Genomic DNA, 56,184 nt, shown 5'->3' with positions numbered 1-56,184 from the left:
AACGACTGCCCGTCGTGCTCGGCGTCGCTGACGATGGCGCCCGGCAGCCGCATCGATACCGGCACCGGCGCCTTGTCGCTGCGCCTGCTCGACAGCGACAAGGCGAGCGACGTCGCGGGCGCCATCACGGTCTCGCAACTCGCGGGGCGGTCCATCTCGGTGGTGAACCAGGGCCTGAACGCCAGCTCGCAGGGCATGGGCATCCGCTTCACCAGCGGCTCCAGTGTCGGCGACGCCGACACCGAGGCCGTCGAACTGGCGGCCGGCGGCAACAGCGGCGTCACCAACGGCGGCATCGTGCTGGCCGCCGACACGACGATCAACGGCGCCAGCAACGCCGAGCTGAAGGTTCGTGCGTCGTCGGCGAGCACCGACCTCAGCCTCGGCGGCAGCGTGCTCGGCGGTGCTGCGCTGACGCTCAGCGCGGCGCAGATCGGCGCCATCCTGAAGCAGAGCAGCGGCTTCGACGTCATCCAGTTCGGCAGCAACGATCAGGGCGGCGTCACGACGCTGGGCGCGCTGGACTTCACCCAGGCCTCGATGCTGCGCGGCGCGAGCACGCTGGATGCCAACCTGCGCCTGTCCGGCGGCGCCGGCGGCATCGTGGTCGGCAGCACGCTGAAGTCGGGCGTCGCCGATGGCCGCCAGCTCGAGCTCTTCACCTACGACGGCACGATCACGCTGGGTGCCAGCTCGGCGATCACCGCCAGCACCGGCGATCTGCGCTTCAGCAGCTTCGGCGGCGGCGTCACGCAGGCCTCCGGCAGCACGATCAACGCGGCGGCGATGCGTTTCGGCGGCGACGCCACGGCCGTGCTCACCGCCGGCGACAACACCATCGGCAACCTGGCCGGCAACTTCGGCAGCCTGGACATCAAGACCACCAGCAGCACCGCGGTGCATGCCGACGGCCTGGCCGCTGACCATGGCCTCAGGCTGCAGGCCAGCGGCGCCAGCAGCGACATCACGCTCGCCGGCACCGTCGCCAACGGCAGCGGCGACCTGGTGCTGGCTGCCGGTCGCCACTTCGTCAACAACACCGCCGTCGACACCGGTCTCGACGCCGGCACTGGCCGCTACCTCGTCTACTCGACCAGCCCCAGCGGCACGACCGAGGGCATGACGGGCTACGACAAGCACTATGCCCAGAGCTACAGCGCCGGCAGCACGCCGGCCTACGCGGCCAGCGGCGACTGGTTCCTCTACAGCGTCTCGCCGACGCTGACGGTGAGCGCCGGCAGCGGCAGCAGCGTCGTCTACGGCAGCAACGCGTCGACGCCGGCGGTGTCTATCACCGGCTTCATTGACGACGACACCGTCGCCAGCGCGACGACCGGCTCGCTGGACACCAGCCTGTCGAGCTACACCGCCAGCGGCGCCGGCTACATCCCGGTGGGCAGCTACACGCTGGCGCTCAACGGCCAGGGCACGTTCACGAGCAGCCTGGGCTACACGATCAGCGTGACGACGGGTTCGAGCACGCTGACCGTCACGCCCAAGGCGATCAACGTCAGCGGTCTGAGCGCCAACGACAAGGTCTACGACGGCACGACGGCCACCACCGTCAGCGGCACGGCGGCGATCGTCGGCGGCGGCAGCGTCAGCGGCGACGGCAAGTACCTGAGCAACGACGTGGTCTCGCTGTCCGGCACCGCCTCCGGCGCCTTTGCCGACCGCCATGTCGGCGACAACAAGTCGGTCACGCTGTCGGGCCTGACGCTCGGCGGCGCCGACGCCGGCAACTACACGATCAGCACCGACTCGGTGACCGCCGACATCACGCCGAAGACGCTGACCGTCAGCGGCCTGAGCGTGGCGTCGAGCAAGGTCTACGACGGTTCGACCACGGCCACCGTCAGCGGCAGCGGCAGCCTGCTGGCCGCGCAGGCCGCCGGCAGCGGCAGCACCGGCGACGGCCGGGCCTACAGCGGTGACACGATCGCGCTGTCCGGCACCGCCACCGGCAGCTACAACGACGCCACGGTCGCCGGTGCCAACACCGTCAGCTTCGGCGGCCTGACGCTCAGCGGCGCCGAGGCCGGCAACTACGTGCTGGCCCTGGGCAGCCAGGCGGCGACGATCACGCCCAAGGCGCTGACCGTCACCGGCCTGACGGCGCAGAACAAGGTCTACGACGCGACGACGACCGCCAGCTTCGGCGGCACGGCGGCGCTGTCCGGTGTCGTCGGCAGCGACGCGGTGTCGCTCACCGGCACGCTGGCGGCCAGCTTCGGCACCGCCGATGCCGGCACGAACAAGAGCATCACGACCAGCGGCCTGTCGCTCACCGGCGCGGCGGCCGGCAACTACTCGCTGACCGCGCTGACGGCCCAGGCCGACATCACGGCGCGCACGCTGGACGTCACGGCGCTCGACCGCTCCAAGACCTACGGCGATGCCGACCCGACGCTGGGCTTCAGCGTCGGCGGCCTGGGCCTGGTCGGCGGCGACAGCGCGGCCGACGTCTTCGCCGGGCTGCTGAGCACCGTCATCGGGGCCTCGGCCACGGCCGGCACGCATGCGATCACCCAGGGCACGCTGGCCGTGGCCGACGGCAACTACCAGCTCGGCACGTTCACTGCCGGCACGCTGACGGTGGCCAAGGCGCAGCTGGACGTGACGGCGGGCGACCGCAGCAAGGTCTACGGCGCGGCCGACCCGACGCTGGGTTACACGGTGGATGCCGCCGACCTGAAGTACGCCGACACGGCGGCGGTGGTCAGCGGGGTCTCGCTGAACACGGCCACCGGCGCGGCGGCGACGGCGGGCACGCATGTCATCGCGGCCAGCGGCGGCGCGGCGTCCAACTACGACATCGTGCTGCACGACGGCACGCTGACGGTGGACAAGGCGCAGCTGGCGGTGACGGCCAACGACGCGAACAAGGTCTACGGCGCGGCCGACCCGACGCTGGGCTACAGCGTTGATGCGAGCGGGCTGAAGTACGCCGACACGGCGGCGGTGGTCAGCGGGGTTTCGCTGAACACGGCCACCGGCGCGGCGGCGACGGCGGGCACGCATGTCATCGCGGCCAGCGGCGGCGCGGCGTCCAACTACGACATCGTGCTGCACGACGGCACGCTGACGGTGGCCAAGGCGCAGCTGGCGGTGACGGCCAACGACGCGAACAAGGTCTACGGCGCGGCCGATCCGACGCTGGGCTACAGCGTCGATGCGAGCGGGCTGAAGTACGCCGACACGGCGGCGGTGGTCAGCGGGGTCTCGCTGGCGACGGCCACCGGCGCGGCGGCGACGGCGGGCACGCACGTCATCACCGCCGGCGGCGGCAGCGCGTCGAACTACGAGCTGCAGTACGTCGGCGGCACGCTGACGGTGGCCAAGGCACAGCTGGATGTGACGGCCAACGACGCGAACAAGGTCTACGGCGCGGCCGATCCGACGCTGGGCTACAGCGTCGATGCGAGCGGGCTGAAGTACGCCGACACGGCGGCGGTGGTCAGCGGGGTTTCGCTGAACACGGCCACCGGCGCGGCGGCGACGGCGGGCACGCACGTCATCGCGGCCAGCGGCGGCGCGGCGTCCAACTACGACATCGTGCTGCACGACGGCACGCTGACGGTGGCCAAGGCGCAGCTGACGGTGAGCGCCGACGACAAGTCCAAGATCGCCGGTGAACGCGACCCGGTGCTGAGCTACACCATCGACATCGGCCAGCTGCATTACACCGACACCGTGGCGGTCGTCAGCGGGGTGCAACTCACCGCGCCGGGCGGCGCCGGGCTGACGCCGGGGCAGTACGCCATCGTCGCCTCCGGTGGCAGCGCGGACAACTACGCGCTGCAGTACGTCGACGGCACGTTGACGGTCAAGCCGTCGTCCAACGTCAACTCCGAGAAGCTGACCGACCAGGTGGCACCGGAGGCCGGCACCGGCTCGGCGCCGATCACGACGCTGCCGCCCGTGGGTGGTGCGCCGGCCCCGGCGATCGGTCAGCCTGGCTCGCTGGTCGTCGTCGGCGGCGGTGTCTCCGGTGGCGGCGACGCTCTCGGTGGCCCGGCTCCGGGCGGCTCGCCTGCCGCCGGCACTGGCACTGGCACCGGCACCGGCACCGGCACCGGCACTGGCACTGGCACTGGCACTGGCACTGGCACTGGCACTGGCACTGGCACTGGCACTGGCACTGGCACTGGCACTGGCACCGGCACCGGCACTGGCACTGGCACTGGCACTGGCACTGGCACTGGCACTGGCACTGGCACTGGCACCGGCTCCGGCACCAGCACCGGCACCGGTACCGGCACCAGCGACTCCGGCACCGGCGTTTCGGGCTCGTCCGGCAGCACCTCGTCGGCGGGCGCGGCGCCGTCGTCCGCCGGCACGTCCTCTCTGCTCGTCGTCGAGCCGCAGAGCCAGGTGCGTGTGGCGCCGGAGACCGGCTTCCGCTTCGACGCCAGCACCAGCTTCGAGACCCCGCCCGACACGCGGCTGAGCTACAGCGCGCGGCTGGCCGACGGTTCGCCGCTGCCGCCGTGGATGTCGCTGGACACCGCCACCGGCGTGCTCAGCGGCATCGCCCCGGCCGGTGCGCCGGCGATGCTGGAGGTGGTGGTGACCGCGCAGACCGAGGCCGGCGATTCGGCGGCGACAGTCGTGCGCGTCGAGGCGGGGCGCTGAGCCTGCGCCCGTCGCGGCCCGGTGCCGCGGCGGGTGAGGGCGCGTTCAGCCGGCGAGCAACTGGCGCAGCACGTACGGCAGGATGCCGCCGTGGCGCCAGTACTCGACCTCGATCGGCGTGTCGATGCGCAGCGTCACCGCCAGTTCGCGGCGCGTGCCGTCGGCGGCGGTGACGACCAGCGTCGCGTCCGACAGCGGCTGCACCGGCACCGCCAGCCGCACGTCGACGGTCTCGTCGCCGGTCAGTCCCAGGCTCTGCCAGGACTCGCCGGGCTTGAACTGCAGCGGCAGCACGCCCATGCCGATCAGGTTGCTGCGGTGGATGCGTTCGAAGCTGCGCGCGACGACGGCCTTGATGCCCAGCAGCATCGTGCCCTTGGCCGCCCAGTCGCGGCTGGAGCCGGTGCCGTACTCTTCGCCGGCGAAGACCACCGTCGGCACGCCGGCGGCGACGTAGCGCATCGCGGCGTCGTAGATCGGCAGCAGCTCCTTCGTGCTGCGGCCGTCGCGGTACAGCGAGTAGCCGCCTTCGACGCGTGAGCCGTCGTCGCGCGGCGGGATCATCAGGTTCTGGATGCGCACGTTGGCGAAGGTGCCGCGCATCATCACCTCGTGATTGCCGCGGCGCGCGCCGTAGCTGTTGAAGTCCGCCGGCAGCACGCCCTGCTCGAGCAGGTAGCGCCCGGCGGGCGTCGTCTCGCGGAAGCTGCCGGCCGGCGAGATGTGGTCGGTGGTGATCGAGTCGCCGAACAGGCCGATGATGCGCGCGCCGCGCACGCCCGGCTGCACCGGCGGCGGCGCGAGCTGGAAGTCGCGGAAGAACGGCGGCTCGGCGATGTAGGTGCTCTTGGGCCAGCTGTAGACCTCGCCGCCGGCGCCGGCGATCTGCTGCCACAGCGCGCCCGGCTCGGCCTGCACGCGGGCGTAGTTGCGGCGATAGGCCGCGCCGTCCATCGCGCTCCGCATCAGCGCCGCGACCTCGTCGCTGGACGGCCAGATGTCGCCCAGCCAGATCTCGCGCCCGTCGTGGCCGGTACCCACCGGCTCGGTCATCAGGTCGCGCTGCACCGTGCCGGCGATCGCATAGGCGACGACCAGCGGCGGGCTGGCGAGGAAGTTGGCTTTCAGGTTGGGGTGGATGCGCGCCTCGAAGTTGCGGTTGCCCGAGAGCACCGCGGCGCAGACCAGATCGTTGGCCGTGATGGCTTCGTTGATCTCCGGTGCCAGGTCGCCGGCATTGCCGATGCAGGTCGTGCAGCCGTAGGCGGCGACGGCGAAGCCCAGCCGTTCCAGGTAGGGCAGCAGGCCGGTCTTCGTCAGGTAGTCGGTGACGATGCGCGAGCCCGGCGCCAGCGAGGTCTTGACGTGCGGATTGACCGTCAGACCGGCCTCGACCGCCTTCTTCGCCAGCAGGCCGGCGACCAGCATCACGCCGGGGTTGCTGGTGTTGGTGCAGCTGGTGATCGCGGCGATCAGCACGTCGCCGTCGCGCAGTTCCAGGCCGTCGCGCGTCTTCACCGCCTGCCCCAGGCGCGCGGCCGGCTGGTTGAAGCCGTTGGCGGCCACCGGCGCCGAGAACAGCTCGCCGAAACGCTGCTTGACGTCGCCGATCTCGATGCGGTCCTGCGGCCGCTTCGGCCCGGCCAGGCTGGGCGCGACGGTCGCCAGGTCCAGCCGGATCAGCGTGCTGTAGTCGATCGCGCCGGCCGCCGGCACGCCGAACAGGCCCTGGGCGCGGAAGTAGGCCTCGAAGGCCTCGATCTCGGCCGTCGTGCGTCCGGTGCCGGCGAAGTAGTCGACGGTCTTCTCGTCGACCGGGAAGAAGCCCGTCGTCGCGCCGTACTCGGGCGCCATGTTGGCGATCGTCGCGCGGTCGGGCACCGACAGCGAGCGGGTGCCTTCGCCGCAGAACTCGACGAACTTGCCGACCACCTTCTCGCGCCGCAGGATCTCGGTGATCGTCAGCACCAGGTCGGTGGCGGTGACGCCTTCGCGCAGCCGGCCGGTCAGCTCGAAGCCGACGACGTCGGGCGTCAGCAGGTAGACCGGCTGGTCGAGCATCGCCGCCTCGGCCTCGATGCCGCCGACGCCCCAGCCGACGACGCCGACGCCGTTGATCATCGTCGTGTGGCTGTCGGTGCCGACCAGCGTGTCGGGGTAGAAGACGCCGTCGGCGCCGCGGTGCACGCCGCGCGCCAGGTACTCCAGGTTCACCTGGTGCACGATGCCGAAGCCCGGCGGCACGACGCCGAAAGTGCTGAACGCGCCCATGCCCCACTTCATGAACTGGTAGCGCTCGCGGTTGCGCCTGAACTCCAGCTGCATGTTCAGGTCCAGCGCCTTGGGGCTGCCGTAGTGGTCGACCATCACGCTGTGGTCGACGACCAGGTCCACCGGCACCAGCGGCTCGATGGTCTTCGGGTCTCGCCCCAGGCGCTGGGCGACGTTGCGCATCGCCGCCAGGTCGGCGAGCAACGGCACGCCGGTGAAGTCCTGCAGCACGACACGCGCGACGACGAAGGGGATCTCCTCGGTTCGCTGCGCGTTCGGCGCCCAGCCCGCGAGCTGCTCGACGTGTTCGGCCGTGACCTTGCGGCCGTCGCAGTGGCGCAGCACGCTTTCCAGCACGATGCGCAGCGACACCGGCAGCCGGGCGACACCCGGAAAACGTTCGGCCAGCGCCGGCAGCGAGAACAGGTTGCCTGCGTCGCCCGACGCCGTCTCGAAGCGGCGGATCGTCTCGGCGAACGGGTGGGCGGCGGTGCGGGGCATGCGGTTCCTCCGGTGGCGTGGACCGCAGCCATTGTGGGCAGGACGGGGAGGGCGGCAGGGCGGTGGGGCGATAGCGGCGACGCCCGCCCGGCCGGTCAGGCCAGCGCTTCCATCTCCCGCCGCAGCCGCCACGCCGGCAGCTCCGGCCGCGCGACGACGTCGTCCCAGCACAGCATCTGCCCGGCGGCGACCGGGCGCTTCAGCACCAGATCGTGCGCCAGCCCGAGCGGCAGGCCGCCATGGAAGCGCGACGCGTCGGCCGGCTGCAGGCGGCCGAGCACCGTGTAGCCGCCTTCGCCGTCCAGTCGCTCGCCGACCTGCAGGTCGCGTTTGGCGGTGGCAACGACGTCGGCCACCCAGGCGGTGGCGGCACCGGTCGCCTCGCCACGCAGCGCGACGCTGGCGACCGAATAACCCACCTCCAGGCCGATCAGGTGCCAGCGTTTGTAGAGCGTGAAGTAGCGCCCGCTCGGGTCGGTCTTGGCGCCGTACTCCTCGAAGCAGTGGCGCACGTAGTCGGCCTCGCCTTCGACCGTCACCCAGACGCCCATGCGGATGTCGTAGTCGATCGGCGTGCCGTCGCGGCGCAGCGAGGAGATCACCTCGACCATGCCTTTGCGCTCCAGCACGCCGCCTTCGGCCTGCGGCCGGGTGACGCCGGGGATCTCGTCGATCGCCGCCGGCGGGTACAGCAGGCCGCCCGAAGGCACCGCCAGCCCGGTGGCGTTGGCCACCGCGGCGCATTCGATCGCCGGCTTGGAGCCGTCGAGGAAGCTGTTGAACATCTTCGGGTTCAGCCCGCCGCGGTCGGCCTGTTCGGGCGTCAGGCCGTAGTGGCCCCAGACGGTCTCCGGCGTCGACTGCGCGAACTGTGGCAGCCACTTGTGGCCGCGTCCGGCGGCGACGACCGGGAAGCCGCAGGTGCGCGCCCAGTCGACCAGGTCGCAGATCAGCGCCGGCTGGTCGCCGAAGGCCAGCGAGTAGACGACACCGGCCTCGGCCGCACGCCGCGCCAGCAGCGGGCCGCAGAAGGCGTCGGCCTCGACCGTCACGTTGACGACGTGCTTGCCCTCGGCGAACGCGGCCAGGCAGTGCTCGACAGCGGCCACCGGGTGGCCGGTGCATTCCACGATGACGTCGATCGCCGGGTGCCGCACCAGCGCCTGCCAGTCCTCGCCGACGTGGGTGCGGCCGTCGGCCAGCGCGGCGTCCAGGCTGGGCGCGGTGGCGCGTGCCGGGTCCCAGCCGACACGCTCGAGGTTGCGGCGCGCGCCGTCCGGCGACAGGTCGGCGATGCCGGCCAGGTGCACGCCGGGCGTGTTCGGCACCTGCGCCAGGTACATCGAGCCGAACTTGCCGGCGCCGATCAGGCCGACGCGGATCGGCCGGCCTTCGGCGGCGCGCCGGCGCAGCTGGGTGTGCAGGCCGGTCTTCATGCCGGGCGGCGCACGCGGCGCGCGAGGGGGCAAAACAGCATCGGGATCCTTGTTGTGGGGGCAGACGGCTTGACAAGTGTCATGTCGGGGCTGGGGCGGCGGTGTTCGGGTGAACCCCGTGCAGATCCCAGCGCGAGCTGAGCCCGTTTGGGATCGGCTGTTGTCTCAAATGAGACGAGGTGTGGCGATGAGCGTGATGGAGAACAGGGTTCGCAGCGAGGCCGCCGCATCCGCCACCGGCCGGCGCGCCCCGCTGCGCTCGGCGTCGTCGACGGGTGACGAGTTGCTGAGCCGCCTGCTTCAGGCCGATCCGAGCCAGGAGCCCGGCTTGTTGCAGCGACTGGATGCCTTGTCGCCGCTGCAGACGGTCACGCTCGTCAAGACCGGTGTGCGCGCCGGGTGGGTGCCGCCGCTGGCCAGCAGCCTGGGCATGAGCCGCGACCGGCTCTATGCGACGCTGGGGCTGCCGCGCGCGACGATGGAGCGCCGCCTGGCCAAGGATGAGCCGCTGTCGGCCGAACAGAGTTCACGCGTGCTCGGCATCGCGCGCCTGATCGGCCAGGTGCAGGCCATGCTGGACGAGTCGGGCACGCCCGCCGGCTTCGACGCCGGTGCCTGGGTGGGGCGCTGGCTCGGCGAGCCCGTGCCGGCGCTCGGCGGCCGCTGCCCGGCCGAGTTGATGGACACCGCCGAGGGCCAGATGCTGGTGGCCAACCTGCTGGCGCGCGCTCAAAGCGGCGCCTACGCCTGAGTGTTCGTCTGGCGCATCGCCAGCGACACCCGCGACTTCCTCGCCGAGGACCTGTCGGGGCGTGGCGCCGAGAAGACCGGCGGCCGCTGGAACCGTGCCGGCAGCCCGGTCGTCTACTGCGCCGGCTCGATCGCACTGGCCTGCCTGGAGACCGTCGTGCATCTGCAGGTCGCCGGCCTGCCGCTGAACCGCTTCCTGGTGCGGGTCGACATCCCCGACGAAGTCTGGACCCGCCGCCAGACGCTGCAGGCGGCGTCGCTGCCGGTCGGCTGGAGCGCGATCCCCGAAGGCCTGGTGTCGGTCGAACTCGGCCAGCGCTGGCTGGCGTCGATGGCGTCGGCCGTGCTCGAACTGCCGTCGGTCATCGTGCCCGAGGAGAACAACTGCCTGATCAACCCGCGCCATCCGGACGCGACGGGCATCACGGCCTTGAAGCTCAGGAACTGGAGTTATGACGGGCGGTTCGACCGCAGGGCGTAGGCGCCACCGAAGGCACGCATTAGGTGCCTGGGTGCTGCATTCAATCCGGTGCGCCGAACAGCGATTGAAGCAATGCCAGGGCTGTCGCCTTGCCCTGTGCCGTGAACACCACCGACCTGGCCTTTCCGGCCGGGTCTGAGATCAGCCCCTTGGCGTGCAGCCGGTCCAGGGCGTCCCAGTCGAAGGACTTCCAGGCGCGTTCGCCTTCATGCAGCCCCAGCAACAGCAGAGCGAGAACGGCGTCGTCGATGCGGTCGGTGTCGAGTTTCATGGTCGCGATGTTCGCGGCATCGGTGCGTCGAACGCAAACGGGGCGCCCGCTTCGCTCGCGGGGCACGGGCTGGGGCATGTGAAGCGGCGCGGCCTTCCGTCCCGGTTGTGGCAAGCTACCCCAATGAAGCATCCCCCGCGAGGCGCCCATGTCGAGCAAGCTTGAAGTCCTGCAGGCCGAAGTGCTCCGCCTGTCGCCCGCCGACCGCGCCCGCCTGCTCGACCGCCTGATCGCGAGCCTGGACGTGGACGCCAAGGCCGAGGCGGTGTGGGATGAATTGGCAGATCGTCGCGAAATCGAGCTCGCTGCTGGCGAGGTGGCGGCCGTTTCCCTGGACATCGCCGTCGCGCGGCTGGAGGCTCGCTTTCCGGGATGAAGCTCGTTCTCCATCCAGCGGCCGAACAAGACCTGCTGGACGCGGCCGCCTTCTACGAGCGCGAAGGATCTCCGGCACTGGCTGCGCGGTTCGTCGCCGAGTTCAAGCGGACGGGCGCTCTGTTGGCCAGCCAGCCCGAGATTGGAACTCCCCGCAGCCGGGGACGCCGGGGATTGGCGATGGCCGTCTTCCCGTACACGCTGATCTATCGCGTCGACGGCGACTCGCTCAAGATCCTCGTCGTCAAGCACGACAGCCGGCGACCCGGCTACGGCGGCTCCCGGTCCTAGGAGTCCAGCGGGAACGTCCTGCGTCCCGTCGCGCGATGCTGCCGGCGAGGCCCGCCTTCGCTCAGCTTTCGGTCCAGATCTCCGCCATCACCGCCTCGAACCGCGCCCGGATCCCCTCCCGATCCGGCGCCACCCAGCGCCCGCCGACCAGCGTGCGCTTGAACGGTGCCGCCGGCGCGCCGAACACCAGCCCGTCGAGGCGGTGACCCGGTGGCAGGCCCGCCAGCGCCGGTTCGACCGGGTCGAGTTCGACCAGATCGGCCCGCGCGCCGACCTCCAGCCCCCAGCGCGCGAAACCCGCGGCCGTGCCGCCGCCGGCGCGCAAGCGCTCGAAGAGTCGCGCCGCGCTCGATGGTTCGACTCCGGGGGCTGCCGAGACGTTGCGCCGCCGGTGCAGCAGCCGCTGCCCCCATTCCAGCCAGCGCAGCTCCTCGGGCCAGGCGCGCACGACCTGGCTGTCCGAGCCGACCGCCAGCGGCACGCCGGCGTCCAGCCAGCGTGGCAGGTCGCAGAAACCGTCGCCCAGGTCGGCTTCGGTCGCCGGGCAGATGACGACGCCAGCGCCGCTGGCGGCGACGGCCGCGATCTCGTCGGGCGTCGCATGCGTCGCGTGCACCAGCTGCCAGCGCACGTCCAGGCCGGCATGGCGCGCCAGCCACTCGATCGGCCGGCAGCCGGTGGCCGCCAGGCAGTCGTCGACTTCGGCGGTCTGCTCGGCGACGTGCACGTGCAGCGGGCCGTCGCAGGCCGCGGCCAGTTCGGCGATCGACGCCGGGCGCGCGGCGCGCAGCGAATGCACCGCGGCGCCGACCGTCACGCCGGGCCGGCCGCGTAGCGCGTCGGCGATCTCGCGCACCTGGCGCGGCGTCGTCGCGAAACGGCACTGGTCGGGGCGCAGCGCGTCGGCCTGGAAGCCGGCGCGTTCGTACAGCACCGGCAGCAGCGTCAGGCCGATGCCGGCGTCCTGCGCCGCGTCGGCCAGCGCCAACGACATCGCCGCCGGGTCGGCGTAGGCGCTGCCGTCCAGGTCGTGGTGCAGGTAGTGGAACTCGCAGACCTGGCTGTAGCCGCCGGCCAGCAGCTCGGTGTAGAGATGGGCGGCGACGGCGCGCAGTTGCTCGGGCCGCAGCTTCGCCGCGACGCCGTACATGCGGTCGCGCCAGGACCAGAAGTCGTCGTGCGCGTCGTCGCGGCGTTCGGACAGGCCGACGAAAGCGCGCTGGAAGGCGTGGCTGTGGGCGTCGACCAGCGCCGGCAGCACGTCGCCGGCCAGGCGTTCGGCGCCGGGCGGCGGCGCGACGCCGCAGTCGATGGCGGCCCAGCAGCCGTCGGCGCCGGCGGCCAGCCGCACCTGCTCGCGCCAGCGCCCGCCGACCCAGGCGCGTGGCGCCCAGAACTCGCGGTTCACGGCCGCCATGCGAGCAGGGTCTCGGCCAGCGTGCGCAGCACGGCGCGCGCGTCGGCGGCGCGTGCCGCGTCCCAGACCGGCGGCATGGCCTCGGCCAGGTAACACGGCCAGGTCATCTCCATCTGCACCGCGTGCACGCCGTCCTGCGGACGTCCGTAGTGGCGCGTGATGTAGCCGCCCTTGAAACGCCCGTCGACGACGTGGCCGAAGCGGCTCTGCGCCGCCAGCACCGCGGCCAGGCGCTCGCGCAGCGCCGGCGCGCAGGCGCTGCCGGCGGCCGTGCCGAGGTTCAGGTCGGGCAGCCGGCCGTCGAACAGCCAGGGCAGCTCGGCGGCGATGCTGTGGCCGTCGAACAGCACGACCTGGCCGTGTTCGGCCTTCAGCCGCGCCAGCTCGCCCTGCAGCGCCTCGTGGTACGGGCGCCAGTAGGCGGCGACACGGCGCTGCACCTCGGCCTCGTCGGGCGCGCGGCCGTCGCGGTACAGCGGCTCGCCGCTGAAGAAACGTGTCGGGCACAGCTCGGTGTTGTTCTGGCCCGGGTACATCGGCGTGTTCTCGGGCGGGCGGTTCAGGTCGACGACGTAGCGTGCGTAACGCGGAACGATCAGACTGGCGCCGAGTTCGGCCGCGAAGTCGTAGAGCCGATCCAGGTGCCAGTCGCAGTCCTCGACGGCCAGCGCACGCGGCAGCAGCGCGGCGGCGACCTCGGGCGCGATTTCGGTGCCGGCGTGCGGCACGCTGATCAGCAGCGGGCGCGTGCCGCGGTGCAGGGTGTAGGTCTCGTTCATCGTGCGATGCCTCCGACGACGGTGCCGCGGCAGGGGGCGCGGCCCATCCAGTAGGCCAGTTCGGCCGGGTGGCCCAGGTCCCAGACGGCGAGGTCGGCGCGCTGCCCGGCCTCGAGCCGGCCGCGGTCGGCCAGGCCCAGCGCGCGTGCGGCGTTGACGGTGAAGCCGCGTAGCGCTTCTTCGGGTGTCATGCGGAACAGCGTGCAGGCCTGGTTCATCACCAGCGTCGGCGACAGGATCGGCGAGGTGCCCGGGTTGTGGTCGGTGGCCAGCGCGACGGGCACGCCGGCCTCGCGCAGCCCGGCCAGCGGCGGCAGCTTGGTCTCGCGCAGGCAGTAGAAGGCGCCGGGCAGCAGCATCGCGACGCTGCCGGCGGCGGCCATCGCACGCACGCCGGCCGGCGACAGCCATTCCAGGTGGTCGCAGGACAGCGCGCCGTGGCGCGCCGCCAGCGCCGCGCCGCCCTGGTCGCTGAGCTGTTCGGCGTGCAGCTTGACCGGCAGGCCCAGTGTTCGCGCGGCGGTAAAGAAACGTTCGACCTGCGCCGGCGTGAAGGCGATCGTCTCGCAGAAGGCGTCGACGGCGTCGACCAGGCCTTGTGCGTGCAGCGCCGGCAGCCAGCCGATCGCGGCCGTGACGTAGTCGTCGGCGCGGCCTTCGTACTCGGGCGGCAGCGCGTGCAGGCCGAGGAAGGTTTTCTTCACCGTCAGCCCGGTCTCGGCGCCCAGCCGGCGCGCGACACGCAGGCAGCGCGCCTCGGCCTCCAGCGCCAGCCCGTAGCCGGACTTGATCTCCAGCGTCGTCACGCCGTCGGCGGCCAGCGCGCGGGCGCGGGGCAGCGCGGCGGCGAACAGCGCCGCTTCGTCGGCGGCGCGTGTCGCCGCCACCGTCGAGCGGATGCCGCCGCCGGCGCGCGCGATGTCTTCGTAGCTCGCGCCCTGCAGCCGCAGCTCGAACTCGCGCGCACGGTCGCCGCCGTAGACGAGGTGGGTGTGGCCGTCGATCAGGCCCGGCGTGACGAGTGCGCCGCCGAGGCGGTGTTCGGCCTCGGGCGCCAGCCCGGCGGGCAGCTCGGCCTCGGGGCCGGCCCAGGCGATCGTGTCGCCGTCGGCGAGCAGCGCGCCGTGTTCGATCAGGCCCCAGCCGGTGTCGCCGGCCAGCGTCACCAGGCGCGCGTCGCGCCAGAGCGTCAGCGCCATCTCAGGTCTCCCGGTTCGATGCCGACCCAGATGCCGGCTGGCGCCGCCGGCGTGTCGTCCAGGTCCCAGAACAGCGTCTGCGTGGCCGGCTCGTACAGCGCCTGCAGCGGCGCGGTGCCGCGCTCCAGCGCCAGGCTGCCGTGCAGATCACGCAGCATCAGGTTCAGCGCACGCGCCCGGCCGCCGTGCACGCGGCAGTGCGGCGGCAGCGCGCCGTCGAAGGCCAGCGGCGGGTCGCCGGGCCGCAGCGCCAGCACACGGTCGTCGAACTCCAGCTCGACCGCATCGCCTTCGACCAGCACGAACCAGCGCCAGACGCCGGGCAGGGCGGAGAACGGCCCGTCGGTCTCCAGCTCGGCCAGGCTCAGCCGCCAGCGCCAGTGGCCACCGCGCGGGCCGGCGACCAGTTCACGGGTGCGTCCGCCGCCGTTGGCCCAGGGCCGCGGCGCGACGTCGGCGGCGTGCACGGTGATCACGGCCGAAACCCGCCTTCGAGGTGGTAGCGCCGGCCCGGGTGCACCAGGCGCGCGATCGTGATCGGGCCGTCGAGGCGGCGCGTGCGGCGCACGACGACGAGGCAGGGGTCGCCTTCGGCGATCGCCAGCTGCCGCGCTTCGTCGGCGCTGGCGGCGCTGGCCTCGACGCTGTACTCGGCTTCCCACAGCGGCGCCACCTGCAGCAGGTAGTGCGTCGGTGTCGTCGCCCTGAAGTCCACGTCCAGATAGCCGGGCGCCGCGGCCGGGTTGACGTAGCGGTCTTCCAGCTGCAGCGGCACGCCGTCGGCGCGGTGCACGATGACGGTGTGGAACACCGGCGCGCCCGGCGCCAGCCCCAGCCGTTCGGCCAGCGCCGGCGGCGCCGATTCCTCGGCCTTCAGCAGGACTTCGGCCTCATGCTGCTGGCCGCGCGCCGCCAGCTCCTCGTGCAGGTCGCGGATCGTCAGCGTCGACGCCAGCCGGTGGCGCTGCGCGGCGAAGGTGCCGACACCTTGCGAACGTTCGACCAGGCCTTCGCCCTGCAGCTCGCGCAGCGCGCGGTTGACGGTCATGCGGCTGACGCCGAACCGTGCGACGAGTTCGGCTTCGGACGGCATCAGCGCGCCCGGCGGCCACTCGCCGCGTTCGAGACCGTCTTTCAGGAAGCGCTTGACCCGCGCGTACGGGGCCTCGGCCGTGTCCGGGGAAACCATGGCCGGATGGTAGTTGCGACGACTTGTCTAGACAAGTACAGTGCAACCCTGATCCGACCCTCCCGCGTCGCCCAGGAGCCGCCCATGTCCGAGTCTTCCGCCCGTCCTGCCGGCCCGCGCCCGGTGCGCTCGCCGCGCGGCACCACGCTGCACTGCGCCAACTGGCTGATCGAGGCCGCCTACCGCATGCTGCAGAACAACCTCGACCCCGAGGTGGCCGAGAACCCCGACGCACTGGTCGTCTACGGCGGCATCGGCAAGGCGGCGCGCAACTGGCGCGCGTTCGAGACGCTGCTCTCGACGCTGGAGCGGCTGAAGCCCGACGAGACGCTGCTCGTGCAGTCGGGCCAGCCGGCGGGTGTGTTCCGCACCCATGAAGACGCGCCGCGTGTGCTGATCGCCAACTCCAACCTCGTGCCGCGCTGGGCGACCTGGGAGCACTTCGACCGCCTCGACCGCGCCGGGCTGATGATGTACGGCCAGATGACCGCCGGCTCGTGGATCTACATCGGCAGCCAGGGCATCGTGCAGGGCACCTACGAGACATTTGCCGAAGCCGGCCGCAAGCACTACGGCGGCAGTCTCGCCGGGCGCTGGATCCTCACCGCCGGCCTGGGCGGCATGGGCGGCGCGCAGCCGCTGGCCGCCAGCTTCGCCGGCGCCACCTCGCTGACCGTCGAGTGCCAGCAGAGCCGCATCGACTTCCGCCTGCGCAGCCGCTACCTCGACGAGCAGGCCGCCGACCTCGACGACGCGCTGGCGCGCATCGCGCGCTACACGGCCGAAGGCCGCGCGGTGTCGATCGGCCTGCTCGGCAATGCCGCCGAGGTGCTGCCCGAACTGGTGCGCCGCGGCGTGCGGCCGGACCTCGTCACCGACCAGACCAGCGCCCACGACCTCGTCAACGGCTACCTGCCGGCCGGCTGGACGGTCGAGCGCTGGCGCGCCGCGCAGGCCGACCCGGCACAGCACGCCGAACTGCGCGCCGCGGCCGCCGCCAGCTGCGCCACGCACGTCAAGGCGATGCTCGCCTTCCACGCGATGGGCGTGCCGACGGTCGACTACGGCAACAACATCCGCCAGGTCGCGCTCGACCAGGGTGTGGCCGACGCCTTCGCCTTCCCCGGCTTCGTGCCGGCCTACGTGCGGCCGCTGTTCTGTCGCGGCAAGGGGCCGTTCCGTTGGGCGGCGCTGTCGGGCGACCCGGAAGACATCCGCCGCACCGACGCCAAGCTGAAGGAACTCTTCCCCGACGACGCGCACCTGCTCCGCTGGCTGGACATGGCCGGCGAGCGCATCGCCTTCCAGGGCCTGCCGGCGCGCATCTGCTGGCTGGGCCTGGGCGAGCGCCACCGCGCCGGCCTGGCCTTCAACGAGATGGTGCGCAGCGGCGAACTCAAGGCGCCGATCGTCATCGGCCGCGACCACCTGGACAGCGGCTCGGTCGCCAGCCCGAACCGCGAGACCGAGGCGATGAAGGACGGCAGCGACGCCGTCAGCGACTGGCCGCTGCTCAACGCGCTGCTCAACACCGCCGGCGGCGCCACCTGGGTCAGCCTGCACCACGGCGGCGGCGTCGGCATGGGCTACTCGCAGCATTCGGGCGTGGTCATCGTCTGCGACGGCAGCCAAGCCGCCGACCGCCGCCTGGCGCGTGTGCTCTGGAACGACCCGGCCACCGGCGTGATGCGCCACGCCGACGCCGGCTACGAGGAGGCGCAGGCCTGTGCCCGTGAACAAGGTCTGGACCTGCCGATGCAGGCACTAGGAGTCTGACGATGCTGCTGCGACCCGGAGAACTCTCGCTCGAACAACTGCAGGCGATCCACGCCGGCGGCCACAAACTGATGATCGACCCGCAGGCGCTGCCCGGGCTGCGCGCCAGCGCCGCCGTCGTGCACGCCGCGGCCACCGGCGAGGCGCCGGTCTACGGCGTCAACACCGGCTTCGGCAAGCTGGCCAGCACGCGCATCGGCGAGGCCGACCTCGACACGCTGCAGCGCAACCTGATCCGCTCGCACAGCGTCGGCGTCGGCGAGCCGCTGCCGGCGCCGGTGGTGCGGCTGATGCTGGCGCTGAAGGCGGCCAGCCTGGCGCGCGGTTTCTCCGGTGTGCGCCCGGTGGTCGTCGACACGCTGCTGGCGGTGCACGACGCCGGCCTCGTGCCCTGGGTGCCGGCGCAAGGCTCGGTCGGCGCCTCGGGCGACCTGGCGCCGCTGGCGCACATGACTCTGGCGCTGCTCGGCGAAGGCGAGTTCCTCGTCGACGAAGGCGGGCGCACCGTGCGCCGCCCGGCCGCCGAGGTGCTGGCCGCGGCCGGCATCACGCCGCTGACGCTGGCCGCCAAGGAAGGCCTGGCGCTGATCAACGGCACGCAGACCAGCACCGCGCTGGCGCTGCACGCGCTGTTCTCGTTCGAGCCGGTGCTGGAGTCGGCGCTGGTGATCGGCGCGCTGACGGTCGACGCCGCACGCGGCAGCGACGGCCCGTTCGACCCGCGCATCCACGCGCTGCGCGGCCAGCCGGGCCAGATCGACGTCGCCGAGGTCTACCGCCGGCTGCTCGCCGGCAGCGGCATCCGCGCCAGCCATGTCGACGGCGACGACCGGGTTCAGGATCCCTATTGCCTGCGCTGCCAACCGCAGGTCGTCGGCGCCTGCCTGGACCAGCTGCGCCACGCGGCGCTGGTGCTGCTGCGCGAGGCCAATGCCGTGACCGACAACCCGCTGGTCTTCGCCGAAGACGGCGCGCTGGTCTCGGGCGGCAACTTCCACGCCGAGCCGGTGGCGCTGGCCGCCGATGCGATGGCCACCGCGATCGCCGAGGTCGGCGCCATCGCCGAGCGCCGCATCGCGATGCTGATCGACGCCAACGTCTCGCGCCTGCCGCCGTTCCTGGCGCGCGAGCCGGGGCTCAACAGCGGTTTCATGATCGCCCACGTCACCGCCGCGGCGCTGGCCTCGGAGAACAAGTCGCTGGCCCACCCGGCCAGCGTCGACAGCCTGCCGACCAGCGCCAACCAGGAGGACCACGTCTCGATGGCCACCTTCGCGGCGCGCCGGCTGCAGCCGATGATCGCCAACGTCGCACGCATCCTCGGCATCGAGTGGCTGGCCGCGGCCCAGGGCATCGAGTTCCTGCGCCCGCTGGCCAGCTCCGAGCCGCTGGAGGCCGCGCACGCGCTGCTGCGCGCCGGCTGCCCGTCGATCGACGTCGACCGCTACCTGGCGCCCGACATCGAGCACGCCAGCGCGCTGGTCGCCGAAGGCGCGCTGGGCCGCATCCTGCACACGCTGCGCGGCCTGCCGCCGCTGTGGACGCCGGCCTGAGCCCGGCCCCCGGCCGCGGCTCAACGTTCGTCCTTGGCGGCCGATAACCTGGGGTGATGCCGGCTGCCCGGCGGGTGGCGGCGTGCCCCCCGCGGCGGCTCGCGCCCGGAGACCCGTACCCGTGTCCCAGCCACGCCGCCTCTCGTTGTCGCCCGGTGCCCGCTCGCCGGGGCGTCAGCGTTCGCCGGGCTGTCCTTACCCGGACACGCCTTGCGCGCCGGCCTCGCTGGAGCCGCTGGACCTGCTGCGGGCGCCGGTCTGGATCTTCGACATCGACCACCGCCGCGTCGTCTGGGCCAACCGGGCGGCGCTGGAGGTCTGGCGCGCCGACAGTCGCGAGGCCCTGGCCGCGCGCGACCTGAGCCGCGACATGTCGGCCACCGTGGCCGCGCGGCTGGCGCAGTACCAGGCCGACTTCGTGGCGCACGGCGCGGTCTTCAACGAGCAGTGGACGCTGTTCCCCGACGGCCAGCCGGTGCCCTTGCAGATGCAGCTCAGCGGCTGGCGCCTGCCCGACGGCCGCATGGCGATGCTCTGCGAAGGCCGGCCGATCGAGCACACGACGCCCGAGTCGCTGCGTGCCGTCGACGCGCTGCTGCACACGCCGATGATGATCTCGCTGCACGCGCTGGACGGGCGGGCGCTGTACCGCAACCCGGCGGCGCGTGCCTCGGTGCGCCGCCACGACGAGCCCCTGTGTGAACGTTTCGCCGATGCCGAGGCGCTGGCGGCGCTGCAGTGCCAGCTCGAGTGTGACGGCGAGGCGACGCTGACGATGGCCGTGCACACCGCCGCCGGGCCGCGCTGGCACGAGGTCTCGGCGCGCCGCCGCCGCGACGCCGTCACCGGCGCCGAGGTGCTGCTGCTCGGCGAGACCGACGTCACGCCGCTCAAGCAGAGCGAGGCCCAGGCGCGTTTCCTGTCCGAGCACGACGGCCTGACCCGGCTGCCCAACCGCGCCGCGGCCGAGGCCCACTTCCGCCGCCTGGCCGACGCCGTGCGGCAGGCCCCGCCGGAGCGGCCGCTGAAGGCCGCCGTCGTGCTGATCGACCTGGATCACTTCAAGGACGTCAACGACTCCTGGGGCCACGCTGCCGGCGACGAGCTGCTGGTGCAGGTGGCCGAACGTTTTGCCGGCGCGGTGCGCCGCGACGACCTCGTCGCGCGTTTCGGCGGCGACGAGTTCCTGATCCTGCTGGCCGCCCCCGACCCGCGGCGCGAGGTGGCGCGCATCCACGCCCGGCTGCGCGAGCGCCTGGCGCGGCCGTTCGAGCTGGGCAGCGTGCAGGCGCGTGTCGCGGCCACCGTCGGCGCCAGCGTCTTCCCCGACGACGGCGAGGACTTCGAGCGCCTGCTGCAGCACGCCGACCTGGCGATGTACCGCGGCAAGGCCGAGGGCCGCGACGCGCTCGCGTTCTACGAGGCCGGCATGAGCGTGACGCTGCAGGCGCGCACGCGGCTGGAGCAGGAGCTGCGCCCGGCGCTGGCGCGCCACGAGTTCGAGCTGTTCTACCAGCCGCGTGTCAGCGCCGGCGTGCCGCGCATCGTCGGTGCCGAGGCGCTGCTGCGCTGGCGCCATCCGGCGCGTGGCTGGGTGATGCCGGGTGAGTTCATCCCGGTGTGCGAGGCCACCGGGATGATGCGCGAGCTGGGCCGCCGGGCCTTCGAGATGGCCGCGCGCCAGCAGGCCGGCTGGTGGGCGGCGGGGCGGCGGCTGAAGCTGTCGGTCAACCTGTCGCCGTGCGGGTTCGAGGACCCGTGGCTGCTGGAGGAGATCGAGGCCGTGCTGCGCGGCACCGGCTGCCCGCCGCAGGCGCTGGAGATCGAGGTCACCGAGTCGATGCTGGTCGCCGAGGGCGAACGCACGACGCGGGTCGTCGAGGGGCTGCGTGCGCTCGGGCTGTCGGTCGCGCTGGACGACTTCGGCATCGGCTACTCGCACCTGGCCTATCTGCAGCGGCTGCCGTTCACGTCGCTGAAGATCGACCGGCGTTTCGTGCAGGCGCCGCTGCAGGAGCGGCCGGTGGCCGAGGCCATCGTCGGGCTGTGCCGGGCGATGAAGCTGCACCCGGTGGCCGAGGGCGTCGAGACCGAGGCCCAGCGGCGCTGGCTGGAGGAGCTCGGCGTGGCCGAGTTCCAGGGCTGGCTGTTTGCGCCGGCGCTGCCGCGCGAACGTTTCGAGGCGCTGCTCGACGGCGGCACGCTGTCGCCCGGCGCTTCCCCCGCGGACCCGGTGTAACCGCCAGGCGGTTTGCTTCGTATGGCAGGGAGCGCCGCTTCGGCGCCCCGTGCCAACCCCCGACGAAGGAGACCCGATGAACCCGACCGTTTCGCTGCCCGCCGCCGCGCTCGCCCTCGCGCTGGGCGCCGCGCTGACCCTCGCCGCCGCCCCGGCCCAGGCCGCCGAGGCCGGCGCCAAGGAGAAGTGCTACGGCGTCGCGATGAAGGGCCACAACGACTGCGCCGCCGGCCCCGGCACCACCTGCGCCGGCACCTCGCGCACCGAGCACCAGGGCAACGCCTGGTCCTACGTGCCTGCCGGCACCTGCGAGAAGACGGTCTCCAAGACCTCGCCCACCGGCTTCGGCCAGACCCTGCCGTTCAAGGAGAAGGCCAAGGAGATGGGCAAGGCCTGAACGCGCCATGCCCGCCCGCCTGGCCGGCCTCGGCTTCAAGCCCCAGCACGCCGACGCGCTGCTGGCCGGCGAGGCCGTGGTCGACTTCCTCGAGGTGCACGCCGAGAACTACCTGGTCGACGGCGGCCCGCGGCTGCGCCTGCTCGAGCGCCTGCGCGAGCGCTGGCCGCTGTCGGTCCACGGGGTCGGGCTGTCGCTGGGCGGGCTGCAGCCGCCCGATGCGGCGCACCTGGCGCGGCTGGCGGCGCTGGTGCGGCGTTTCGAGCCGCGCTGGGTGTCCGAGCACCTGGCGTGGTCGGCGCACGGCGGCACCTGTTTCCCCGACCTGCTGCCGCTGGTCTACGACGAGGCCGCGCTGGCGCGGGTCGCCGCGCACGTCGACCAGCTGCAGCAGGCGCTCGGCCGGCAGGTGCTGATCGAGAACCCGAGCACCTATCTGGAGTTCGAGGCCAGCGCCATCGGCGAAGGCGAGTTCCTCGCCGAGCTCGTGCGGCGCACCGGCTGCGCGCTGCTGCTGGACCTGAACAACGCCTGGGTCAGCGCCGTCAACCACGGCCGCGACGCCTGGGCGCTGGTGGCCGCGCTGCCGCCGGCGGCGGTCGGCGAGATCCACCTCGCCGGCTGCAGCCGGCAGCACGACGCCGCCGGCGCGCCGCTGCTGATCGACGACCACGGGTCGGCCGTCGCCGATCCGGTCTGGGCGCTGTACCGGCGCACGCTGCAGCGCCTGGGGCCGGTGCCGACGCTGATCGAACGTGACCACGACGTGCCGCCGCTGGTGGTGCTGGCGGCCGAACTGCTGCCGGTGCGCCGTGCGCTGGCCGAGGCACCGGTGGCGCCTGCGGTGGACGCCGGCGCACCACGCCGCCTGGCGATGCCGGCCACGGCGCCGGCCGACCGGCCGCAGCCGGCCATCGCCGCCGCGCTGCTGGACCCGGCTGCGCCGGTGCCGCCGGGTCTGCGGGCCGGGAACGGTTCGGACCCCGCGGCGCGCCTGGCGGTGCACCGCCACAACGTCGATGCCGCCTGGGCGAGGGCGCTGGCCGACGGTTTCCCGGTCGTTCGCCGCCTCGTCGGCGAGGCTTTCTTCGACACCATGGCGCTGGCCTTCGCGCGCCAGGCGCCGCCGTGCGGCCCGGTGCTGGGCGACTGGGGTGACGGCTTCGCTGCGGCGATCGCCGGCTACGGGCCGGCGCAAGGGCTGCCCTGGCTGGCCGAGGTCGCGCGGCTGGAGCGCGCGCGGGTGCGCGCCGCGCTGGCCGCCGACGCCACGCCGCTGGACGCCGCCGCCGTGCAGTCGCACCTGGTGCACCCGCAGCGGCTGCCCGGCGCCCGGCTGCGGCTGCATCCGTCGCTGGCCGCGCTGAGCTTCGAGCATGCGGCGCTGTCGATCTGGGCCGCGCACCAGCTCGACGAGCTGCCGGCCACCCTCGCGACCGACGGCGCCGAGGCGGCGCTGGTGCTGCGCGATGCCGGCGACGCGGTGCTGACGCTGGCCGTCGACCGGCCGACCGCCGCCTTCTGCGCCGCCCTGGCCGCCGGCCGGCCGCTGGGCGCCGCGGCGGCCGAGGCCGGTGCTGGCCTGGACCTGGCGGCGGCGCTGGCGCTGCTGCTGCGCCACGGCGCGCTGGTCGGCTGGGAGCCGGCGCTGGAGGCCGCATGACCCCCCGCGAAGCGGCCGAGGCCGCGCTGCAGCTGCTGGCGCGGGTCGCGCTCGCCGGCCTGTTCTGGCGCTCGGGCCAGACCAAGGTGGAGGGCTTCGTGTTCGACCTGGCCGAGGGCCGTGTCGAGCTCGGCTGGCCGCGGCTGGCGCCGCAGGCCGTCGACCTGTTCCGCGACGAGTACCGGCTGCCGCTGCTGCCGCCCGAGGCGGCGGCGGTGCTCGCCGCCGGTGCCGAGCACCTGCTGCCGCTGCTGCTGCTGTTCGGCCTGGGCACTCGCGGCGCGGCGCTGGGGCTGCTGGTGATGACCGTGGTGATCCAGGTCTTCGTCTACCCCGGCGCCTGGCCGACGCACGGCATCTGGGCCGCGGCGCTGGGCGGGCTGCTGCTGCGCGGCGGCGGCCCCTGGTCGCTGGACGCCTGGCTCGTGCGGCGCGGGCCGGCTGCCGGCCGGGAGGTGCCGCGGTGAGCGCGTCCGACCTGATGCATCCGGGCTGGCCCGGCGCCGAGAATCGCGCCGTGCCGCCGCCCGCCGATCCGCCTGCCGATGCCGCCGCGCCGCCCGACGACGCGTTCGAGCGCCGCATCGCGCCGCCGTGGCGGCGCGCGCACGACGGCGACGAGGCCGCCTACCGCGAGGCGCTGACGCTGGCCGCGGCGCGGCTGCGGGCCTATCTGCGCCGGCGGCTGGCGGCGCGGCCCGACGAGGTCGAGGACCTGGTGCAGGACACGCTGCTGGCGCTGCACCTGCACCGCGGCACCTGGGACCCGACGCTGCCGGTCGCGGCCTGGATGCTGGCCATCGCGCGCCACAAGCTGATCGACCACCTGCGCCGTCACGGCCGGCGCGAGGCGCTGCACGAGCCGCTGGACGAGGTCGGCGACGAGCGGCTGGCGGCGCCGGACGCCGAGGCCGGCACCGCGCGCGACCTGCAGCGGCTGCTGCAGGCGCTGCCGGCGGCGCAGCGCTCGGCGATCGTGCTGACGCGGCTCGAGGGGCTGTCGGTGAACGAGGCGGCGCAGCGCACCGGCGCCAGCGAGTCGGCGATCAAGGTTCAGGTGCACCGCGGGCTCAAGCGGCTCGCGGCGCTGGTGAGGAGAACGGGATGAAGACCGAGCAGTGGATCGAGCTGCTGGCGAGCTCGGCCGGGCCGGCGCCGCGGGCGGTCGCGGCGCGGCGGCTGGCGGTGGCGCTGGGCGCCGGCCTGGTGGCCAGCGTCGCCGTCGCCGTGCTGGGGCTGGGCCTCGTGCCGGGCGCGATGTTCGCGACGCCAGCGCCCTGGTTCAAGCTGAGTTATGCCGCGGCGCTGGCCGTGGCGGCGGCCTGGCTGGCCGCGAAGCTGGGGCGGCCGCTGGCCACGGGCCTGCACACGCCGGCCATGGCGGTGGCGGCCGTGGTGGCGGCGGCGGGCGTGGCGGGGCTGGTGAACTGGTTCGACACGCCGGTGGCAGCGCGCCTGCCGGCCTTGTTCGGCCACTCGTCGTGGTCGTGCCCGGCGGCGGTGCTGGGGCTGTCGTTGCCGGCGCTGGGCGCCGTGCTGTGGGCCTTGCGAGGGCTGGCGCCGACGCGGCCACGGGCCGCGGGCGCCGCAGCCGGCCTCGCGGCCGGGGCCGCGGGCGCGTTCGGCTACGCGCTGTCGTGCACCGAGGCGGCGATTTCGTTCTCGGCGCTGTGGTACACGCTGGGCATTGCGGCCAGCGCCGCGCTGGGTGCGCTGGTGGGCGCGCGCACGCTGCGCTGGTGAGGCCGCCGCCGGGAGGCGGCGGCGTTCAGGCCGTCAGATGGCGCGGATGCGCGAGGCTTGCGGGCCCTTCTGGCCCTGCGTCACCTCGAACTCGACGCGCTGGTTCTCGGCCAGGGTCTTGAAGCCCGTGCCCTGGATTTCCTTGAAGTGGGCGAACAGGTCCTTGCCGCCGGCGTCCGGCGTGATGAAGCCGTAGCCCTTGCTCTCGTTGAACCACTTCACGGTTCCGGTTTCGGTCGTCATGTCTTCAGTCCTTTCGGTTGGTCAATGCAGACGGGGCGCGCTCAGCGACGCGACCCGTGATTCTGGGAAGGGGCCGGGGCCGGGGTCGTGCGCCGCTCGAGGTGGCGGAACGTGATGCGGCCCTTGCTGAGGTCGTAGGGCGAGAGTTCCAGCGACACGCTGTCTCCCGCGAGGATGCGGATGTGGTGCTTGCGCATCTTGCCGCCGGTGTAGGCCACGAGGCGGTGGCCGTTGTCCAGCGTCACGCGAAATCGCGAGTCCGGGAGGATCTCGTCGACCACGCCGCGCATCTCGATCAGTTCTTCCTTGGCCATGGGTGCTCCTGTTCCGTGTCGATGGCGGCGTTCCGGCCCTCGGTCCGGGCCACCCAGGCCAGGCCTTCGGTGGTCGCGTGGCGGGCGGCAGCGTCGCGTGTGGTGAATCGGGGCAGCAGTCGCAGCACGCGGTCATGCGTGGCGCGGCCGATGCCGCTTCGGATGGACACCGAAGCGGCAAAGCCGTCGGTGTCGTGGCGGGTCAGGGGCGACACGGTGTATCGCCCGACCTGGATCGGTGTGTGGATGAAGGTCCTTCGGTGGGGCGGGAGGTGCCGCCCCGGGTATTGCAGATGCCGCGCAAGGCGCGCGACGACGAACGATCGGGGGTGAGCTTGCAGGGGTATTCGCTGCGTGCTCGGCGCGGTCCGCGGGGGACTCGGCGGCGGGAGGAGGATCAGGCCTCGGTCTCGGCGCAGCGTGTCGGCTTCGGGGAAGCAGGAACACGTTGGGGCGAGGCGCACCCGGCATTGTCGCATACCTGGGAACCGGGCGTGGCATCCATCGTCCACCGAGCTCCGGGGTGTGTGCGCCGGGCGCCACGGCAGGGCCGCGGCGTGACGCAGTTCACGGCGCTGCGCTGAAGCCGCCGGGCCCCGGGGCCGAAAACAGGCTTTACGGCGTGGAGTGCATGCGCCGGCCATGCCGCTGCCTCCGATGCCCGCCGATCCACCTGTCCACTCGAGCTACCGTGCCGGCGCTCTCGCCGCGGTGCGCGACGCCTACGTGGTGCTGCTGCCGATCACGCTGTTCGGTGTCGCGGCGACGCTGCTCGGCAACTTCCCGATCCCGGCCGGCCGCGCCTGGCTGGAGGCACGTTTCGGCCTGGGCTGGGCCGATGCGGCCGAGGCCGTGGTGCAGTCCACCTGGGGCGTGCTCGGCCTGGCGCTGGCGGTGACGATCGCGTCGATGGTGGCCCAGCGAGCCCCTCGCGGCATGTCGCGCGAGCCGCTGCCGCCGATCTGGGTCGCGATCGGGGCGATGGTGAACTTCACGCTCTGCGCCAGCGCCACCGGGCCGGTCACGCTGCAGTCCTTCGGAACGGGCTCGATGCTGACCGGCATCGTCGTCGGGCTGGCGACGCCCGCGCTGCTGCGTCCGCTGGCCGACTGGGCGCCGATGCGCCGCCTGGCGATCGGCTACGACAGCAACCCGGTCTTCTATCACGCGACCCGGCTGACGCTGCCGCTGGTGCTGCTGGGGCTGCTGTCCAAGGCCGTCGCCGAGCTGGTGTGGCGCCTGCCGCGCCCGGACGCCCAATGGCTGGCCGAGGCCGGCGCCCGGCTCGACGCCGAGTGGCTGCTGACGCCGCTGGCCGTCGCCGTCAACCAGTGCCTGTGGTTCTTCGGCGTGCACGGCGGCAAGGTGCTGGACGCTCACTTCGGCTTCCTGTTCACGCTGGCCGGCGAGCCGGCCGTGCCGGGCCGCGTTCCGCGTGTGCTGGTCGACAACTTCGTGCACCTGGGCGGCTCGGGGGCGACGCTGGGGCTGCTCGTCGCGCTGTTCATCGTGGCGCGCCACGGGCAGAACCGGCGCCTGGCGCAGCTGTCGTGGCTGCCGGCGCTGTTCAACGTCAACGAGCTGCTGCTGTTCGGGCTGCCGCTGGTGCTGAACCCGCGTTTCCTGCTGCCCTTCCTGCTCGGGCCGCTGGTGCTGGTGCTGCCGCCGCTGCTGGCGCTGCACCTGGGCTGGATCGAGCTGCTGCCGGTGCAGATCCCCTGGACGACACCGGTGCTGCTGTCGGGCTGGTGGCTGACCGGGTCCTGGGTCGGCGCCGCGCTGCAGGCGCTGGGGCTCGTGATCTCGACCGCGATCTACCTGCCCTTCGTGCGCCGCCACGAAGCCGAGCGCCGCGCCGAGCGCCTGAGCGCCTTCCAGCACGCCAGCGCGGTCATCGTCAGCGAGGCGCCGCGCAGCGACACGCCGCTGCGCCGCAGCGACCACGTCGGCGTCATCGCTCGCGGCCTGCTGCACGATCTGGAGCGTGCGATCGGCACGCCGGCGCTGGCGCTGGTCTACCAGCCGCAGCACCGGGCCGACGGCGCGGTGGTCGGCGTCGAGGCGCTGCTGCGCTGGCAGCACGCGGGCTATGGCGCGGTGCGCCCCGACGTCGCGATCGCGCTGGCCGAACAGGGCGCGGTGATCGCGCCGCTGGGCGCCTGGGTCATCGACCGGGCCTGCGCGTGCAAGGCGCAATGGAACACGCAGGGCCTGGGCGCGCTGACGATGTCGGTCAACGTCTCGCCGCTGCAGCTGTCGCAGCCGGGGCTGCACCTCGTCGTGGCGCAGGCGCTGCACCGCCACGGCCTGCGCCCCGACGAGCTGGAGCTGGAGATCACCGAGAGCCGCGGCATCCCGGTCGGCGAGGTTGCCGACGCCAACCTGGCGCGCCTGGACGCGCTCGGCGTCGGCCTGGCGATGGACGACTTCGGCATGGGGCACGCGTCGCTGCTGCACCTGCGGCGATTTCGGGTCGCGGCGATCAAGGTCGACGGCTCGCTGAGCCGCGACGTGATGACGCATCCGGTGAGTGCCGACATCATCCGCGCCATCGCGACGCTGGGGCATGCCGGCGGGGCCCGCGTCATCGCCGAGTTCGTCGAGACGCGCGAGCAGCGCGACCTGCTCGCGACCCTGGGCTGCAACGTGTTCCAGGGTTACCTCTACAGCCGAGCACTGCCGGCTTCCGAGTGCCTGGAGTACCTGCTGCAGGCCCGGGGGGCGGTCGCCGAGGCGGCCGCCGCCGAGCTCAGATGAACATGCCGCCCGAGGCCTCGATGCGCTGCCCGGTGACCCAGCCGGACTCGTCGGCCAGCAGCGCGGCGACCGCGCCGCCGATGTCCTCGGGCCGACCGACGCGTCCCAGTGCCGTCTGCGCCGCGACGTAGGCGTTGAGCCGGGTGTCGTCGCGCACCGCGCCGCCGCCGAAGTCGGTCTCGATCGCCCCCGGCGCCAGCGTGTTGACGCGGATGCCGCGTGCGCCCAGTTCCTTGGCCAGGTAGCGCGTCAGCACCTCGACCGCGCCCTTCATCGTCGCGTAGGCGGCGTAGCCGGGCAGGCTGAAACGTGTCAGCCCGCTGGAGACGTGCAGGATGCGCGCGCCGTCGGCCAGCAGCGGTAGCAGCGCCTGCGTCAGGAAGAACGGGCCCTTCAGGTGCACGTTCATCAGCGCGTCGAAGTCGGCTTGCGTTGTCTCGGCGAAGGCCGCGTGCACGCCGAAGCCGGCGTTGTGCACGACGGCGTCCAGCGCCGGCCGGCCGATGCCGTCGGCGAGCGCGCCGCGCAGCGCCTCGACGAAGGCCGGGATGGAGGCGACCGCGCCGGCGTCGAACTGCAGCGCCACCGCACGCCGGCCCAGCGCACGCACCTGCGCGGCCACCGCCTCGGCCTCGGCGGCGCGGCTGTGGAAGGTGAAGACCAGATCCCAGCCGGCTCGGGCCAGGTGCAGCACCGCGTCGCGGCCGAGGCCGCGGCTGCCGCCGGTGACGAGGGCGGTACGGGGGGTGGCGAGCGTGTTCATCGGATCGTCCTGTTTCGTGGAAGCGGCATGGCGCCGCGGTGCAGGCACTTTAGGAGTTCGGATTCGCTGGATAAACGTGGCTGATTCGGCAACACTGGTCGACGTTTTCGACCAATCAAGCCACCATGTCCCCCGAAGACCTGCGCATCGTGCTGCGTGTCGCCGAGCTCGGCAGCTTCACCGAGGCCGCCCAGCGCCTGGGCCTGCCACGTGCCACCGTGTCGACCGCGGTGCGGCGGCTGGAGGAGCGTCTGGGCGCGCGACTGCTGCAGCGCACGACGCGGCGCGTCAGCCTCACCGACGACGGCCGGCTGTTCGTCGAACGCTGCCAGGACGTGCTCGCCGACCTGGACGAACTGCGCACGATGTTCCAGCAGCAGCCGCAGGCGCTGACCGGGCGGCTGCGTGTGGACATGCCGCTGGCGATGGCGCGTGCGCTGGTGCTGCCGCGGCTGCCCGAGTTCCTGGCGCTGCACCCGGGGCTCGCGGTCGAGATCGGTGCCGCCGACCGCCGCGTCGACCCGGTGCGAGAAGGCTACGACGCGGTGATCCGTGTCGGTGCCGTCGTCGCCGAGCAGCTCGTCGGCCGGCCGCTGGGTGCGTACACGATGGTCAACGTCGCCAGCCCGGGCTACGTCGCGCGCCACGGCGAGCCACGCTCGGTCGAGGACCTGGCGGCGCACCGGCTGGTGCACTACCAGCCCAATCTGGGCGACCGGCCGGCGGGCTTCGAGTACCTGGCGGCCGACGGCTCGCTGCGCAGCGTGACGATGGCCGGTGTCGTCACCGTCAATGCGACCGACGCCTACCTCGCTGCCTGCGAGGCCGGGCTGGGCATCATCCAGATTCCCGAGGCCAGTGCACGCCCCGGCCTGGAAACCGGGCGACTGGTGGCGCTCTTGCCGGCTTTCGTGCCGCCGCCGATGCCGGTGACGCTGCTGCTGCCGCACCGGCGCCACCTGCCGCGGCGCGTGCGCGCCTTCGCCGACTGGGTGGCGACGCTGTTTCCTGCACCGCGCTGACGCCGGCCGGCGGCACCGGGCCGCCGCCGGCAGCGACAATGCGGGCCGAGACGGCACGACATGCCGTCCAGATCGAGGGGTGGGGAATGCAAGCCGGGGGAAGAAGGACGCCCGGCGGGATGCCGCGACCCGGGGTCGTGGCGCTCGCGATGGCGCTCGCGCTGGGCCTGGGCGTCGTCGCGGCGTCTGCCGAGCCGCGCCTGCCGCCTGAAGGCCGTGTCGGCCCCGAGGAGCGTGTGCTCGACGAGCTGCTGCGCGCCGACATCGCCCGTGCGCCCGCGCTGCGCATCGAGCGCATCGACGCCTTGCGCGCCGACCCGCGCTGGGCTGCGCCACCATGGCAGGCGCTGCTGGCCGTCGAACGCTGCGCCGCGTCGCAGGGCGCGAGCCCGGAGCTGCTCGCCACGCTGGAGACGCGCGCCGGCGACAGCGCCGATCCCCACCTGCAGGTCGCCCTGCTGAAGTGCCGCCAGTGGGCCGCCGACCACGCCGGCAACCCGAGCGACAACTACCGCTACGCGCGCCAGGCCTGGGGCCTGATCGACCGCCTCCGGCTGCCGACGCTGGCCTTCCGCGTCGCCCGCGACTACGCCGACGAAGCCACCTACGCCGGCGCCGTCGACGACGACCTGACGGCGATCGGCCGTGCGCTGGAGATCGCGCGCCTGGCCGGCGACGCGCCGCGCGAGGCCGACGCGCTGACGACGCTGGCCATGATCCAGGGAGAACTCGGCCAGCACGCCGACGCGCTGCGCAACAGCGACCGCGCGCTGCAGCTCGACCCCGAGATCTCGCGCAGCGACGACAAGCTGCTCGCGCGCAGCGCGCTGCAGATCGGTGCCGGCCAGTACGACGCCGCCCGGGCGACGCTGCTGCGGGCGCTCGAGCTGGCCGAGCGCGAGGGCGACGCGGAGACGCGGCTGGCGGTGCGCATCAACCTCGCCGACGTCTACTACCGCACCCGCCGCGTGCAGCAGACGCTGGACCTCACCGCCGAGCTCGTCGTCGAGGCCGACCGCATGGGCATCGAGTACCTGAAGGCCTACGCCTGGATCGGGCGCGGCTTCGCGCTCGCGGCGGCGGGCCAGATGCAGGCCGGGACCGAGGCCTTCGACCGCGGCCGCGTCTGGTTCGAGCGCGGCGGCCAGGTCGGCGAGGTCGCGCGGGCGCTGCGCGACTGGGCGGCCATGATGGCCCGCGCCGGGCGCTGGGAGCAGGCCTACCAGGCCTCCGAGCGGGCCGCCGAGCTGCGCGAGCGCACCCAGCGCGAGGCGCGCGAGAAGAACGCCAGCTTCCTGGCCGCGGTGCTGGAGAGCAGCCGCAAGGACCTGGACATCGAGCGCCTGCGCCACCAGAGCCAGACCGCCGAGCTGCAGCTCGAGGCCGAGCGCCTGCACCGGCGCACGACGATCGCCGTGGCCGCCGCGGTGCTGCTGTCGACGGCCTCGCTGCTGTTCGTGCATCTGCGCACCCGCCGCGTGAACCACCAGCTGCGCGACGCCAACGCCGCGCTCGACTACGAGAGCACGCACGACCCGCTGACCGGCGCCTACAACCGCCGCCATTTCGAGCGCTTCTTCGCCCAGCGCCTGGCGCGCGGCGGCGGCCGCGTGCTGCTGGTGCTGCTGGACATCGACCACTTCAAGGCCATCAACGACCGCCACGGCCATGCCTGCGGCGACCGCGCGCTGCGCGAGACCAGCCGCCGCCTGGCCGACTGCGTGCGCAGCGACGACTGCATCGTGCGCTGGGGTGGCGAGGAGTTCCTGCTCTTCATCGACGACCCCGACGATGCCGAGGCCGAACGCGGCTTCGTGCTGCGCCTGCTCGATGCCGTCGGCGCGCGGCCCATCGAGCTGGACACGGCCCGCCGGCAGGTGACGGCCTCGATCGGCTTCGCGTCGATCGAACTCGTGCCCGACTTCGACCTGGACGCCGCGCTGGCCGACATCGACTCGATGCTCTACCGCGCCAAGACCGGCGGCCGCCACCGCGCGGTGGGCCGGCTGAACGGCGGCGACGAGCCGGTCGTGCTGCTGCCGACGCCGCCGACGCCGGTGGCCGGGGCCGTGCCGGCCTGACGTTCAGGCGCTGGCGCGTGTCGCCGGCACCATGCCCGACAGCGTCGGCATCGCCGCGCGCATCGCGGCGATGAAGGCGCGCAGCCGCGCCGGCTGCAGCCGCGCCGGCGGGTGCAGCAGGACCACCGGCAGCGGGGCCGCGCGCCAGTCGGGCGCCAGACGCACCAGCCGGCCGGCGGCCAGGTCTTCGGCCACCAGCCACGACGAGATGATCGCCGCGCCGGCGCCGCCGCGGGCCGCTTCGCGCAGCGCGTACAGGCTGTCGGTCGTCAGCCGCGGCTGGATCGCCAGGCGCCGCCATTCACCGCTGCGGCGGTCCTGCAGTTCGATCTCGTCGCGGTAGAAGCTGCCGGCGGCCAGCCAGGGCAGGGCGGCCAGCGCCTCGGGTTCGGCCGGCGGCGGGCCGTCGCCCCAGAGGCCCGGCGCGGCGACGACGAGGCGCGGCACCTCGGCCAGCCGCACCGCCACCAGCCCCGGCTCGTCGACCGCGCCGACGCGGATCGCGCAGTCCACGCCCTGGCCGATGAAGTCGGGCAGGCGGTCGTGCAGCAGCCACTCGACCGAGACCTCGGGGTGGCGGCGCAGGAAGTCCAGCAGCGGCACGACCAGCTGCTGCTGGCCGAAGGCGTGCGGCACGACGACGCGCAGCCGGCCGCGCGGGACGTCCTGCACGCCGCGCAGGTCGGCCTCGGCGGCGTCCCAGCGTTCGAGCAGCGAACGCGCGTGTTCGTAGCAGCGCTGGCCGTCTTCGGTCGGCGCCATCGAATGCGTCGAGCGCTGCAGCAGCCTCAGGCCCAGCGAACGTTCCAGCTGCTGCAGCCGGCGGCTGATCGTCGGCTGCGTCGTGCCCAGCGCGACGGCGGCCGCCGACAGGCTGCCGGCGTCGACGATGCGCACGAAGGTCTGCAGCAGTTCCAGGCGGTCGGTGCCGGCAAAGGCTTTGGTCATGCGCTGAGCGTATGACAGATGTGAATCCGGCGCTACTACAACGCCTGTCGATGCGCTGGAAGAATTTCAGACATCGAATCCCACGCTGGAGTCCACGATGTCCGCCCTTCCCGCTCCCGCTCCGCTGTCGCCGCTGCCCACCGCCTCGCGCCCCGCCTCGCCGCCGGTCGTGCTGATGGCCGCCGGCGCCGGTTTCGCCGTCGCCTCGATCTACTACGCCCAGCCGCTGCTGGCCGCGCTCGGTGCCGACCTCGGCGCCGGCGCCGCCGGCGTCGGCCTGGTGCCGACACTGACCCAGTTCGGCTACGCCGCCGGCCTGCTGCTGCTGGCGCCGCTGGGCGACCGCAGCGACCGGCGCACGCTGATCACCGCCAAGGCCGCACTGCTGACGCTGGCGCTGCTGGCCGCGGGCCTGGCGGCCGGGCTGCCGGCGCTGCTGGCGGCCAGCCTGGTCATCGGCCTGGCGGCGACGATGGCCCAGGACCTGGTGCCCGCCGCCGCCGCGCTGTCGGCGCCTGAACGGCGCGGCGCCACCGTCGGCAGCGTGATGACCGGCCTGCTGCTCGGCATCCTGCTGTCGCGGGTGGCCAGCGGCCTGCTGGCGGCGGCGTGGGGCTGGCGCAGCGTGTTCTTCGCTGCCGCCGCGGCGGTCGCGGTGATCGGCCTGGCGGTCTGGCGCGGCCTGCCGCACATCGCGCCGACGACGCGCCTGGGCTACGGCGCGCTGCTGGCGTCGATGGTCTCGCTGTGGCGGCGCCACGCGGCGCTGCGCCGCGCGGCAGCCGTGCAGGCGCTGCTGTCGGTCGGTTTCAGCGCCTTCTGGTCGACGCTGGCGCTGGCGCTGCAGGCCCGCCACGGCCTGGGCGCGGCGGCGGCCGGGGCCTTCGGCCTGGCCGGGGCCGCCGGGGCGCTGGCCGCGCCGCTGGCCGGCCGCCTGGCCGACCGCCGCGGGCCGGTCTTCGTCACCCGCCTGGCGGCGGCGCTGGCGGTGGTCTCGTTCGCCGTGCTCGCGGCCGAGCCGCTGCTGCCGACGGTGGCGGCGCTGGCGCTGATCGCCGTCGCCGCGGTCGGCTTCGACTTCGCGATCCAGGCTTCGCTGGTCTCGCACCAGACCCTGGTCTACGGCCTGGAGCCCGAGGCGCGCAGCCGGCTCAACGCGCTGCTGTTCACGACGATCTTCGTCGGCATGGCGGCCGGTTCGGCGCTCGGCGGCCTGGCGCTGACGCACGGCGGCTGGCTGGGCATGGTCGCGCTGGCGAGCGCCGCTTCGCTGGGTGCGCTGGTGCTGCGCCTGCGCCCGCTGCGCTGAGTCAGCGCAGCAGCCGCGCGCCGGCGCCCAGCGCCAGCGCCGCGGCGACCAGCGTCGCCATCGCCAGGTTCAGCGAGCTCGCATGGGCGATGGCGCCGACCAGCGGCGGCCCGGCGAGCAGGCCGACGTAACCCAGCGAGGACACCGCGGCGATGCCGTCGGCCGGCGTCACACCCGGCTGGCGGCCACCGGCGACGAACAGGATGGGCACGACGTTGGCGAGCCCGGCGCCGACCAGCGCCATCGACGCAATGCCGACCACCGGGTGGTGCAGCAGCAGCGCCGCGCTCATCGCCAGCGCCGCCAGCCCGGCGCTGGCGGCCAGCAGCGTGGCGGCGTGGAAGCGGCTGCGCAGCGCATCGCCGCCGAAACGCGAGGCCGCCATCGCCGCCGCGAAGGCCGCGTAACCCAGGCCGCCGACGGCCTGCGTCTGGCCCAGCGAATCGGTGAACCAGAGCACGCTCCAGTCGTAGATCACGCCTTCGGCCAGCAGGCCCAGCGCCGCCAGCGTGCCCAGCAGCAGCAGGCGCGGCGGCGGCAGCCGCCAGCGCCGCGGGCCGTCGGGCATCGGCGGGTGGTCGGGCAGCAGCGAACGCGCGGCGACCAGCGACAACGCCAGCATCACGATCGCCAGCGCACCGAGCTGCCAGGCGGCCGGCACGCCGGCGGCCAGCAGCGCCGAGCAGCCGCCGGCTCCGGTCATCGCGCCCAGGCTCCACATGCCGTGAAAGCCGCTGACGACCTTGAAGCCGCTGCGTTCCTCCAGCAGCGTGCCTTCGGCGTTGATCGAGACGTCGTAGAACGCGCCGGCGGCGCCGAACACGAGCATCGTCGCCACCAGCGCGGCGAAGCCGCCGTGCAGCAGCAGCGTGCCCAGCGCCGCGGCGATGACGACCGCGGCCACCGGCACGACGCGCCGCGGGCCGTGCTCGCCGATGACGCGCCCGGCGACGAGCAGCGCGCCGACGGCGCCGACCGCCGCCGCCAGCAGCGCCAGCGAGAGTTGCGCTTCGTCCAGCCCGTAGCGCGCCTTGGCGCTGGGCACGTGCGCGCCCCAGGCGCCGGTGACGGTGCCGAAGGCGAAGAAGAGGGAGCGGACGGCGAAACGCGCCGGGCGCAGCGCCCGGGCGGGAGCAGGGGACATCGGGATCATCGGCGGCAGGCACCGGATGATGCCCGCCCTTGTTTCAGCTCGCCCAGCGCAGCCGGCCGACGTCGAGGCCGTTCCAGTTGGCCAGCGGCTGGTCGGCGAAGGCGTGCACGAAGCCGCGTTCGGCCTCGTCCAGGCGCACGAAACGTTCGATCAGCGCCGCCATCACGACTTCGCAGGCGCGCGAGGCGCCGTCGTCCATCTTCACCGCGACGCCCAGCCCGGCCTTCGGGAACGCGGCGCAGAACACGCCTTCGGCGCCGACCTTGCAGAACACCCGTTCGCCCAGGCGCTCGATGATGCGGGTGTCGAAGCGCCCGCTGCCGCCGACCATGAAGGGCTCGGCGGTGACCGCGGCCATCAGCCGCTTCGCGGCGCGGGCACGGCCTTCACGCAGGCCGATGCCGCTGCCGGCGCGTGCGAAGGCCAGCGCCAGGTGGCGCAGCGGGATCGCGTAGGTCGGGATCGAGCAGCCGTCGGTGCCGCGCGGCGCGTCGGCCAGGCGCCAGCCGGTCGCGGCTTCGATCGCGTCGCCGACTTCGCGCATCACCGGGTGCTCGGGCTTGACGTAGCCGCTGAGGAAGGCGCGTTTGTCGGCGTCGCCGGCGAGCAGGCAGCCCAGGCAGACGAACCCGGCGTGTTTGCCCGAGCAGTTGTTGTGCAGCGCGCCCGGCGTCTGGCCGGCGGCGGCCATCTCGCGCTGCACGACATCGCGGTAAGGCCAGTGCGCGCCGCACTCCAGCGCCGCGTCGTCGACGCCGGCGGCGGCCAGCATCGAAGCCGCGACGGCGACGTGGCGCGGTTCGCCGTTGTGCGAGGCGCAGGCGATCGCGAGCTGTTCGTCGTTCAGGCCATAACGTTCGGCGGCACCGCTCTCCACGAGCGGCAGCGCCTGCAGCAGCTTGACCGCCGAACGCGGGAAGATCGGCCGGTCGATGTCGCCGGCCGAGGCGACGACGTCGCCGTCGGCGTCGACGACGGCCCAGGCGCCGCGGTGGGTGGATTCGACGGCGCCGCCGCGCAGCGCCTCGACGAGGGTCGGATTGGCAGTCATGCGCCGACTGTAGCGGCGGCCCCGCGACAATCGCCGCGATGACCCCGACCGCTTCTTCGCTGCCGCTGCTCGGCGTGGACTTCAGCTGCGCGCCGTCGCGGCGCAAGCCGATCACCGTCGCACGCGGCACGCTGCACGGCGCCGTGCTGCGCCTCGAACGGGTGGACGAGCTGCCGACGCTCGCCGGCTTCGAGGCCGTGCTCGCCGAACGCCCCTGGTTCGGCGGCTTCGACTTCCCGTTCGGCCTGCCGCGCGCCTTCGTCGAGGCGCAGGGCCTGGGCAGCAGCGCCGCCGAGGTCGTCGCCGAACTGCGCCGGCGCTGCCCGGTGCGCATGGACTTCCGCGCGCTGGTCGACGCCTGGGGCAATGGCCGCCCGGCCGGCCAGCGCCTGGTGCACCGCCGCACCGACGTCTCGCTGCCCGGCGCGACGAGTTCCAGCCCGCTGCAGACGCGTTACGTGCCGGTCGGGTTCATGTACTACGAAGGCTTCTCGCGCCTGGTCGCCGCCGGCGTGCAGGTGCCGGGGCTGGTGGCCGGCGACGCCGAGCGCCGCGCCGTCGAGGCCTATCCCGGCCTGCTGGCCGCCGAGATCCTGGGCCGGCGCTCGTACAAGAACAGCGAGGCCGCCGACCGCCTCATCGCACGCAAGGACCTCGTCGACGCGCTGGAGCAGGGCCGCACGCGGCTGGGCCTGCGGCTCAAGCTGACACACGCTCAGCGCGACGCGCTGGTCGCCGACGCCTCGGGCGACCGGCTCGACGCCGCGCTGTGCCTGCTGCAGGCCGGCTGGGCCAGCTTGCGCGACGGCGCCGGCATCCCGGCCGACGTCGACCCGGTCGAAGGCTGGATCGTCACCGCATGATCGAGGTGGCCGGCCTCGTGCACGCCGAATCCTGGTTCGGTGCACGCGGCTGGCAGCCGTTCGAGTTCCAGCGCGCCGTCTGGGCTGCGATGGCCGCGGGCGACAGCGGCCTGCTGCACGCCACCACCGGCAGCGGCAAGACCTACGCCGTCTGGTTCGGCGCGCTGGCGCGTGCGGCGCCGCGGCGCGGGCTGCAGGTGTTGTGGCTGACGCCGATGCGCGCGCTGGCCGCCGACACCACGCGCGCGCTGCAGGCCGCCGCGCCGCCGGGCTGGGACGTCGCCCAGCGCACCGGCGACACCGGCAGCGCCGAACGTGCGCGCCAGGACCGGCGCCTGCCCGAGACGCTGGTGACGACGCCCGAGTCGCTGTCGCTGCTGCTGACACGCGACTCGGCACGTGCCGAACTGGCCGGCGTGCAGACCGTCATCGTTGACGAATGGCACGAGCTGATCGGCAGCAAACGCGGCGTGCAGGTGCAGCTGGCGCTGGCGCGGCTCAAGCGCTGGAACCCGCAGCTCGCCGTCTGGGGGCTGTCGGCGACGATCGGCAACCTGGCCGAGGCGATGGCGACGCTGGTCGGCCACGAACACGGCCGGCTGGTGCAGGGCCGCATCGAGAAGCGCCTGGTCGTCGACACGCTGCTGCCGCACGAACCGGGGCGTTTCTCCTGGGGCGGCCACCTCGGCGCGCAGATGCTGCAGCCGGTGCTCGACGAGATCGAGTCCTCGTCGACGTCGCTGGTGTTCACCAACGTGCGCTCGCAGGCCGAGATCTGGTACCGGCTGATCCTCGACGCGCGGCCCGACTGGGCGGGCCTCGTGGCGCTGCACCACGGCTCGCTGGACCGCAGCGTGCGCGACTGGGTCGAGGCCGGGCTGAAGGACGGGCGGCTGAAGGCGGTGGTCGCGACGTCCAGCCTGGACCTGGGCGTCGACTTCCTGCCGGTCGAACGTGTGCTGCAGATCGGCAGCGCCAAAGGCGTCGCGCGCCTGCTGCAGCGCGCCGGCCGCAGCGGCCACGCACCCGGCCGCGCCAGCCGCGTGACCCTGGTGCCGACGAACACGCTGGAGTTGGTGGAGGCCGCGGCGGCGCGGCGTGCGGCGCTGGCCGGGCGCGTGGAGTCGCGGCGCACACCCGACAAGCCGCTGGACGTGCTGGTGCAGCACCTCGTGACGGTGGCGCTGGGTGGCGGTTTCGAGGCTGGCGCGCTGTACGACGAAGTGCGCAGCGCGCCGGCCTACCGCGGGCTGAGCCGCACCGAGTTCGACTGGGCGCTGGCCTTCGTCGAACGCGGCGGCGACAGCCTGGGCGCCTACCCCGAGTACCACCGCGTGCAGTGTGTCGACGGCGTCTGGCGCGTCGTCGACCGCGGCATCGCACGCCGCCACCGGCTGCAGGTCGGCACCATCGTCGCCGACGCGACGATGCAGGTGAAATGGCTGTCGGGCGGCACGATCGGCAGCGTCGAGGAAGGGTTCATCGCGCGGCTCAAACCCGGCGACGTCTTCGTCTTCGCCGGCCGGCTGCTGGAGTACGTGCGCACCCAGGACCTGGCGGCCTACGTGCGCAAGGCGACGAAGCCCAAAGGCCTGGTGCCGGCCTGGAACGGCAGCCGCATGCCGCTGTCCTCGGAACTCGCCGACGCGGTGCAGGCGCTGCTCGACGAGGTCGCGGCCGGCGTTTTCGCCGAACCCGAGCTCGAAGCCGCGCGGCCGATGCTGGAGGCCCAGAGGCGGCTGTCGCGGCTGCCGCAGCGTGGTCGGCTGTTGGTCGAGCGGCTGCGCACGCGTGAAGGCTGGCACCTCTTCCTGTACCCGTTCGCCGGCCGCAACGTGCACGTCGGCCTGGCCCAGCTGCTGGCCTGGCGGCTGGCGCAGGCGCGGCCCAACACCTTCTCGCTGTGTGTCAACGACTACGGCCTGGAGATCCTGGCTGCCGAGGCGCCGGATCTCGCGCTGCTGGAGGACAAACGCCTGTTCGCCACCGACACGCTGCTGGCCGACGTGCTGGCCAGCCTGAACTCGGGCGAACTGGCGCAGCGGCGTTTCCGCGAGATCGCGCGCATCGCCGGGCTGGTGTTCGGCGGTTATCCGGGCGCGCCCAAGAGCCTGCGCCAGCTGCAGGCGTCGAGTTCCCTGTTCTGGGGCGTGTTCCGGCGCTACGACGCCGGCAACCGCCTGCTGGCGCAGGCCGAACGCGAGGTGCTGGCGCAGGAGCTGGAAATCGGCCGCCTCGCCACCACCTTGCAGCAGATGGACACCCTGGACCTGGAGATCGTCGAGCTGAAGGCCGCGAGCCCGTTCGCGCTGCCGCTGCTCGTCGAACGGCTGCGCGAGCGCCTGTCGACCGAGCAGATGAAGGACCGGCTCGAACGCCTGCTGGCGTCGTCGAACGCGGCGCTCGACAAGCCGGCGCCGCAGCGCCGCCGCGCGGCGTCATGAAGCGCGTTCGCCGCCTCTTCGCCGCCGGCAACGCCGCGCGCCTGGGCACCTATCTGCTCGCGCTGTGGAAGCTGTTCAAGCACCGCGACACGCCGCGTGCGGTGCGCTGGATCGCCGTCGCGGTGCTGGCCTACGCGCTGTCGCCGATCGACCTGATCCCCGACTTCATCCCGGTGCTGGGCCTGCTCGACGACCTGATCCTGGTGCCGCTGGGCATCGCGCTGGTCGTCAAGCTGACGCCGCCCGAACTCTGGCAGGCGCGGCTGCGCGAAGCCGAGGCCGGGCGCGAGCAGCTGCCGCGGCTGGTCTGGGGCGCGGTGCTGGTCGTCGCAGTCTGGCTTTTGTTGCTGGCCGGCTTTGTCGCGGGGATCATCGCGCTGGCGTTCTGACACTGTTCCCGCACGACATGAAGACACTCCCGGGCCTGGCGCTCGCACTGCTGGCCGGCGCCGCGTTCGCCGCGCCGCCCAAAACGCCGATCGAAGGCCGCGTCACCCAGGTCATTGACGGTAACACCGTGGTCGTCACGCCGGCCGACGGCACGCCGGTGCGTGTGCGCCTGGCCGGCGCCGAGGCGCCTCTGGCCTGTCAGGACTGGGGGCCCGAGTCGCGCCGTGAACTCGCCGAACGTGCCCAGGGCCATCTGGTCACCGTCACCCGGCCGGTGAGCGGCCGCGACGGTGTCGTCACCGGCTCGGTGCTGCTCGACGGCCAGGATCTGGCGCGGCACATGGTGTCCGAGGGCCACGCCTGGAGCTCGCGTGTGAAGTGGGACCGCGGCCCCTTCGTCAAGGAGGAGCGTGTCGCGCACGCGCTGCAGCGCGGGTTGCACGCGGCGCGTGGCGCGCTGCGGCCGGCCGACTTCCGCCGCCAGCACGGCCCCTGCTGATCAGCGCTTGCGTTCGCGCGCCGCGGCCAGGAAGTCGGCCAGCAGCCGCGAGTCGTCGAAGGTCGCCGGGTCGCCCGGCACGTGGAACTCGGGGTGCCACTGCACCGCGGAGATCCAGGCCGGGCCCTCGTGGCGCACGGCCTCGATGGTGCCGTCGTCCGGGCATCGCGCCTCGACGGCGAAGCCCGGCGCCAGGCGCTCCACCGCCTGGTGGTGGATGCTGTTGACGGTGGCGCGCGCCAGCCCGCCGTAGAGCTGCGCCAGGCGCGTGCCGGGCACGATCTCGACGTCGTGGAAATGGCGCTCGTAGTTCGAGCTGTCGCGGTGCGCACGGGCCGCCGGCCGCTGCGTCGGGATGTCCTGCACCAGCGTGCCGCCGTACATCACGTTGAGCAGCTGCATCCCGCGGCAGATGCCGAACACCGGCTTGCCGGCGGTGACGAAGGCGTCGACGAGCTCGATCTCGTAGAGGTCGCGCACGCGGTCGCCGTGCCAGTCGGGGTGCAGCGGCGTCTGGCCGTAGGTCTCGGGCGCGACGTCGTTGCCGCCCTGCAGCACCAGGCCGTCGAGCGCGTCGGCGTAGTGGCGCAGGTTCAGGTCGCCGCGCGTGACGACGCTGTCGGCGGTGACCGCCGGCACCATCAGCGCCACCGCGCCGCCGCGCAGCACCCAGTGCGCGACCGACTGCTCCAGGTAGTGCAGCGTGCGCGTCCAGACACCGTCGAGGTGGATGCCCGGCGTGCCGGGCGTGTAGATGCGAGCCGAGAAGCCGATCAGCAGCGGGGACTGCGGCGGGGATGCTCCTGCCATGGTGCCCATGCTATGCAAGAACGGTTCCCCCCGGGTGCCGCGGGGCGCTGATACGCTCGGCGGATGACGTTGCAAAGGAGTGCACGCGCGCCGTGGGCGCGCTGGCTGGGGCCGTGGGTCGAGGACGTGAACCGCACGAGCCTGCGCGCCGATGCCGCCGCCGGGCTGCTGGGCGCGGTGCTGGCGCTGCCGCAGGCCATCGCCTTCGCGGCGCTGGCCGGGCTGCCGCCGACCTGGGGCCTGTACACCGCGATCGTGCCCTGCATCGTCGCCGCGCTGGCCGGCTCCAGCCGGCTGGTGGCCACCGGGCCGACCAACGCCGTGTCGCTGGCGCTGGCGGCGATGCTCGCGCCGCTGGCGTTGCCGGGCAGCCCCGAGTACCTGCGGCTGGCGCTGGTCGCGACGCTGGGGGTCGGGTTGATGCAGACCGCGATCGCGCTGCTGCGGCTGGGCTCGCTGGCGCACTTCATCTCGCCGTCGGTGCTGCTGGGCTTCACCAGCGGCGCGGCGCTGCTGATCGCCTGGCACGCGCTGGAGTCGGTCGTCGGCGACCTGCCCGGCATCGTGCTCGCCTGCGGCACGCTGGTCGTCGCCTGGGCGCTGCGCCAGGTCTGGCGGCGCGGGCCCTTCCTGCTGGCGACGCTGGCGCTCGCCGCGCTGGCGGCCTGGCTGGCGATGCGTGAAGGCGTGGTGCTGGACTTCGTCGGCGAGCAGCGCATCGACCATCTCTCGTGGGGCCCGCCGGCGCTGGCCTGGGCCGACCTACCGCGGCTGGCCGGCGTCTCGCTGGCGCTGACCGTCGTCGCGACCGGCCAGAGCATCGCCATCGCCAAGGCGCTGGCGGCACGCACCGACCAGCCGCTGGACGTCAACCGCGAGTGCATGGGCCAGGGTCTGGCCAACCTGGCCGGCGCCTGCAGCTCGGGTTTCGTCGCCAGCGGTTCGCTGAACCGTTCGATGCCCAACCTGGAAGCCGGCGCGCGCACGCCGCTGGCGGCGGTGTTCTCGGGCCTGTTCGTGCTGCTGCTGGCGCTGCTGGCGGCGCCGGCCATCGCCTGGATCCCGATGGCGGCCATCGCCGGCCTGCTGCTGTGGGTGGCGGCGACGCTGATCGACCGCGAGCAGTGGCGCGAACGCCTGCAACAGGACCGCACCGAAGCCGCGGTGGCCGCCGCGACGCTGGCCGCGACGCTGGCCTTGCCGCTGGAGCAGGCCATCGTCGGCGGCGTCGGGCTGTCGCTGGTGGTCTACCTCTACCGCACCTCGCGCCCGGCGCTGCGCACGATGGGCTTCGACCGGCCGCCGCCCGACCGCGCGATGGTCGTCGTCGACGACGCGCCCGGCGCCGAGTGCCCGCAGCTGAAGATGCTGCGCATGGAAGGTTCGGTCTGGTTCGGCGCCGTGGCCCACGTCGGCGAGCGGCTGCAGGCGCTGCGCGCCGCGCCCGGCGCCCCGAAGCACCTGCTGGTGATGGCCAAGAGCATGAACTTCATCGACCACGCCGGCGCCGCGCTCTGGGAGCAGGAGCACACGCGGCGGCTGGCGATCGGCGGCGACCTGTACTTCCACCGTCCGCGCCCCGAGGTGCTGCAGACCTGGCAACAGCGCCGGTTCCTGGACCGCCTGGGCGAGGACCATGTCTTCGCCGACAAACACAGCGCGCTGGCCACCATCGTGCCGCGCCTGGACCCGGCGATTTGCGCCGCCTGCCGCGTGCGGCTGTACGCGGAGTGCGCGAGCCGGCCGGGGCCGCCCCCGGCTGGCGCCTAGCCTCGCAGCCTGGCCGGCGACATCGCGCCCGGCTCGACGCCTTCGCGCGCCAGCGCCTCGGGCAGCGGCGCCTCGAGGATCAGCGACTCGGCCAGCAGCGCCGCGCCCGGGGCGCTCTGCACGCCGTAGCCGCCTTGGCCGGCGAGCCAGAAGAAGCCGTCGGCGGTCTCGTCGAAGCCGATGACCAACTCGCCGTCGGGCGCGAAGGTGCGCAGGCCGGCCCAGGTGTGCCGCGGCCGGCGGATGGTCATCGTCGTGCGCTCCTCGATCGCGGCGATGCCGGTCGCCACGTCGAGCTCCTCGGCGACGACGTCGTGCGCCGGCACCGGGTCGGCGTTGCACGGCGAGCCCAGCAGCTGGCCGGCGTCGGGCTTGATGTAGAAGCTCTCGTCGGCGGCGGCCACCAGCGGCCAGCCGCGGTGCTCGACGCCGGCCGGCGCATCGAAGGTGAAGGCGCTGCGGCGCTTGGGCTGCAGGCCCAGCGGCGCGATGCCGGCGCGCTCGGCGACAAGGTCGGCCCAGGCGCCGGCCGCGTTCACGAGCACCCGGGTGTTCGCCGTGCGGCCGTCGGCCAGCGTGATCGACCAGGCCTCGCCATCGCGGCACGCCGACGCCAGCTCGGCGCCCGTCCACAGCGCGGCGCCGTGTGCGCGCGCCACCGCCAGCCAGCCCTGCAGCGCGGCGTGCACGTCGATGTCCATCGCGTCGGGCTCGGCGACCGAGCCGATCAGACCTTCGGCGCGCAGCACCGGCACGCGCGCCAGCGTCTGCTCGGCGTCCAGGCGCTCGACGCCCGGGCCGGCGGCCAGCGCATCCAGCAGCGCCTCCTGGCCCTGCCAGGCGACGTAGAGCACGCCGCGCGGCGACAGGATCGGCACGATCGACGGCGCGGCGTAGCTGGCACGGCTGGCGCGGGTCAGCGCACGCGCCTGCGGCGGGCCGTAGCTCTCCATGAACATCGCCGCGCTGCGGCCGCTGGACTGCGTGCCGGGCTGGCTCTCGCGTTCGAGCAGCAGCACGCGGCCGTGGCCGGCCAGGCGTGCGGCGAGCGAGACGCCGGCGATGCCGGCGCCGACGATGGCGACGTCGAAGGCGGTGTCGGATGTCATGGCGGTCAGCGCGGTGCGCGCATCAGGGTGCTCTTGCCGAACAGGCTCTCGATCAGGTCGACGGCGAGCACGGCGGTCTTGTTGCGCACGTCCAGCGCCGGGTTCAGCTCCATCACGTCGAGGCTGGCCAGGCGGCCGGTGTCGGCGATCATCTCCATGCAGAGCTGGGCTTCGCGGTAGGTCGGGCCGCCCGGGATCGTGGTGCCGACGCCGGGCGCGATCTCGGGGTCGAGGAAGTCGACGTCGAAGCTGACGTGCAGATGGGTGTTGGCGTCCAGCGTCGCCAGCGCCAGCTCCATCGTGTGGCGCATGCCCATCTCGTCGATGTAGCGCATGTCGAAGACCTCGAGCCCGACCTCGTGCACGAAGCGCTTCTCGCCCGGGTCGACGCTGCGGATGCCGATCTGGCGCACCCACTTCGGGTTCAGCGCCGGCACCTGGCCGCCGATCTCGACGAGCTCCTTCGGGCCGTGGCCGCAGAGGCAGGCCACCGGCATGCCGTGGATGTTGCCGCTGGGTGTCAGCCGGCTGGTGTTGAAGTCGGCGTGGGCGTCGAGCCAGAGCACGCGCAGGCGCTTGCCGGTTTCGCGGCAGTGGCGCGCGACGGCGCTGATCGAGCCGATCGCCAGGCAGTGGTCGCCGCCGAGCAGGATCGGCATGCGGCCGTCGGCCAGTTCGGCGTGCACCGCGTCGTGCACGGCCCGGTTCCAGGCGACGACCTGCTCCAGGTGGCGGTAGCCCTCGACCGGCGGCAGCCACGGGTTGGACGGGCCGCCGAGGTTGCCGCGGTCCAGCACCTCGACCTCGTGCGACTCCAGCGTCGTCTGCAGGCCGGCGACACGCATCGCCTCGGGGCCCATGCTGGCGCCGCGTGCGCCGGCGCCGATGTCGGTGGGCGCGCCGATCAGGCTGACGCGGCGGACGGGGTCAGACATCGCGGGTCTCCTCGTTCGGGAGGGTGTCGAAGCCGTAGAACGAAGCCAGGTGGTCCCAGGCCTCCTCGGCGGTCTCGACGAAGCGGAACAGGTTCAGGTCGCCGGCACCGATCATGCCGGTCTCGACCAGGTGCTCGAAGTTGATCAGCTTCTCCCAGAACGCGCGCCCGAACAGCAGGATCGGCCGCGGCCGGCTCTTGCCGGTCTGGATCAGCGTCATCGTCTCGAAGAGTTCGTCCAGCGTGCCGAAGCCGCCGGGGAAACACACCAGCGCCTTGCTGCGCATCACGAAGTGCATCTTGCGCAGCGCGAAGTAGTGGAACTGGAAACACAGCTCCGGCGTGATGTACGGGTTGGGCGCCTGCTCGTGCGGCAGCACGATGTTCAGGCCCAGACTCTTGCCGCCGACCTCGAAGGCGCCGCGGTTGCCCGCCTCCATGATGCCGGGGCCGCCGCCGGTGACGACGTAGATCGGCGCGGCCAGCTTCGCCGAACGTTCGGTGACGATGGCCGCGAAACGCCGCGCCTGCTCGTAGTAGGCGCTCATCGCCAGCGCCGCCTCGGCGCGGGCGACGGCCGTGGTGTCGCCGGTCGCACGCGCGGCGTCCAGGCGCTGGCGGGCGACGTCCTCGGGCAGGATGCGGGCGCTGCCGAAGATGACGATCGTCGACTCGATGCCCTGTTCCTGCTGCACCAGCTCGGGCTTGAGCAGCTCCAGCTGCATGCGCACCGGGCGCAGCTCCTCGCGCAGCAGGAAGTTGGTGTCGGTGAAGGCCAGTCGATAGGCGCTCTCGGGGCCGGCGTAGCGCTGGCCCTCCATCGTGCGCGCGTCCTCCTCGGCGGTCGGGAAGTTGCGGGTCGAGAGGATCGGGTGGCGGGGATCGTTCATGGTGGCGAGCTTAAACGGCAGACGGGGCAGGCTTCGGCGCGCGCGACGCGGATCTCGTCGAAGCGCATGCCCATCGCGTCGACCAGCAGCAGCCGCCCGGCGAGCGGCTCGCCGATGCCGGCGAGCAACTTCAGTGCCTCGGCGGCCTGGGCGCTGCCCACCATGCCGACCAGCGGCGCGAACACGCCCATCGTCGCGCAGGCCGCGTCCTCGTGGCCGGCATCGGGCGGGAACAGGCAGGCGTAACACGGGGCGTCGTCGCGGCGGGGGTCGAACACCGAGACCTGGCCGTCGAAGCCGATCGCCGCACCCGAGACCAGCGGCCGGCGGTGCTGCACGCAGGCGGCGTTGACGGCGTGGCGGGTGCGGAAGTTGTCGCTGCAGTCGAGCACGACGTCGGCCTGCGGCACCAGTTCGTCGAGCAGCGCGGCGTCGGCGCGCTGCACACGCACGTCCAGCTGCACGTCGGGGTTCAGCGCCGCGATGCCGGCGGCCAGCGACGCGGCCTTCGGCGTGCCGATGCGGTCGAGCCGGTGGGCGATCTGGCGCTGCAGGTTGGTGGCGTCGACCGTGTCGTCGTCGACGACGGTGATGCGGCCGACGCCGGCGCTGCCCAGGTACAGCCCGACCGGCGAACCCAGGCCGCCGGCGCCGATGACGAGGGCGTGCGCGGCCAGCAGCCGCTGCTGGCCCTCGATGCCCAGCGCGTCGAGCAGGATGTGGCGCGAGTAGCGCAGCAGCTGCTCGTCGTTCACGTGATCGTCCTGGCGGCGCGCGTGCCGGCGGGCACGCGCGTCAGGCTCACTGCTTGTCGTCGGCCGCCTCGGCCTGGCGCTCGACAGCGGTCTTGCTGACGATCACCGGCTTGCCGCGCAGCTGGTTGAAGGCCTGCACCAGCGGGAAGTCCTCGGCGCTGCCGAACTCGGGCAGCGGCTTGGGCGTCTCCTTGTTCTTGGCGAACTGCTCCTCGAGCTTCTGGCGCGCTTCCTCGCGCGCCTTCTCGCGCGCGTCGTCCTTCTTCTCGTCGGCACCTTGCAGGTGCTTCTCGAGGTCGGCCTCGCGCATGCGCAGCGCGGCGAAGACGTTGCCTTCGGCGGTCTCGTCGAGCCAGATGTCGGGCACGATGCCCTTGGCCTGGATCGAGCGGCCCGACGGCGTGTAGTAGCGCGCCGTCGTGATCTTCAGCGCGGTGTCGGCCGACAGCGGGCGCACGGTCTGCACCGAGCCCTTGCCGAAGGTCTGCGCGCCCATCACGGTGGCGCGCTTGTGGTCCTGCAGCGCGCCGGCGACGATCTCGCTGGCCGAGGCCGAGCCTTCGTTGACCAGCACCACCAGCGGCACCGTCTTCAGCGCCGCCGGCAGCTTGCGCAGCGGGTCGGCGCCGGCGCGGCGCAGGTAGTACTCGGGCGCGGCCTTGAAGGTCGCCTTGGAGTCGGCGATCTGGCCGTTGGTCGAGACGACGACGACGTCCGGCGGCAGGAAGGCCGAGGCGATCGCCACCGCGCCGTCGAGCAGGCCGCCCGGGTCGTTGCGCAGGTCGAGCACGATGCCCTTGATGTTCGGGTCCTGCTTGTACAGCTCCTCGACCTTGCGCGCGAAGTCGTCGACGGTGCGGTCCTGGAACTGGCTGACGCGGACCCAGGCGTAACCCGGCTCGAACATCTTCGCGCGCACGCTCTGCACGCGGATCTCCTCGCGCGTGATCGTCACCGGGAAGCTGCGGTTCTCGCTCTTGCGCAGCACCGTCAGGCTGACCTTGGTGTTGGGTTCGCCGCGCATGCGCTTGACGGCCTGGTCGACCGTCAGGCCCTTGACCGCGGTGTCGTCGATGCGCGTGATCAGGTCACCCGGCTTCAGCCCGGCACGGAAGGCCGGCGAGCCCTCGATCGGCGAGACGACCTTCACCAGGCCGTCTTCCATGCCCATCTCGATGCCGATGCCGACGAACTTGCCGCCGGTGCTCTCGCGGAATTCCTTGAAGCTCTTCTTGTCGAAGTACTGCGAATGCGGGTCCAGCCCGGCGACCATGCCGCCGATGGCGTCGGAGATCAGCTTCTTCTCGTCGACCGGCTCGACGTAGTCGCTCTTGATCATGCCGAACACCGCGGCGAGCTGCTGCAGCTCTTCCAGCGGCAGCGGCGCGAGCGTCTCGCGCGCGTTGGCCTGCAGCTGCAGCGTCGTCATCGCGCCCGCGAGGGCCCCCACCGCCAGCAGCCCGGCAACTCTCAGTTTTGCACCCATGACGTCCTGCTCCGAAGCCGACTTTCTACTGCGGCGCAGTATAGGGTGCGGGGTTGTGCTGCCACGGGGCAGGGGGATGGGTGAGGACCCTCACCCGGCGTGGCGTGCTGCACGGCGACGGCCACGGCGGCGGGCCGGACATGTCTGGCGCATCCGATCAAGCTTCCCGCCACGGCCCGGCTTTGCCGGTCCGTTGGCGGACGGCTCCCTCGGGGGGTAGCGAGCGTCAGCGAGCTTGGGGGCGCGCAAACGTCACGACGTGGTCGACCTCGGCGCGGATGCCGATCCATTCGCCGATCTGGTGGTCGTGATGCGAGGGCACGTGCGCCAGCAGGCGCTCGCCGCCGGGCAGGCGCAGCGTGTAGAGGAACTCCGAGCCGCGGAAGGCCTTGCGCTCGATGCAGGCCTTCACCGGGCTCGTGTCGTCGTGCACGACGTCGTCGGCGCGCAGCAGCACCTCGCACTCGTCTCCGGGGTAGGCGCCCGGCAGCGGGCATTCGGCGACGTCGGCCAGCGCGCCCAGCGGCGTGTGCACCGCCGGCGTGCCGCCGTTGGCGGCGATGCGCGCCGGCGCGAACACGCCGTGGCCGATGAAGCCGGCGACGAAACGGCTCGCCGGGCGGTGGTACAGCGTGTAGGGCTCGTCCCACTGCTCGAGCCGGCCGTCGTGCATCACGCCGACGACGTCGCCCAGCGCGAAGGCCTCGAGCTGGTCGTGCGTGACCAGCAGCGCCGTCGTGCCGCTGTCCTTGAGGATCGCGCGCAGCTCCTGCGCCAGCGACTCGCGCAGGTCGGCGTCCAGGCTGGAGAAGGGCTCGTCGAGCAGCAGCAGCTCGGGCCTCGGCGCCAGCGCCCGCGCCAGCGCGATGCGCTGCTGCTGGCCGCCCGACAGCTGGTGCGGCGCGCGGCGCGCCGCGTGGCCCAGGCCGACGAGGTCCAGCATCGCCGCCACGCGCGCCTCGCGTTCGGCGCGCGCCAGCGCCTTCAGCCCGAAGCCGACGTTCTCGGCCACCGTCAGGTGCGGGAACAGCGCGTAGTCCTGGAACACCATGCCGACGCGCCGCGCCTCCGGCTCCAGGTGCACGCCGGCCGAGGCGTCCGACAGCGTGCGCCCGTCCATCGTGATGCGGCCGGCGGCGCAGCGCTCCAGCCCGGCAACGGCGCGCAGCAGCGAGGTCTTGCCGCAGCCCGAAGGCCCCAGCAGCACGCCGATCTGGCCCGCGGCCAGGCCCAGCGACACCGCCTCGACGGCCGCCCGCGCCGTGCCCCGCGTGTAGCGCACGGAGACCGAATCCACGTTCAGGAACATCGGTCCATGATAATTGTTCGTATTACCACGCTGCCCCGCCGGACACCCGGCGCGAACCGCCGCCATCGCCGGCGGTTCCCGGGCCGACCGCGATGCGACTGCTGCTGACAATCCTCTGCGTGCTGCTGGCGCTGCCGGTGTTCGGCGTGCTCGGCGCCTGGGCGACGCTGGACGCCGGGGCGCTGGAGGTCCTGCGCCACCAGGCCTCGACGGTGATGGCCGGCTATGCCGCGCAGTCGCTGCTGCTGGTGCTGGGTGTCGGCGTCGGCGTCGCGCTGGTCGGCACCGGCGCGGCGGCGGCGGTGACGCTGTTCGACTTCCCCGGCCGGCGCGTGCTGGAGTGGGCGCTGCTGCTGCCGCTGGCGATGCCGGCCTACGTGCTGGCCTATGCCTGGACCGACGCGCTGCAGTACAGCGGCCCGATCCAGGTGGCCTTGCGCGCGCTGACCGGCGCGCAGGGCGCGTTGTGGCCCGACGTGCGCAGCCTCTGGGGCGCGGTGCTGCTGTTCGTGCTGTGCCTCTATCCGTACGTCTACCTGCTGGCGCGCACCGCGCTCGGCGAACGCGCGGCGCCGATGATGGAGGCCGCGCGCCTGCTCGGCGCCGGCCTGCGCCGGCGCGTGCTGGAGGTGGCGCTGCCGCTGGCGCGCCCGGCGATCGCCGCCGGCATCGCGCTGGCGCTGATGGAGACGCTGGCCGATTACGGCGTCGGCAGCTACTTCGGGCTGACGACCTTCAGCACCGGCATCTACAAGGCCTGGCTGGTGATGGACGACCGCGTCGCCGCGGCGCAGCTGGCCTCGATGCTGCTGGCCGTCGTCGCGCTGCTGCTGGTCGTCGAACGCCGGGCGCAGAAGCGGCTGCGGTTCGCCGCCTCGCGGCCGGGCGGCGCCGGTTCGGCCGACGCGCGGCCGCTGGTGCTGCGCGGCGGCGCGGCCGCCGCGATGCTGGCGCTGTGCACGCTGCCGGTGCTGCTCGGGTTCGTGCTGCCGGTCGGCTGGCTGGGCTGGCTGGTCTGGCAGGAGGCGACGGTGTCCGAGTTCGGCCTGCCGCTGCCGCGTTTCGCCGAATGGGCGCGCAACAGCTTCGAGCTCGCCGGGCTGGCCGCACTGGCCGCCACCGCGCTGGCGCTGGCGCTGGGTTTCGCGCTGCGCCGCGGCGGCGGCGGGCCGCTGCCGCTGGCCGCGCGGGTGCTGTCGCTGGGTTACGCGGTGCCCGGCGCGGTGATCGCCGTCGGCCTGCTGCTGCCGGTGGCCTGGGTGCAGCGCGTCTGGCTCGAGGCGCCGCTGGGCGCGCTGTTCACCGGCACCGCCTTCGGCCTGGTCTACGCCTACCTGGTGCGCTTCTCGGCGGTGGCGCTGCAGTCGGTCGAGGCGGGTTACGCGCGTGTGCCGGCTTCGGTCGACGAGAGCGCGCGCTTGCTGGGCGGCGGCGGCTGGCGGCTGTGGCGCGAGCTGCACCTGCCGCTGTTGCGGCGCTCGGCGCTCGCCGCGGCGCTGCTGGTCTTCGTCGACGCGATGAAGGAGCTGCCGGCGACGCTGGTGCTGCGCCCCTTCGGCCGCGACACGCTGGCCGTCGTCGCCTACAACTTCGCGCGCGACGAGCGCCTGGCCGAGGCGGCGCTGCCGTCGCTGGCCATCGTCGCCGTCGGCCTGCTGCCGGTGCTGCTGCTGTCGCGCGCGCTGCGGCGCTGAGGCGGCGGCCTGCCTCAGGCGCGCGCCGGGCGCGGCAGGCGCCGCCAGTCGGCCGCGGCCGAGCGCCGCGGCAGCGGCGGGATCTCGAAACGCGGCATCTCCTGCAGGCAGAAGCTGAGCGCCAGCACCAGCGTCGGCAGGTGATAGAAGACGAACCACAGCCCCGGCGTGTTGCGGTCGTCGCCGCCGTGCGGCATCAGCGCGACGGTGGCGACCAGCGCGACCGCGGTCAGCGACGGGATCGCGCGCCGGAAGGCCGCGACCCAGCGCGCCGCCGCCAGGCGTTCGTGATACCGCGCCGGCGGCTCGGCCAGCGTCTGCGCCAGGTGGGCGGCGGCGCGGTCCAGGTCGGCCTCGGCGCGGCGGCAGCGCTGGGCGATGCTGCCCGGCACACGCAGCCGACTCTCCCAGCCGCCGGGCTTGCGCGCCAGCGGCGCCCAGTTCCAGCCCAGCACCGCGAGCACGTCCTCGGGCAGGTCCAGCTCGTGGCCGCCGGTGGCCGCCAGCGTCAGCTCGGCCGACATGCGGCGCACCGCCGGCAGCGACAGCGTCAGCGTCAAGCCGCCGGCGATGCGCGCGACGCCGCGCTGCAGGATCAGGCCGTCTTCGCCGTCGCCGTCGACCGTGTAGTCGCGGGCCACCGCCCAGCCCTGGCCGGCGCTGAAGGCGCGCTGCGGCGCGACGGCCATCAGCCGGTCGTGCAGCGCGCCGGCGTCGGGGCCGGCAGCTTCGAGGCGGGCGCGGGCGCCGGTCATCGTCAGCACACGGGTGAGCTTGAAGCGGCCTTCGGCGCTGCAGTCGAGTTCGAGCTGGTCGTGGATCGCCGGCAGCGCGTCGGTGGCGGCGTGTTCGGTGGCGCGGAAGACGAGGCGGCGTGCGAGGCGGTCGCTGGCCGCCAGCTCGACGCGGCAGCCGCGGCGCGACAGCGGCGCGACCAGCGTCAGGATCTCGTGGTGGGACAGCGGCGGCAGGGACATCGGCCGCGAGCATCGCGCAAAGCGCGCCGCGTTGCCCGCGGCAGCGTCAAGGCCGAGTCCGGGGAAGCCTGGAAGCCTGGGGTCAGGAAGCCTGGGGTCAGGAAGCCTGGGGTCAGGTCTTGAGAGACCTGACCCCGACCTACTACGGTGCCGACCGCCCTGGGGTCAGAAGCCTGGGGTCAGAAGCCTGAGAAGCCTGGGGTCAGAGAAGCCTGGGGTCAGGTCTTGCGAGACCTGACCCCGACCGCCCTGACCCCGACCGCCCCCGCGAGACCTGCCCCCCGCATCGTTGCCCCCGGCGTCTACAGCCGCCGCACCGGCACGCCGAGGTCGCGCCACTGCGCCGGGTGGCAGCTGAAGACCAGCAGCTGGTGGCGCTGCGCGGCGTCGAAGACGATGCGTTTCATGCGCTCCAGCCGTTCGGCGTCGGTGTGCACCAGCGCGTCGTCGAGGATGACCAGCGTCGGCCGCCCGGCTTCGCGCAGCAGGTCGGCGTAGGCCAGGCGGCAGACCAGGCCGAGCTGCTCGCGCGCGCCGAAGGACAGCGTCTCGAAGGCGCCGCGCTCCTCGCCGCGTTGCCCCGGCCGCGCCAGCACCTCGGGCCGCAGGCTGTCGCCGACTTCCAGTCGCCCGGCCGGGAACAGCAGCGAGGCGTAGTGGTCCAGGTGTTTCTGCAGCGGCGCCTGCAGCCGGCGCGTCAGCGCTTGGCGGTGCGACTCCAGCTTGCCCTGCAGCAGCTCCAGCGCGTCGGCGCGGTGCTGCAGCTCGTCGCGGCGGCGCGCTGCGTGCTCGGCGGCGGCCCGTTCGCCGGCCAGCTGTTCGTCCAGGCCTTGCGCGCCGACGGCGGCCAGTTCGGCGGCCAGACGCGCGACTTCGAGTTCGCGGGCGCGGTGGGCGCGTTCGGCCTCGTCGGCGCTGCGGCGCAGGCGCTCGACGTCCTGGCGCAGGATGTCCGGGCGTGCCGCGGCGATGCGTGCCTGCACCGCGCCCAGTCCTCTTTGCGCCGCGGCCTGCTGGGCCTGCGCGTCGGCCAGCGCGAGCTGCTGGCGGCGCTGGGCTTCGGCGCGCTCGGGCGCGGCCAGCGCCTCGGCCAGCGCCTGGTGCTCGCGCACCGCGGCCTGGTGTTCGGCTTCGGCCGTCGCACGTTCGCGCTGGCGGGCCTCGGCCTGGCGTGCGGCGTCGGCACGCGCCTGTTCGGCGGCCGTGGCTTCGGCTTCGGCGGCGGCGACGGCCGGCGGTGCGGTGTCGGGGGCCGGCGGCAGCGCGGCCAGCGCCTGCTCGGCTTCGGCGTGGCGCGCCTGGGCGCGCGAGCGTTCGGCTTCCAGCGTGTCCAGCCCTTGCGGCGCCAGCAGCGCCAGGGCCTGCCGGGCGCTCTCGGCTTCCTGCGACTTCAGCGCATGCGCCGCGGCGCGCGCCTCGGCCTCGTCGGCCGAGGCCAGCCCCAGGCGCTGCAGCAGCGCCGCACGTTCGTCGGCCAGACGGGCGTGCTCACGCACCAGCGCCGCCAGGTCCTCGCCGCCGGGCACGACGGTGATCGTGCCGCCGGGCAGCGTCAGCGTCGCGGCCTGGGTCAGCCGGCGTTCGCCCTGGCCGACCAGCGGCGCGCCGTCGAGCGCGACGCCGGCGTCGGCCTGCAGCTCGAAGGCCAGCCGTGTTGCCACCGCGTCCTGGCGAATGCCGAGTTCGTGCAGGCGCTGGCTCTGCTGGCGCAGCGTCTTCAGCTCGGCTTGGGGAACGGCCAGCGCATCGGCCTCGCGGCGCAGCACGGCGGCGCGCTGCGCTTCGGCGCGCGCGCGTTCGAGTGCCGCTGCGGCGGTGTCGGCGGCCTGGCGGGCGGCGGCGAGGTCGCGGCCGAGCTGGGCGCGGGTCTGCTCCTGGCGGGCCAGCACCAATGCAGCGCGGGCGGCGGCGAAACGGCTCTCGGCCGTGGCCAGCGCCTGGCGGGCTGCGGCTTCGGCGCCGGTGGCCGCTTCGTGCCGGCGCTGAGTGCCGGCGCGGGTGCTTTCGCGCGCCGCCAGTTCCTGCAGGCGCCGGGCCTCGTCGGCGATCTGCTGGCGCAGCAGCCCGGCCAGCCCGTCGGCCTGGCGCAGCGCGGCGGCGGCGGCGTCATGCTCTCGCTGCAGGCCCTCGGCGGCGGCCAGCGCGGCTTCGGCCTGGGCGAGCTGCTGGCGCAGCGCCGTCCACGGCGCTTCCTTCGTCTCGGCTTCGTGTTCGTCGCGCAGGCGTTTGAGCCGGTCGACCTGCTCGGCGTGGCGGCGCACCGCGGCCTCGGTTTCGGCGACACGCGCGGCGCTCTCCTCGGCCAGGCGCAAGGCTTCGGCCAGCGCGCCGGTGGGTCGGCCGGTGGCGGTCAGCAGCTCGCGGCGCAGCGCGCGCACGCGCTCCAGCACCTCGTCGCCGCCGGTGGCCGCGACTTCGCCGAGCGAGGCGTTCAGCGCGCGCTGCAGATGCGCCGCGGCGTGTTCCACCGGCTCGGCGATGGCCTGCGTCGTGCCCTGCTCGACCCACAGCAGCCCCGGGATGCCCCAGTGCTTCTGGCCGCTGGCGCCCTTCAGCGCGTACTCGAAACCCAGCAGCTCGGCCAGATGGTCCTCGGCCTCGGCGCCTTCCCAGCGCCGCGCGCCGGCCACCAGTTCGCAGCGTTTCTTCTGCAGAAAACTCTTCACCAGGCGGTAGTCGCTGCCGCCGAGCGTGAAGTCGAGTTCGACGGTCGGCGCCGCGGCCGAGTCGCCCCAGGGCCGCAGGTCTTCGGCGCCGCTGGAGCGGTGGCGCTCGAAGAAGGCGGCGCGGATCGCCCGCACCAGCGTGCTCTTGCCGCTTTCGTTGGGTGCCGCGAAGACGTTCAGGCCGGGCGCGAAGTCGCTGATCTCGAAAGGCTCGCGGAAACGCCGCAGCTCGGCGACACGCAAACGGGTGAGCTTCATGCCGCGGCCTCCTCGCGGCCGGCCAGCAGGCCGGCGAGCAGCGCCAGCGCCTCCTGCTCGACCGGGCCGTCGGCTTCGCGCAGCTCGGCCAGCACCTCGCCGAGGTAGCCGTCGGCGTGCAGCGCGGCCAGATCCTCGGCGGTCGGCGCCAGCCGCAGGCCGCCACGCTCGCAGCGCAGCGCACGCACACGCGCTTCGGCGGCGGCAATCGCTTCGTCCAGGCGGGCGCGGCCGGCCAGGTCCAGCGTGCCGGTGAGCGTCAGTTGCAGTACCTCGTCGGCGCCGCAGGCGGCGAGTTCGGCGACCAGCGCCTCGACGTCCGACGGCACGGCCAGCCGGCGCTCCAGCGTGCGCCAGCGGTGGCGGCCCAGCGGCAGCGCCTCGACCTCGGGCACGGCGCCGGGGCCGGCGATGCGCACGCGCAGCACCTGGCCGGCGCCGTTGTCCTTGAAACGGTCCTGCTCGGGCGTGCCGGCGTACCAGCAGCGTTCGCCGATGCGTTTGGCGCCGTGCCAGTCACCCAGTGCCAGATAGTCCAGGCGCGCACGTTCGGCGCGATCCGGCGCGATCGGGTTGGCCGAGTCGATGTCCTCGGCCAGCAGGCCTTGCACCGCGCCGTGCGCCAGCCCCAGCCGCAGCCAGCCTTCGGGCGTCGCCCAGCCGTCGAACGCCTCGGTGAGGTCGGTGTAGGTGTGGCGCTGGGTCAGCGGCGCGCACAGCACC

General features: G+C 73.6%; 47 protein-coding genes and 1 pseudogene (2 of these 48 only partly in view). 23 read left to right on the top strand and 25 right to left on the bottom strand.

Annotated elements, in window-relative coordinates; all coding sequences use genetic code 11:
• A protein-coding gene (locus LOC65_RS00720) for an MBG domain-containing protein (RefSeq protein ID WP_230246214.1) crosses the window boundary here: on the top strand, window positions 1-4,635 show its final stretch. It extends 6,501 nt beyond the left edge of the window; the window shows 4,635 of its 11,136 coding nt (coding positions 6,502-11,136); its start codon lies beyond the left edge, outside the window; its stop codon occupies window positions 4,633-4,635.
• Window positions 4,636-4,680: 45 nt separating this feature from the next.
• On the opposite strand, the gene acnA is transcribed toward LOC65_RS00720, so the two are convergent.
• A complete protein-coding gene (acnA, locus tag LOC65_RS00715) occupies window positions 4,681-7,407 on the bottom strand; it encodes an aconitate hydratase AcnA (protein ID WP_230246212.1) in 2,727 nt (908 codons plus the stop codon).
• 95 nt (window positions 7,408-7,502) lie between these two features.
• The gene (locus tag LOC65_RS00710) at window positions 7,503-8,843 is read right to left on the bottom strand and encodes an NAD(P)H-dependent oxidoreductase (protein ID WP_230246210.1); all 1,341 of its coding nucleotides are present in this window, start codon (window positions 8,841-8,843) and stop codon (window positions 7,503-7,505) included.
• A 187-nt stretch (window positions 8,844-9,030) separates the two neighbouring features.
• On the opposite strand from LOC65_RS00710, the gene LOC65_RS00705 reads away from it, so the two are divergent.
• Both LOC65_RS00705 and LOC65_RS00700 read left to right on the top strand, forming a co-directional pair.
• Entirely contained in the window at window positions 9,031-9,594 is a 564-nt protein-coding gene (locus LOC65_RS00705; protein ID WP_230246208.1) for an antitoxin Xre/MbcA/ParS toxin-binding domain-containing protein, read from the top strand.
• Entirely contained in the window at window positions 9,595-10,074 is a 480-nt protein-coding gene (locus LOC65_RS00700; protein ID WP_230246206.1) for an RES family NAD+ phosphorylase, read from the top strand.
• 40 nt (window positions 10,075-10,114) lie between these two features.
• On the opposite strand, the gene LOC65_RS00695 is transcribed toward LOC65_RS00700, so the two are convergent.
• Window positions 10,115-10,345: a DUF6429 family protein gene (locus tag LOC65_RS00695; RefSeq protein WP_230246205.1), complete on the bottom strand. Its 231-nt coding sequence runs from the start codon at window positions 10,343-10,345 to the stop codon at window positions 10,115-10,117.
• Window positions 10,346-10,493: 148 nt separating this feature from the next.
• On the opposite strand from LOC65_RS00695, the gene LOC65_RS00690 reads away from it, so the two are divergent.
• On the top strand, window positions 10,494-10,721 hold the full coding sequence (locus tag LOC65_RS00690) for an addiction module protein (RefSeq protein ID WP_164964009.1): 228 nt from the start codon (window positions 10,494-10,496) through the stop codon (window positions 10,719-10,721).
• Complete coding sequence (locus LOC65_RS00685) at window positions 10,718-11,011, top strand: type II toxin-antitoxin system RelE/ParE family toxin (protein WP_230246204.1); 294 nt, start codon at window positions 10,718-10,720, stop codon at window positions 11,009-11,011. The genes LOC65_RS00690 and LOC65_RS00685 overlap by 4 nt, the downstream gene beginning before the upstream one ends.
• A 61-nt stretch (window positions 11,012-11,072) precedes the next feature.
• On the opposite strand, the gene hutF is transcribed toward LOC65_RS00685, so the two are convergent.
• Genes hutF through hutC form a run of 5 tightly spaced genes read right to left on the bottom strand, consistent with a single transcriptional unit; the run spans window position 11,073 to window position 15,595 of the window.
• On the bottom strand, window positions 11,073-12,428 hold the full coding sequence (hutF, locus tag LOC65_RS00680; RefSeq protein ID WP_230246202.1) for a formimidoylglutamate deiminase: 1,356 nt from the start codon (window positions 12,426-12,428) through the stop codon (window positions 11,073-11,075).
• Window positions 12,416-13,207, bottom strand: a complete 792-nt coding sequence (gene hutG / locus LOC65_RS00675) for an N-formylglutamate deformylase (protein ID WP_230246200.1) — start codon at window positions 13,205-13,207, stop codon at window positions 12,416-12,418. Before hutG ends, hutF begins: the two co-directional genes overlap by 13 nt.
• Window positions 13,204-14,406 carry an imidazolonepropionase gene (hutI, locus tag LOC65_RS00670; RefSeq protein WP_230246198.1) on the bottom strand — a complete coding sequence of 401 codons (1,203 nt, stop codon included), beginning with the start codon at window positions 14,404-14,406 and terminating at the stop codon, window positions 13,204-13,206. Before hutI ends, hutG begins: the two co-directional genes overlap by 4 nt.
• Window positions 14,397-14,882 carry a HutD family protein gene (locus tag LOC65_RS00665; protein ID WP_230246196.1) on the bottom strand — a complete coding sequence of 162 codons (486 nt, stop codon included), beginning with the start codon at window positions 14,880-14,882 and terminating at the stop codon, window positions 14,397-14,399. Before LOC65_RS00665 ends, hutI begins: the two co-directional genes overlap by 10 nt.
• Entirely contained in the window at window positions 14,879-15,595 is a 717-nt protein-coding gene (hutC, locus tag LOC65_RS00660) for a histidine utilization repressor (protein WP_230246193.1), read from the bottom strand. The genes LOC65_RS00665 and hutC overlap by 4 nt, the downstream gene beginning before the upstream one ends.
• Window positions 15,596-15,679: 84 nt before the next feature.
• Here hutC and hutU point away from each other — a divergent pair, with 84 nt between their 5' ends.
• The 8 genes from hutU to LOC65_RS00620 all read left to right on the top strand — a co-directional run bounded on the left by hutU (window position 15,680) and on the right by LOC65_RS00620 (window position 24,966).
• Window positions 15,680-17,371, top strand: coding sequence for a urocanate hydratase (gene hutU, locus LOC65_RS00655; RefSeq protein ID WP_230246190.1), 1,692 nt, complete (start codon window positions 15,680-15,682; stop codon window positions 17,369-17,371).
• Between the two features lie 2 nt (window positions 17,372-17,373).
• Window positions 17,374-18,924, top strand: a complete 1,551-nt coding sequence (gene hutH, locus LOC65_RS00650; RefSeq protein ID WP_230246187.1) for a histidine ammonia-lyase — start codon at window positions 17,374-17,376, stop codon at window positions 18,922-18,924.
• A 121-nt stretch (window positions 18,925-19,045) separates the two neighbouring features.
• Complete coding sequence (locus tag LOC65_RS00645) at window positions 19,046-21,163, top strand: EAL domain-containing protein (protein WP_230246184.1); 2,118 nt, start codon at window positions 19,046-19,048, stop codon at window positions 21,161-21,163.
• A gap of 76 nt (window positions 21,164-21,239) precedes the next feature.
• Window positions 21,240-21,560, top strand: coding sequence for a DUF2282 domain-containing protein (locus LOC65_RS00640; RefSeq protein ID WP_230246182.1), 321 nt, complete (start codon window positions 21,240-21,242; stop codon window positions 21,558-21,560).
• A 7-nt stretch (window positions 21,561-21,567) separates the two neighbouring features.
• Window positions 21,568-23,223, top strand: coding sequence for a DUF692 family multinuclear iron-containing protein (locus LOC65_RS00635; protein WP_230246179.1), 1,656 nt, complete (start codon window positions 21,568-21,570; stop codon window positions 23,221-23,223).
• The gene (locus tag LOC65_RS00630) at window positions 23,220-23,690 is read left to right on the top strand and encodes a DoxX family membrane protein (protein ID WP_230246177.1); all 471 of its coding nucleotides are present in this window, start codon (window positions 23,220-23,222) and stop codon (window positions 23,688-23,690) included. The genes LOC65_RS00635 and LOC65_RS00630 overlap by 4 nt, the downstream gene beginning before the upstream one ends.
• Window positions 23,687-24,331: a sigma-70 family RNA polymerase sigma factor gene (locus LOC65_RS00625; protein ID WP_230246175.1), complete on the top strand. Its 645-nt coding sequence runs from the start codon at window positions 23,687-23,689 to the stop codon at window positions 24,329-24,331. Before LOC65_RS00630 ends, LOC65_RS00625 begins: the two co-directional genes overlap by 4 nt.
• Window positions 24,328-24,966 carry an NrsF family protein gene (locus LOC65_RS00620; RefSeq protein WP_230246173.1) on the top strand — a complete coding sequence of 213 codons (639 nt, stop codon included), beginning with the start codon at window positions 24,328-24,330 and terminating at the stop codon, window positions 24,964-24,966. Before LOC65_RS00625 ends, LOC65_RS00620 begins: the two co-directional genes overlap by 4 nt.
• A 33-nt stretch (window positions 24,967-24,999) precedes the next feature.
• Here LOC65_RS00620 and LOC65_RS00615 read toward each other — a convergent pair whose 3' ends face one another.
• Genes LOC65_RS00615 through LOC65_RS00605 form a run of 3 tightly spaced genes read right to left on the bottom strand, consistent with a single transcriptional unit; the run spans window position 25,000 to window position 25,738 of the window.
• A complete protein-coding gene (locus LOC65_RS00615; protein ID WP_009857822.1) occupies window positions 25,000-25,209 on the bottom strand; it encodes a cold-shock protein in 210 nt (69 codons plus the stop codon).
• A 41-nt stretch (window positions 25,210-25,250) separates the two neighbouring features.
• Entirely contained in the window at window positions 25,251-25,523 is a 273-nt protein-coding gene (infA, locus tag LOC65_RS00610; RefSeq protein ID WP_009857823.1) for a translation initiation factor IF-1, read from the bottom strand.
• Entirely contained in the window at window positions 25,505-25,738 is a 234-nt protein-coding gene (locus LOC65_RS00605; RefSeq protein ID WP_206026815.1) for a hypothetical protein, read from the bottom strand. Before LOC65_RS00605 ends, infA begins: the two co-directional genes overlap by 19 nt.
• Before the next feature lie 427 nt (window positions 25,739-26,165).
• On the opposite strand from LOC65_RS00605, the gene LOC65_RS00600 reads away from it, so the two are divergent.
• Window positions 26,166-28,280 (top strand): EAL domain-containing protein, encoded by a 2,115-nt coding sequence (locus LOC65_RS00600; protein ID WP_230246172.1) that lies wholly within the window; start codon window positions 26,166-26,168, stop codon window positions 28,278-28,280.
• Here LOC65_RS00600 and LOC65_RS00595 read toward each other — a convergent pair.
• Window positions 28,273-29,043: an SDR family NAD(P)-dependent oxidoreductase gene (locus tag LOC65_RS00595; protein ID WP_230246171.1), complete on the bottom strand. Its 771-nt coding sequence runs from the start codon at window positions 29,041-29,043 to the stop codon at window positions 28,273-28,275. The two genes, LOC65_RS00600 and LOC65_RS00595, sit on opposite strands and share 8 nt — an antisense overlap.
• 125 nt (window positions 29,044-29,168) lie before the next feature.
• Between LOC65_RS00595 and LOC65_RS00590 the strand changes: the two genes are divergently transcribed.
• Together LOC65_RS00590 and LOC65_RS00585 are read left to right on the top strand one after the other, a co-directional pair.
• On the top strand, window positions 29,169-30,065 hold the full coding sequence (locus LOC65_RS00590) for a LysR family transcriptional regulator (RefSeq protein ID WP_230246170.1): 897 nt from the start codon (window positions 29,169-29,171) through the stop codon (window positions 30,063-30,065).
• Between the two features lie 119 nt (window positions 30,066-30,184).
• Entirely contained in the window at window positions 30,185-32,146 is a 1,962-nt protein-coding gene (locus tag LOC65_RS00585) for a diguanylate cyclase domain-containing protein (RefSeq protein WP_230246169.1), read from the top strand.
• A 3-nt stretch (window positions 32,147-32,149) separates the two neighbouring features.
• On the opposite strand, the gene LOC65_RS00580 is transcribed toward LOC65_RS00585, so the two are convergent.
• Entirely contained in the window at window positions 32,150-33,094 is a 945-nt protein-coding gene (locus tag LOC65_RS00580; protein WP_230246167.1) for a LysR family transcriptional regulator, read from the bottom strand.
• Window positions 33,095-33,191: 97 nt separating this feature from the next.
• Here LOC65_RS00580 and LOC65_RS00575 point away from each other — a divergent pair, with 97 nt between their 5' ends.
• Window positions 33,192-34,403 (top strand): MFS transporter, encoded by a 1,212-nt coding sequence (locus LOC65_RS00575; protein ID WP_230246164.1) that lies wholly within the window; start codon window positions 33,192-33,194, stop codon window positions 34,401-34,403.
• Window position 34,404: 1 nt separating this feature from the next.
• Here LOC65_RS00575 and LOC65_RS00570 read toward each other — a convergent pair whose 3' ends face one another.
• Window positions 34,405-35,547, bottom strand: coding sequence for an MFS transporter (locus LOC65_RS00570; protein WP_230246162.1), 1,143 nt, complete (start codon window positions 35,545-35,547; stop codon window positions 34,405-34,407).
• Between the two features lie 43 nt (window positions 35,548-35,590).
• Window positions 35,591-36,607, bottom strand: coding sequence for an asparaginase (locus LOC65_RS00565; protein WP_230246160.1), 1,017 nt, complete (start codon window positions 36,605-36,607; stop codon window positions 35,591-35,593).
• A 38-nt stretch (window positions 36,608-36,645) separates the two neighbouring features.
• On the opposite strand from LOC65_RS00565, the gene LOC65_RS00560 reads away from it, so the two are divergent.
• From LOC65_RS00560 to LOC65_RS00545, 4 genes and pseudogenes are all read left to right on the top strand, one after another.
• On the top strand, window positions 36,646-37,470 hold the full coding sequence (locus LOC65_RS00560) for a DUF429 domain-containing protein (RefSeq protein WP_230246157.1): 825 nt from the start codon (window positions 36,646-36,648) through the stop codon (window positions 37,468-37,470).
• Window positions 37,467-39,914 (top strand): ligase-associated DNA damage response DEXH box helicase, encoded by a 2,448-nt coding sequence (locus LOC65_RS00555; protein WP_230246154.1) that lies wholly within the window; start codon window positions 37,467-37,469, stop codon window positions 39,912-39,914. Before LOC65_RS00560 ends, LOC65_RS00555 begins: the two co-directional genes overlap by 4 nt.
• A 122-nt stretch (window positions 39,915-40,036) precedes the next feature.
• Window positions 40,037-40,142: pseudogene (locus tag LOC65_RS19550) on the top strand (YkvA family protein); the annotation flags it as partial.
• Between the two features lie 178 nt (window positions 40,143-40,320).
• A complete protein-coding gene (locus LOC65_RS00545) occupies window positions 40,321-40,803 on the top strand; it encodes a thermonuclease family protein (protein WP_230246148.1) in 483 nt (160 codons plus the stop codon).
• Here LOC65_RS00545 and LOC65_RS00540 read toward each other — a convergent pair whose 3' ends face one another.
• On the bottom strand, window positions 40,804-41,613 hold the full coding sequence (locus LOC65_RS00540; protein ID WP_029718689.1) for a gamma-glutamyl-gamma-aminobutyrate hydrolase family protein: 810 nt from the start codon (window positions 41,611-41,613) through the stop codon (window positions 40,804-40,806).
• Window positions 41,614-41,676: 63 nt separating this feature from the next.
• Here LOC65_RS00540 and LOC65_RS00535 point away from each other — a divergent pair, with 63 nt between their 5' ends.
• On the top strand, window positions 41,677-43,383 hold the full coding sequence (locus LOC65_RS00535) for a SulP family inorganic anion transporter (protein ID WP_230246146.1): 1,707 nt from the start codon (window positions 41,677-41,679) through the stop codon (window positions 43,381-43,383).
• On the opposite strand, the gene LOC65_RS00530 is transcribed toward LOC65_RS00535, so the two are convergent.
• The 6 genes from LOC65_RS00530 to LOC65_RS00505 form a co-directional block, all read right to left on the bottom strand.
• On the bottom strand, window positions 43,380-44,492 hold the full coding sequence (locus LOC65_RS00530; protein ID WP_230246144.1) for an FAD-binding oxidoreductase: 1,113 nt from the start codon (window positions 44,490-44,492) through the stop codon (window positions 43,380-43,382). The genes LOC65_RS00535 and LOC65_RS00530 overlap by 4 nt on opposite strands.
• A gap of 5 nt (window positions 44,493-44,497) precedes the next feature.
• Complete coding sequence (rocF, locus tag LOC65_RS00525) at window positions 44,498-45,427, bottom strand: arginase (protein WP_230246143.1); 930 nt, start codon at window positions 45,425-45,427, stop codon at window positions 44,498-44,500.
• Window positions 45,420-46,316 carry a TIGR00730 family Rossman fold protein gene (locus LOC65_RS00520; protein WP_164964033.1) on the bottom strand — a complete coding sequence of 299 codons (897 nt, stop codon included), beginning with the start codon at window positions 46,314-46,316 and terminating at the stop codon, window positions 45,420-45,422. The genes rocF and LOC65_RS00520 overlap by 8 nt, the downstream gene beginning before the upstream one ends.
• A complete protein-coding gene (locus tag LOC65_RS00515) occupies window positions 46,313-47,071 on the bottom strand; it encodes a molybdopterin-synthase adenylyltransferase MoeB (protein WP_230246141.1) in 759 nt (252 codons plus the stop codon). The genes LOC65_RS00520 and LOC65_RS00515 overlap by 4 nt, the downstream gene beginning before the upstream one ends.
• Before the next feature lie 46 nt (window positions 47,072-47,117).
• Window positions 47,118-48,557: a S41 family peptidase gene (locus LOC65_RS00510; RefSeq protein ID WP_009858245.1), complete on the bottom strand. Its 1,440-nt coding sequence runs from the start codon at window positions 48,555-48,557 to the stop codon at window positions 47,118-47,120.
• A 226-nt stretch (window positions 48,558-48,783) separates the two neighbouring features.
• Window positions 48,784-49,866: an ABC transporter ATP-binding protein gene (locus LOC65_RS00505; protein WP_230246140.1), complete on the bottom strand. Its 1,083-nt coding sequence runs from the start codon at window positions 49,864-49,866 to the stop codon at window positions 48,784-48,786.
• 92 nt (window positions 49,867-49,958) lie between these two features.
• Between LOC65_RS00505 and LOC65_RS00500 the strand changes: the two genes are divergently transcribed.
• Window positions 49,959-51,560, top strand: a complete 1,602-nt coding sequence (locus LOC65_RS00500) for an iron ABC transporter permease (protein ID WP_230246139.1) — start codon at window positions 49,959-49,961, stop codon at window positions 51,558-51,560.
• A 14-nt stretch (window positions 51,561-51,574) separates the two neighbouring features.
• Here LOC65_RS00500 and LOC65_RS00495 read toward each other — a convergent pair whose 3' ends face one another.
• From LOC65_RS00495 to LOC65_RS00485, 3 genes are all read right to left on the bottom strand, one after another.
• Window positions 51,575-52,537 (bottom strand): hypothetical protein, encoded by a 963-nt coding sequence (locus LOC65_RS00495; protein WP_230246138.1) that lies wholly within the window; start codon window positions 52,535-52,537, stop codon window positions 51,575-51,577.
• 302 nt (window positions 52,538-52,839) lie between these two features.
• Window positions 52,840-55,461: an ATP-binding protein gene (locus tag LOC65_RS00490; protein ID WP_230246136.1), complete on the bottom strand. Its 2,622-nt coding sequence runs from the start codon at window positions 55,459-55,461 to the stop codon at window positions 52,840-52,842.
• Window positions 55,458-56,184, bottom strand: the 3' portion of a protein-coding gene (locus LOC65_RS00485; RefSeq protein ID WP_230246133.1) for a DNA repair exonuclease. The gene runs 380 nt beyond the window's last position; the window shows 727 of its 1,107 coding nt (coding positions 381-1,107); its start codon lies beyond the right edge, outside the window — the gene reads right to left on this strand; its stop codon occupies window positions 55,458-55,460. Before LOC65_RS00485 ends, LOC65_RS00490 begins: the two co-directional genes overlap by 4 nt.

It is taken from the genome of Rubrivivax sp. JA1055 (assembly GCF_020966565.1).
In the GTDB taxonomy this organism is placed as follows: Bacteria; Pseudomonadota; Gammaproteobacteria; order Burkholderiales; family Burkholderiaceae_C; genus Rubrivivax; species Rubrivivax benzoatilyticus.
This window is presented reverse-complemented; position numbering and strand designations above follow the sequence as displayed.

Excerpts from the sequence above, each read along its gene's own strand:
- LOC65_RS00615 (WP_009857822.1), bottom strand. The coding sequence starts at position 25,209 with ATGACGACCGAAACCGGAACCGTGAAGTGGTTCAACGAGAGCAAGGGC.
- LOC65_RS00505 (WP_230246140.1), bottom strand. The coding sequence starts at position 49,866 with ATGTTCCTGAACGTGGATTCGGTCTCCGTGCGCTACACGCGGGGCACG.
- LOC65_RS00630 (WP_230246177.1), top strand. The coding sequence starts at position 23,220 with ATGACCCCCCGCGAAGCGGCCGAGGCCGCGCTGCAGCTGCTGGCGCGG.
- LOC65_RS00495 (WP_230246138.1), bottom strand. The coding sequence starts at position 52,537 with ATGTCCCTGCCGCCGCTGTCCCACCACGAGATCCTGACGCTGGTCGCG.
- LOC65_RS00530 (WP_230246144.1), bottom strand. The coding sequence starts at position 44,492 with ATGACATCCGACACCGCCTTCGACGTCGCCATCGTCGGCGCCGGCATC.
- LOC65_RS00575 (WP_230246164.1), top strand. The coding sequence starts at position 33,192 with ATGTCCGCCCTTCCCGCTCCCGCTCCGCTGTCGCCGCTGCCCACCGCC.
- hutH (WP_230246187.1), top strand. The coding sequence starts at position 17,374 with ATGCTGCTGCGACCCGGAGAACTCTCGCTCGAACAACTGCAGGCGATC.
- LOC65_RS00555 (WP_230246154.1), top strand. The coding sequence starts at position 37,467 with ATGATCGAGGTGGCCGGCCTCGTGCACGCCGAATCCTGGTTCGGTGCA.
- LOC65_RS00590 (WP_230246170.1), top strand. The coding sequence starts at position 29,169 with ATGTCCCCCGAAGACCTGCGCATCGTGCTGCGTGTCGCCGAGCTCGGC.
- LOC65_RS00595 (WP_230246171.1), bottom strand. The coding sequence starts at position 29,043 with ATGAACACGCTCGCCACCCCCCGTACCGCCCTCGTCACCGGCGGCAGC.
- rocF (WP_230246143.1), bottom strand. The coding sequence starts at position 45,427 with ATGTCTGACCCCGTCCGCCGCGTCAGCCTGATCGGCGCGCCCACCGAC.
- LOC65_RS00705 (WP_230246208.1), top strand. The coding sequence starts at position 9,031 with ATGAGCGTGATGGAGAACAGGGTTCGCAGCGAGGCCGCCGCATCCGCC.
- LOC65_RS00585 (WP_230246169.1), top strand. The coding sequence starts at position 30,185 with ATGCCGCGACCCGGGGTCGTGGCGCTCGCGATGGCGCTCGCGCTGGGC.
- acnA (WP_230246212.1), bottom strand. The coding sequence starts at position 7,407 with ATGCCCCGCACCGCCGCCCACCCGTTCGCCGAGACGATCCGCCGCTTC.
- LOC65_RS00620 (WP_230246173.1), top strand. The coding sequence starts at position 24,328 with ATGAAGACCGAGCAGTGGATCGAGCTGCTGGCGAGCTCGGCCGGGCCG.
- LOC65_RS00580 (WP_230246167.1), bottom strand. The coding sequence starts at position 33,094 with ATGACCAAAGCCTTTGCCGGCACCGACCGCCTGGAACTGCTGCAGACC.
- hutI (WP_230246198.1), bottom strand. The coding sequence starts at position 14,406 with ATGGCGCTGACGCTCTGGCGCGACGCGCGCCTGGTGACGCTGGCCGGC.
- LOC65_RS00535 (WP_230246146.1), top strand. The coding sequence starts at position 41,677 with ATGACGTTGCAAAGGAGTGCACGCGCGCCGTGGGCGCGCTGGCTGGGG.
- hutC (WP_230246193.1), bottom strand. The coding sequence starts at position 15,595 with ATGGTTTCCCCGGACACGGCCGAGGCCCCGTACGCGCGGGTCAAGCGC.
- LOC65_RS00635 (WP_230246179.1), top strand. The coding sequence starts at position 21,568 with ATGCCCGCCCGCCTGGCCGGCCTCGGCTTCAAGCCCCAGCACGCCGAC.
- LOC65_RS00560 (WP_230246157.1), top strand. The coding sequence starts at position 36,646 with ATGACCCCGACCGCTTCTTCGCTGCCGCTGCTCGGCGTGGACTTCAGC.
- infA (WP_009857823.1), bottom strand. The coding sequence starts at position 25,523 with ATGGCCAAGGAAGAACTGATCGAGATGCGCGGCGTGGTCGACGAGATC.
- LOC65_RS00545 (WP_230246148.1), top strand. The coding sequence starts at position 40,321 with ATGAAGACACTCCCGGGCCTGGCGCTCGCACTGCTGGCCGGCGCCGCG.
- LOC65_RS00510 (WP_009858245.1), bottom strand. The coding sequence starts at position 48,557 with ATGGGTGCAAAACTGAGAGTTGCCGGGCTGCTGGCGGTGGGGGCCCTC.
- LOC65_RS00710 (WP_230246210.1), bottom strand. The coding sequence starts at position 8,843 with ATGAAGACCGGCCTGCACACCCAGCTGCGCCGGCGCGCCGCCGAAGGC.
- LOC65_RS00690 (WP_164964009.1), top strand. The coding sequence starts at position 10,494 with ATGTCGAGCAAGCTTGAAGTCCTGCAGGCCGAAGTGCTCCGCCTGTCG.
- LOC65_RS00695 (WP_230246205.1), bottom strand. The coding sequence starts at position 10,345 with ATGAAACTCGACACCGACCGCATCGACGACGCCGTTCTCGCTCTGCTG.
- LOC65_RS00490 (WP_230246136.1), bottom strand. The coding sequence starts at position 55,461 with ATGAAGCTCACCCGTTTGCGTGTCGCCGAGCTGCGGCGTTTCCGCGAG.
- LOC65_RS00685 (WP_230246204.1), top strand. The coding sequence starts at position 10,718 with ATGAAGCTCGTTCTCCATCCAGCGGCCGAACAAGACCTGCTGGACGCG.
- LOC65_RS00500 (WP_230246139.1), top strand. The coding sequence starts at position 49,959 with ATGCGACTGCTGCTGACAATCCTCTGCGTGCTGCTGGCGCTGCCGGTG.
- LOC65_RS00640 (WP_230246182.1), top strand. The coding sequence starts at position 21,240 with ATGAACCCGACCGTTTCGCTGCCCGCCGCCGCGCTCGCCCTCGCGCTG.
- hutU (WP_230246190.1), top strand. The coding sequence starts at position 15,680 with ATGTCCGAGTCTTCCGCCCGTCCTGCCGGCCCGCGCCCGGTGCGCTCG.
- LOC65_RS00570 (WP_230246162.1), bottom strand. The coding sequence starts at position 35,547 with ATGTCCCCTGCTCCCGCCCGGGCGCTGCGCCCGGCGCGTTTCGCCGTC.
- LOC65_RS00565 (WP_230246160.1), bottom strand. The coding sequence starts at position 36,607 with ATGACTGCCAATCCGACCCTCGTCGAGGCGCTGCGCGGCGGCGCCGTC.
- LOC65_RS00600 (WP_230246172.1), top strand. The coding sequence starts at position 26,166 with ATGCCGCTGCCTCCGATGCCCGCCGATCCACCTGTCCACTCGAGCTAC.
- hutF (WP_230246202.1), bottom strand. The coding sequence starts at position 12,428 with ATGGCGGCCGTGAACCGCGAGTTCTGGGCGCCACGCGCCTGGGTCGGC.
- LOC65_RS00520 (WP_164964033.1), bottom strand. The coding sequence starts at position 46,316 with ATGAACGATCCCCGCCACCCGATCCTCTCGACCCGCAACTTCCCGACC.
- LOC65_RS00540 (WP_029718689.1), bottom strand. The coding sequence starts at position 41,613 with ATGGCAGGAGCATCCCCGCCGCAGTCCCCGCTGCTGATCGGCTTCTCG.
- hutG (WP_230246200.1), bottom strand. The coding sequence starts at position 13,207 with ATGAACGAGACCTACACCCTGCACCGCGGCACGCGCCCGCTGCTGATC.